At 59.0% G+C, this 43,683-nt stretch carries 38 protein-coding genes and 5 tRNA genes; 20 read left to right on the top strand and 23 right to left on the bottom strand.

Annotated elements, in window-relative coordinates; all coding sequences use genetic code 11:
* Positions 1–1,987: MBL fold metallo-hydrolase (locus P9L99_13650; GenBank protein MDP8224404.1), on the top strand; the 1,987-nt coding region annotated here is incomplete at its 5' end.
* Between the two features lie 336 nt (positions 1,988–2,323).
* Here P9L99_13650 and cysC read toward each other — a convergent pair.
* The 4 genes from cysC to P9L99_13670 are packed head-to-tail and all read right to left on the bottom strand — an operon-like array spanning position 2,324 to position 5,808.
* Entirely contained in the window at positions 2,324–2,926 is a 603-nt protein-coding gene (gene cysC, locus P9L99_13655) for an adenylyl-sulfate kinase (GenBank protein MDP8224405.1), read from the bottom strand.
* 15 nt (positions 2,927–2,941) lie between these two features.
* Positions 2,942–4,318 (bottom strand): alkaline phosphatase family protein, encoded by a 1,377-nt coding sequence (locus P9L99_13660; protein MDP8224406.1) that lies wholly within the window; start codon positions 4,316–4,318, stop codon positions 2,942–2,944.
* Between the two features lie 10 nt (positions 4,319–4,328).
* Positions 4,329–5,489, bottom strand: coding sequence for a sulfate adenylyltransferase (sat, locus tag P9L99_13665; GenBank protein ID MDP8224407.1), 1,161 nt, complete (start codon positions 5,487–5,489; stop codon positions 4,329–4,331).
* Between the two features lie 58 nt (positions 5,490–5,547).
* On the bottom strand, positions 5,548–5,808 hold the full coding sequence (locus P9L99_13670) for a hypothetical protein (protein MDP8224408.1): 261 nt from the start codon (positions 5,806–5,808) through the stop codon (positions 5,548–5,550).
* Positions 5,809–6,262: 454 nt separating this feature from the next.
* Here P9L99_13670 and P9L99_13675 point away from each other — a divergent pair, with 454 nt between their 5' ends.
* Positions 6,263–10,579: a hypothetical protein gene (locus P9L99_13675; protein ID MDP8224409.1), complete on the top strand. Its 4,317-nt coding sequence runs from the start codon at positions 6,263–6,265 to the stop codon at positions 10,577–10,579.
* A 48-nt stretch (positions 10,580–10,627) separates the two neighbouring features.
* On the opposite strand, the gene P9L99_13680 is transcribed toward P9L99_13675, so the two are convergent.
* The 5 genes from P9L99_13680 to P9L99_13700 are packed head-to-tail and all read right to left on the bottom strand — an operon-like array spanning position 10,628 to position 13,176.
* The gene (locus P9L99_13680; GenBank protein ID MDP8224410.1) at positions 10,628–11,113 is read right to left on the bottom strand and encodes a ferritin family protein; all 486 of its coding nucleotides are present in this window, start codon (positions 11,111–11,113) and stop codon (positions 10,628–10,630) included.
* A complete protein-coding gene (locus P9L99_13685; protein MDP8224411.1) occupies positions 11,113–11,610 on the bottom strand; it encodes a rubrerythrin family protein in 498 nt (165 codons plus the stop codon). Before P9L99_13685 ends, P9L99_13680 begins: the two co-directional genes overlap by 1 nt.
* Before the next feature lie 21 nt (positions 11,611–11,631).
* A complete protein-coding gene (locus tag P9L99_13690; GenBank protein ID MDP8224412.1) occupies positions 11,632–12,120 on the bottom strand; it encodes a ferritin family protein in 489 nt (162 codons plus the stop codon).
* Positions 12,121–12,178: 58 nt separating this feature from the next.
* On the bottom strand, positions 12,179–12,673 hold the full coding sequence (locus P9L99_13695) for a ferritin family protein (GenBank protein ID MDP8224413.1): 495 nt from the start codon (positions 12,671–12,673) through the stop codon (positions 12,179–12,181).
* Positions 12,674–12,693: 20 nt separating this feature from the next.
* On the bottom strand, positions 12,694–13,176 hold the full coding sequence (locus tag P9L99_13700; GenBank protein ID MDP8224414.1) for a ferritin family protein: 483 nt from the start codon (positions 13,174–13,176) through the stop codon (positions 12,694–12,696).
* A 170-nt stretch (positions 13,177–13,346) separates the two neighbouring features.
* On the opposite strand from P9L99_13700, the gene P9L99_13705 reads away from it, so the two are divergent.
* Positions 13,347–13,419: transfer RNA gene (locus P9L99_13705), tRNA-Lys, on the top strand.
* 44 nt (positions 13,420–13,463) lie between these two features.
* Positions 13,464–13,540: transfer RNA gene (locus P9L99_13710), tRNA-Glu, on the top strand.
* A gap of 49 nt (positions 13,541–13,589) precedes the next feature.
* Here the strand turns inward: P9L99_13710 and P9L99_13715 are convergent.
* The 10 genes from P9L99_13715 to P9L99_13760 form a co-directional block, all read right to left on the bottom strand.
* Positions 13,590–15,188, bottom strand: coding sequence for a hypothetical protein (locus P9L99_13715; GenBank protein MDP8224415.1), 1,599 nt, complete (start codon positions 15,186–15,188; stop codon positions 13,590–13,592).
* A gap of 25 nt (positions 15,189–15,213) precedes the next feature.
* On the bottom strand, positions 15,214–15,987 hold the full coding sequence (locus P9L99_13720; GenBank protein ID MDP8224416.1) for a class I SAM-dependent methyltransferase: 774 nt from the start codon (positions 15,985–15,987) through the stop codon (positions 15,214–15,216).
* Positions 15,988–16,067: 80 nt separating this feature from the next.
* A complete protein-coding gene (locus tag P9L99_13725) occupies positions 16,068–17,042 on the bottom strand; it encodes a hypothetical protein (protein MDP8224417.1) in 975 nt (324 codons plus the stop codon).
* Between the two features lie 128 nt (positions 17,043–17,170).
* Positions 17,171–17,698, bottom strand: a complete 528-nt coding sequence (locus P9L99_13730; GenBank protein MDP8224418.1) for a protein-export chaperone SecB — start codon at positions 17,696–17,698, stop codon at positions 17,171–17,173.
* Entirely contained in the window at positions 17,695–18,123 is a 429-nt protein-coding gene (locus tag P9L99_13735; GenBank protein ID MDP8224419.1) for an XRE family transcriptional regulator, read from the bottom strand. Before P9L99_13735 ends, P9L99_13730 begins: the two co-directional genes overlap by 4 nt.
* A gap of 10 nt (positions 18,124–18,133) precedes the next feature.
* On the bottom strand, positions 18,134–18,523 hold the full coding sequence (locus P9L99_13740) for a type II toxin-antitoxin system RelE/ParE family toxin (GenBank protein ID MDP8224420.1): 390 nt from the start codon (positions 18,521–18,523) through the stop codon (positions 18,134–18,136).
* Between the two features lie 200 nt (positions 18,524–18,723).
* Positions 18,724–20,214: a hypothetical protein gene (locus P9L99_13745; GenBank protein MDP8224421.1), complete on the bottom strand. Its 1,491-nt coding sequence runs from the start codon at positions 20,212–20,214 to the stop codon at positions 18,724–18,726.
* A 52-nt stretch (positions 20,215–20,266) separates the two neighbouring features.
* On the bottom strand, positions 20,267–22,045 hold the full coding sequence (locus P9L99_13750) for a glycosyltransferase 87 family protein (GenBank protein ID MDP8224422.1): 1,779 nt from the start codon (positions 22,043–22,045) through the stop codon (positions 20,267–20,269).
* A gap of 272 nt (positions 22,046–22,317) precedes the next feature.
* Entirely contained in the window at positions 22,318–26,154 is a 3,837-nt protein-coding gene (locus P9L99_13755) for a hypothetical protein (GenBank protein MDP8224423.1), read from the bottom strand.
* 280 nt (positions 26,155–26,434) lie between these two features.
* Complete coding sequence (locus P9L99_13760) at positions 26,435–28,540, bottom strand: TonB-dependent receptor (protein ID MDP8224424.1); 2,106 nt, start codon at positions 28,538–28,540, stop codon at positions 26,435–26,437.
* A 154-nt stretch (positions 28,541–28,694) separates the two neighbouring features.
* On the opposite strand from P9L99_13760, the gene P9L99_13765 reads away from it, so the two are divergent.
* The 4 genes from P9L99_13765 to P9L99_13780 all read left to right on the top strand — a co-directional run bounded on the left by P9L99_13765 (position 28,695) and on the right by P9L99_13780 (position 33,377).
* Positions 28,695–30,413 carry a DUF2079 domain-containing protein gene (locus P9L99_13765; GenBank protein MDP8224425.1) on the top strand — a complete coding sequence of 573 codons (1,719 nt, stop codon included), beginning with the start codon at positions 28,695–28,697 and terminating at the stop codon, positions 30,411–30,413.
* A complete protein-coding gene (locus P9L99_13770) occupies positions 30,410–31,486 on the top strand; it encodes a glycoside hydrolase family 43 protein (GenBank protein MDP8224426.1) in 1,077 nt (358 codons plus the stop codon). Before P9L99_13765 ends, P9L99_13770 begins: the two co-directional genes overlap by 4 nt.
* A 54-nt stretch (positions 31,487–31,540) precedes the next feature.
* Positions 31,541–32,539: a hypothetical protein gene (locus tag P9L99_13775; GenBank protein ID MDP8224427.1), complete on the top strand. Its 999-nt coding sequence runs from the start codon at positions 31,541–31,543 to the stop codon at positions 32,537–32,539.
* Positions 32,540–32,603: 64 nt separating this feature from the next.
* Positions 32,604–33,377: a hypothetical protein gene (locus P9L99_13780; GenBank protein MDP8224428.1), complete on the top strand. Its 774-nt coding sequence runs from the start codon at positions 32,604–32,606 to the stop codon at positions 33,375–33,377.
* Between the two features lie 14 nt (positions 33,378–33,391).
* On the opposite strand, the gene P9L99_13785 is transcribed toward P9L99_13780, so the two are convergent.
* Together P9L99_13785 and P9L99_13790 are read right to left on the bottom strand one after the other, a co-directional pair.
* Positions 33,392–34,714 (bottom strand): metallophosphoesterase family protein, encoded by a 1,323-nt coding sequence (locus P9L99_13785; GenBank protein MDP8224429.1) that lies wholly within the window; start codon positions 34,712–34,714, stop codon positions 33,392–33,394.
* Positions 34,715–34,804: 90 nt separating this feature from the next.
* On the bottom strand, positions 34,805–35,758 hold the full coding sequence (locus P9L99_13790) for a calcium/sodium antiporter (protein ID MDP8224430.1): 954 nt from the start codon (positions 35,756–35,758) through the stop codon (positions 34,805–34,807).
* Positions 35,759–35,883: 125 nt separating this feature from the next.
* On the opposite strand from P9L99_13790, the gene P9L99_13795 reads away from it, so the two are divergent.
* Positions 35,884–36,501 carry a hypothetical protein gene (locus tag P9L99_13795; GenBank protein ID MDP8224431.1) on the top strand — a complete coding sequence of 206 codons (618 nt, stop codon included), beginning with the start codon at positions 35,884–35,886 and terminating at the stop codon, positions 36,499–36,501.
* Between the two features lie 10 nt (positions 36,502–36,511).
* Here P9L99_13795 and P9L99_13800 read toward each other — a convergent pair whose 3' ends face one another.
* A complete protein-coding gene (locus P9L99_13800) occupies positions 36,512–37,063 on the bottom strand; it encodes a hypothetical protein (protein MDP8224432.1) in 552 nt (183 codons plus the stop codon).
* A gap of 13 nt (positions 37,064–37,076) precedes the next feature.
* Positions 37,077–38,072: a signal peptide peptidase SppA gene (sppA, locus tag P9L99_13805; GenBank protein MDP8224433.1), complete on the bottom strand. Its 996-nt coding sequence runs from the start codon at positions 38,070–38,072 to the stop codon at positions 37,077–37,079.
* Positions 38,073–38,739: 667 nt separating this feature from the next.
* Between sppA and P9L99_13810 the strand changes: the two genes are divergently transcribed.
* The 11 genes from P9L99_13810 to P9L99_13860 all read left to right on the top strand — a co-directional run.
* Positions 38,740–39,375, top strand: coding sequence for a hypothetical protein (locus tag P9L99_13810; GenBank protein MDP8224434.1), 636 nt, complete (start codon positions 38,740–38,742; stop codon positions 39,373–39,375).
* On the top strand, positions 39,356–39,736 hold the full coding sequence (locus tag P9L99_13815) for a hypothetical protein (protein ID MDP8224435.1): 381 nt from the start codon (positions 39,356–39,358) through the stop codon (positions 39,734–39,736). Before P9L99_13810 ends, P9L99_13815 begins: the two co-directional genes overlap by 20 nt.
* A 4-nt stretch (positions 39,737–39,740) precedes the next feature.
* Positions 39,741–40,763 (top strand): ATP-dependent Clp protease ATP-binding subunit ClpX, encoded by a 1,023-nt coding sequence (gene clpX, locus P9L99_13820; protein ID MDP8224436.1) that lies wholly within the window; start codon positions 39,741–39,743, stop codon positions 40,761–40,763.
* A complete protein-coding gene (locus tag P9L99_13825) occupies positions 40,760–41,236 on the top strand; it encodes an N-acetyltransferase (protein MDP8224437.1) in 477 nt (158 codons plus the stop codon). Before clpX ends, P9L99_13825 begins: the two co-directional genes overlap by 4 nt.
* Before the next feature lie 18 nt (positions 41,237–41,254).
* Complete coding sequence (locus P9L99_13830) at positions 41,255–41,992, top strand: metallophosphoesterase family protein (GenBank protein MDP8224438.1); 738 nt, start codon at positions 41,255–41,257, stop codon at positions 41,990–41,992.
* A gap of 109 nt (positions 41,993–42,101) precedes the next feature.
* Positions 42,102–42,404 carry a hypothetical protein gene (locus P9L99_13835; protein MDP8224439.1) on the top strand — a complete coding sequence of 101 codons (303 nt, stop codon included), beginning with the start codon at positions 42,102–42,104 and terminating at the stop codon, positions 42,402–42,404.
* 86 nt (positions 42,405–42,490) lie between these two features.
* Positions 42,491–42,835, top strand: coding sequence for an FHA domain-containing protein (locus tag P9L99_13840; GenBank protein ID MDP8224440.1), 345 nt, complete (start codon positions 42,491–42,493; stop codon positions 42,833–42,835).
* Positions 42,836–43,019: 184 nt separating this feature from the next.
* A tRNA-Thr gene (locus P9L99_13845) sits at positions 43,020–43,092 on the top strand.
* Between the two features lie 51 nt (positions 43,093–43,143).
* A tRNA-Tyr gene (locus P9L99_13850) sits at positions 43,144–43,226 on the top strand.
* Between the two features lie 60 nt (positions 43,227–43,286).
* A tRNA-Gly gene (locus P9L99_13855) sits at positions 43,287–43,360 on the top strand.
* Between the two features lie 136 nt (positions 43,361–43,496).
* A partial coding sequence (locus P9L99_13860; protein MDP8224441.1) for a GTP-binding protein occupies positions 43,497–43,683 on the top strand: 187 nt, incomplete at its 3' end.

Genomic DNA, 43,683 nt, shown 5'->3' on the forward strand with positions numbered 1-43,683 from the left:
GGCCCTGGTCGCCTACGACGAGGTTGTGTCGCGCTTTGGGGAGGCCGAGGCCACGGAGTTGTTGGAGCCGGTCGCGATGGCGTTGTTCAACAAAGGTGTGTTGTTCAAGGCGCAGGAACGTTTCGACGAGGCGCTGGCCGCGTGCGACGAAGTCGTGTCGCGCTTTGGGGAGGCCGAGGCCACGGAGTTGTTGGTTCAGGTCGCGAAGGCGTTGTTCAACAAAGGCGTATTGCTCGAGGCACAGGAACGTTTCGAGGATGCGCTGGCCGCGTACGATGCAGTCGTGTCGCGCTTTGGGAAGGCCGAGGCCACGGAGTTGTTGGAACTGGTCGGCCGATCTGCTGTTCAATCTGTGTTTTCATGTGTGGAATCAAAGAATTTCGCTGCTGCAGTAGAGAGAGCGGATCGATTTAATGAAAACGATAGAATATTTAAGAATCTACCCGAAAAAATCCGGGGACTTCTGCTACTCGCGAAGGCCTATGCGTTAGGAAAGCAAAACGACCAAGAGGCGGCAAAAGTTGTTATCGACAAGGTCAAGGAGATTGTAGGCGACGATGAGCAATCCGCCCAGTGGGCGGCGGCGATTCTTGGGGAAGCATACGGAATTCTTGACACGATTCCGCGAATTATCACGCCGGAAAAGCAAAAAAGTTTTAAAACCCAAATGCAAAAGCAGCAGGGAAGATCTAAGGAATTTTTATCGGCAAAGAGCAGTTTCGCAGAAAACGACCGTTGCATCTTTTTCGATCTGCGTCAGTGGAACTCATTTACGCCAACCGTTCCCGACATGCACGAAATCGACCTCGGGGGCGGCTATTACATTTGGTTTCAGGGTCAAGGCATCGTGATTGATCCGGGCCACGATTACATCAGCAATTTCGGCAAAATGGGCGGCCGCATTCACGACATTCATCACATTGTGATTACCCACGCTCATAACGATCATACGCAGGATTTCGAGTCCTTGCTTGGGCTGTTTTTCCAATATAATAGGGAATGCCTCAGACAGGATAAGCCGGTCAAGAAGATACACGTCTATCTGAGCCATGGCGCGGAGCGAAAGTTCTGCGGCTTTCTCCCCTTGCGTGATAGCTCGTACATCGGTCAGGTGGAAGTGTTGAATCCGGGAGATGGATGCGGCGAACCAAGGCGGATCAAACTATTCGGCTTACCGGAGGCCGAACTCGTTGTACTTCCAGCTTACCACGACGACGTTATCACCAGCGATCTAGCCGTTGGCGTTGCTTTCAATTTTCAGATTGGCGAAACAACAAAACGCGTCGTGTTTACCGGTGATACGGGGCTTTTCCCGCCGGCGAGGAAAAAAAACGGCGAGATAAGTCGCGATAAAAACGGCGATCCCATTCTTCAGCATGGTCCGGAAGCGGAGCACGCAATATATCGTCGTTATCCCCAAGAGTTTCAACGGCCGGATATGCTCGTGCCGCACATTGGCTCGATCAAGACGGAATACGAGTTTGAAGATTTCGACTACGAGCAGTTGACTGCAGAAGATAGCAAACGAAGGCTGCTTTTCTATCCAAATCATTTGGGAATACGCGGCCTGTTGATGATGCTCGAACATATGAAACCGCGCGTGGCAATTGTCAGCGAGATCGGCGAGGAATTGAAAGATTTCAGATACGATTTGGCCGAGGATGTGGAAAAGATCATGCGCGAGCGAACTTGGTACGAAGAAAGCCCGGTCGATGTATACATGGGCGACCTCACGGTCATTTACGACATTGGCAAAGATATGTTTTTCTGCCACGAAACAACGCAATTCGAGAAAAGGAAAAATGTTATTGTTAGGCCGGTTACTGAAAACGAACACGCACCCTATTATTGCCCAAATTTAACGAGAGGGTATTTCTTTTTGAGAACAGATGGAGACCCAACAGACATAGAAGAGAAGGTTGATTTGTTTGGCGCGAGAACAAAGCATCATAAAATCGTGGAGATCTTATTTAGCAAGAGGCCGTGAAAAAGCATTCGATTCTTAGTCAAACACAACGACGGGACGAATCGCCCGGCCGCTACTCCAGCGCGTCCAAGCGTTCCTGCCACTTGTCGGCGAGCAGTTCGAGAATGAACGCGCCGAAATCATCGGCAAGCGGGGCGAGCGCCGCGCGAATGTTCTGGTCGGTGTATTCCTCGAATTCCTGCCACTGGCCGTGCGCGTCGCAGTACGTGATGAGGTTCTCGAAAAAGGAACCGTGATCCGCCCACCACGCGCGCCCGGTCCGACGCGGCAGGACATAAAAAACCGGCCCGGGGAGGACCGGGCCGGTAAAGGGAATTGGTGCTTGTCTTGGCTTGTTTAGATGTAGCCGAGATCTTTGAGTCGCTTTTTGATTTCCGCTTCTTGATCCGCGTCGTATTCGGCGCCGTCTTCAGACGGGACGTAGGCCATCAGTTCCAGCGTGCGGATGATTTTGTCGTGCGATTCCTGCGGCGTTTGGGTATTGCTGTTGACGACGACTTCCGGATTTGACGGGGCTTCGTACGGATCGCTCACGCCGGTGAAGTTCTTGATTTCGCCCGACAGCGCTTTTTTGTAGAGGCCTTTCACGTCGCGATCGACCAAGGTGTCCAGGTCGCATTCGACGTACACTTCCACGAAGCGGCCGACGAGCTTGCGGTTCTCGTCGCGAATATTCTGATAGGGGCTGATGGCCGCCGCGATGGCCACGGCGCCGTTGCGCGTCAGCAGGTTGCACACGAAACCGATGCGGCGGATGTTGATGTCACGGTCTTCTTTCGAGAAGCCCAGGCCCTTGGACAGGTTGGTGCGCACGACATCGCCGTCGAGCACTTCAACGTTCATGCCGCGTTCCAGCAGCGTCTCTTCGACCATTTCGGCCAGCGTCGACTTGCCCGAGCCCGATAGGCCCGTGAACCACAGGGTGAAACCTTTCTTCATCGTATCTCGTCCTTTCTATAGAATGCTTTTGCCAATCATGTCTTCGGGAATGTCGAGACCGAAGTATTCGAGAATCGTCGGCGCGACATCGTAAATCGAGTACTGTTCCGCTTCCTGCGCCTTCCCCTCGGGTAGGGTCAGCGAGATGATACCGTTGTAATCGTGGTTGGCGTCGTCGGGCCCGGTGTCGTTCTCGAAAATGTGCACCTGACCCGTGCCGACCTGCGCCGCGCTGCGCCAGTTCAGGTCGCCGAAGTAGACGATCAAATCCGGCGCGATGTTTTTCACCTCGCGGTAGATCTGCTCCGGCCGCAACACCTTGGTGTCGATGTTGACGCCGTTCTCGTCCTCGATCGCCTCGAGCTCGCGCTGTACTTCGTCGCGGAAGGCGTCGTATTCCTCGGGCGGAATGATGCCCTCAGGCTCGCGACCCTGCACGTTGAAGAACACGCGGCTGTAATAGCCGCCTTCGCCCCACACCTTGGTTTTGGACCAGTCGATCATGTCCATCTTCAGGCGCTGCGGTGACTCCGGGGTGGTCAGCAACGTGAGGTACCCCTTCTGGATCAGCCACTCGTTGACGCAGATCGCGCCGTGCATGCCCTTGGCGCCGTGGTCGGAGACGATCAGGATCGCCGTGTCCTCGGAGATCACTTCCAGCAACTCGCCGATGCGGTCGTCGAGATACTTGTAGTAGTCGCGAATCGCGTGTTCGTACTTGTGGTTCGGCTCATACAAGCGGTGTTCCGGATCGTGATAGCGCCAGAACGCGTGATGGATGCGGTCCACGCCCATCTCGACCATCATGTAGAATTCGTGCTCGTCCTGCCGAATCGCCTCGCCGAACACTTGGAAACGACGCTTGGTCATTTCATACAACTGCTCCAGCAGCGAATCCTTGTTGTCGGTGCGGAAATTCTTCACGTCGATGATGTAGTCGCCACCCGCCCACGCGTCGATTTGCGCCGCCGCCTCAGGCGGGTAGGTCCACTGCACATCCTTGGACGGCGTGAGAAAGCTCGCCACCAGCGTGCCGCGCAACGGTTTGGGCGGGTAGGTTTGCGGCACGCCCAGAATGAACGAATTGATCCGCTTGCGTGACAGATAATTCCAGACGCGCTTTACCTTGATTGCGTCGTTGTTGGCGAAATACAGCCCTTTGTAGGAGTAATCGGCCCGGTTGCGAAAACCGTACACGCCGAGCTGGCCCGCGTCCTTGCTGGACATCATCGACGTCCAGGCCGGCACGGTGATCGGCGGATCGGTGCTGCGCAGCGGCCCGTGAATCCCGCGGCTGATGATGCTCCACGTGTGGGGCATGATGTCCTTGAACTGGTCGAACACCAACCGAGGCGCCGCGCAGTCCAAACCGATGACAACCATTTTTTTCATAGTCGGCTCCCTAGAAGTCCTGTTCGCTTTGGTAGAATTTCATCAAAATATCCGCCACTTCCGGGCGGGTAAACTCCGCGGGCGGACGCTGACCCTGCGCCAGCATCTCGCGAACCTTCGTGCCGGATAAGAACACATGGGCATCGTTGCCGTGCGGGCAGGTCTTACTGCTGGCCATGTTGCCGCATTCGGTGCAGAAGAAGGAGTGCTCGTACATCATCGGCGTCAGGCCGATTTCTTCCGGCGTGAATTCCGAGAAGATGTTCTGCGCGTCGTAGGTGCCGTAGTAGGAGCCCACGCCGGCGTGGTCGCGGCCGACGATCAAGTGCGTGCAGCCGTAGTTCTTGCGTACCAACGCGTGGAAGATCGCCTCCCGCGGGCCGCCGTAACGCATCGCCGCCGGGAAAATCGTAATCGCCACGCGATCCATGTTGTAGTAGCCCTCGGTCAGGGCGTTGTAACAAGCGAAACGCACGTCGCCGGGAATGTCGCCCTTTTTCGTGGCGCCCATCAGCGGGTGAATCAGCAGGCCGTCGGTCTGCTCCAGCGCGCATTTCTGCAGGTACTCGTGGGCGCGATGGATCGGGTTGCGCGTCTGGAACGCCACCACCGTCTTCCAGCCCTTATCCGCGAAAAGCTGACGGGTTTCGGCCGGTTTGAGCCGGTATTCGTGAAACTCCGCGTGCTCCACCTCGTCCACGGCTTGGATTTTGCCGCCCAGGTAGGTGTCGCCATAAGCTTGCAGATAGGCCACCGAGGGGTGGGCAGGATCGTCGGTCAAGTAGACCTTCTTCGCTTCGTGCATCTTGTCGGGCTGGTAGATGTCCTCGATGTCCATCACGGCCAGCACGCGGTCGTTTTCGTCCACCAGGGAGACCTGCTGGCCCACCTCGAAGGTGCGCTCGTCGCCGGGTTTGACGGCCATCGTGATCGGCAGCGGCCACACAAAGCCGCTGGCCAGGCGCATGTTTTCGACCACGGATTGATAGTCCGCCTGAGTCATGAATCCTTCCAGCGGGCTCATCGCGCCGCAGGAAAGCATTTCGATATCAGCCAGTTCACGTTCGTTGACACGGATTTTCTCGAGGCCTGCGGCCTTTTGCAGCAGCGCGTCGCGTTCGGTGCCTTCCACGAATAGATTGACGAGTTTTCCGCCGTGTGGTTCGATCATGTTCGTCTCCTTGGCGATCGCGGGCACGGTCTGCAAGTGCCCAATATTTCAATGAAAGTTACAGATAACCGAGATTCTTGAGTCGTTGCCGGATGGCGGATATTTCGTCCGTGGTCAATTCGTGCTCTTCGCTCTTGCCGATTTCGGGGGATGCCTCGCTTTTCGGCTTGGCCGCGCCCCGGCGGGCGAGCTGCTCGCTGACTAGATCGCGCAGCACATACACGATGAATTCCGTGGCACTCGAAAACCCCGAGTCATCGATAAGTATCTGAATTTTATCGTATAATTGCCGCGGAATTTTGATTGTGACCTTGTCCACCGCTTGCTCCTTTTCGCTCCAAAAACGAGCCGATTCGGCTACGAATAGCGAAAGGCCCGTTGTGGGCCTCACAGCACTCCAGATCGAGCACTATTGGAGTCTAACACTCTAATAAGAGTGTGTCAAGGAAAAGCGACGCTTTTTCTGCGTCTAATCAAAAGGAGGCGAAAAAAAACCTGGAACGCGGGTAAGGAAAAGAGAAAACATATATAATAACAATATGTTATCGTTTTGTCAGGCAGCCGGAAAAACCAAATGTGATTGCCGTCCTAATTATCCCGCAGGATATGGTCATCGTACCAGGTTTCGAGCATAGCCTTGTGTTGGGTCTCTTTCTCGACAAGCCGCGCGAAAAGCCTTGATTTATATGTCACGATTTCGTACGTTCAATAAGTTGCAGGTCCTGAATTTTTCATGTAGTTGTCAATTTACGCAGGCCGAGAAGGGTGAAGCCATGTTCAGCTTCCTTTCGCGGCATATCTGGGGCGGTTTCTCTGTTGTCTTGGTGGGGCTTTTTTTAAGCTTCGCCTACGGCTGTGCAACGCCGGATGAGGAAACCGCAACTCCCCAAAACGAATTTATGATCATCGAGACCGACGAGGTTTTCGACCTGGACGTCGGCCCGCCGGTGCCGATTGAACCCGTGCGACGCATCACGGCGGCAACCGGTGCGGAAGCGAAAGGAATTGAAATCGAGCGTATCGCCGGGGGTATTCCCGGGTACCTGGGTTTCTCGCTGCTGCGCGACCGGCGCGGGTTTTGGCACCTGGTTTACGCGCGGGCCGGCCGCCTAGTGCATCGTTGGCAGGTCCCCAGCGGCGGTTTCGTGGAGACCGAAGCTTTCGGCTCCGTATACGTCGTTACCGCCGCCTTGGACGTCACGGGGGCCGTTCACGCGGCCTATATCGACGACCGCAACTCCCGCTTGGTTTACGCGACGAACCGGTCGGGCCAATGGGTGGCCGAAGAACTGCCGGTGGAAGACGTCTATTCCTACGGATTCGCGATCGGCGTTGACGACAAAGGCGCCGTTCATATCGGCTATCAATATTACGTGGGGCCCTCGTTGCGGCGGATCGAATACGCCGTCAAGCGTGGCGGCGCTTGGTCGATGCAGACGCTGGTCACGACCAACGAAATCCCCGGCCCGCATTGGTTTGCGCTCGATGCGAAAGGACGCATCCATTTCCTGTTCTTTCGCAATGGCCGGCTTAAATACGCCAACAATGTGTTCGGCAAATGGATCGGCCAACTCGTGCCGATCGACTCAGCCAGCGGAGGCTGCGCGCTTGCCGTCGACAACGCCAACCGGCCGCGGTTGTTCTGCGCCGACGACCACCAAGCATACGACATCAGGCGATTCGGAATGGGCTGGCAAATCGACAACGTTTTAAACGCAAGCAACGCGGTCGGCCCTCGCGCGCTGAGGATCGGTCCGGACGGCGTCGCCCACGTCGCATACGCGATGAGCGGGTCTTTGTATTACGCGAGCGACCGGGGCGGCGAATGGACGTCGGAATTCATTGTCAACGATTACGGTCGCGCTGTGGAAATCGGTCTCGAAATCGACGGCGACCCGTTCATTGCCGCGACGTTTTCGCTTTCCGGTACGCTCTATGGGTTTACGCGGAGCGGGCCGTCGTGGCCGATGGTGGTTCTCGATCCCGGCGGGTATGTCGAGAGCGATGTGAGCGTCGCGGTCGATTCCGAGGGATATTCGCACGTGCTTTTCTACGACTACGGCACCAATTCATTAAACTACGCGCGCGGCCGGTCCGGCGCGTGGGAGATGGAGATCGTCAACCTGGTCAATTCCGGCGGGCGGTATCACGCGATCGTCCTGGACTCGGGCGGTCGACCGCATGTCGCCTTCCAGGAGGGAATCAGCTACTCGCAAAATTACGCCAGCTACGCGCGGCGCGACGCGGGCGTGTGGGACATTCAAAGAGTGGAGCCCGACAATACTGATTCGGGCTACAACATCGCCCTTGCGTTGGACGGGCAGGATCAGCCGAACTTGACCTTCGTCGATGATTACCCGGAATATTTCAAATACGCCCGGCTCAACGGCGATGAATGGGTAGTGGAATCCTACGACACGTCGTATTACGCGGGCGTCGGGTGCGCGATCGCCATCGATTGGTTGGGCCGGCCGCACGTGGCATACATGGAAACCAGCTACAATCTGTATCACGGCGTGCGCAACTGGTGGAATTGGTCGACGCAGCCACTGACGCCCCACGCGACGGGCGGCGATGTCGACCTGATAATCGACGAAGACGGCCAACCGCGCGTCTTCAATACCAGCTATTCGAACGGCGGTTTATATGAGTCGCGGAAGACCAACCTCGGGTGGCAATACGGAGCCGTAGACGTTGGCGGGGCGGTAAACTATTCCCTCGCCGCGACACGAGGACCGAACGGCGCGCCGCACTTGGTCTATCAAACGTTTGATGACGACACCAACATGACAGGTCTGCGTTATGCGTATGAAAGCGGCGGCGAGTGGCAGTTGACCGACATTGACGCGGTGGCAGTCGGGACGGTCGACGTGGCGATAGACACCGCCGGTTACGTCTATGCCGTCTACATCGCATATAACGCGGTCTGGCACGCGCGTTTCCCTGCAGGAAACGCGGGCGACGCGGCGAACAACCCGGGATCGCCGGATGACGAAGTGAGGGAACAAGAGACACTGGGCGTCGCGGGTGACCTCGACCAGGCAGGCGCCGCGGGGGGCGCCGCCGCTCTCGACCCGGAGCCGGTCGCGACGACCGACAGTGATCCCGCAAGGGCGGCCGAATTCGCGCTCGCCGGGCAAAGCGACGAAATCGGTCTGGTCACTTTCCAGGAAATCGATGGCGGCAGCCCAGGCGAATTGGAAACCCGGCTGGTGCGGTGCCCCAACGGTGAAACTTCGGTGTTTGCGAACCGCGGCTCGTTCCTGTACTGGTATCCGGTCGACGGCGCGCCGGGCGACGAAGAGTTAATCGCTTTCAACGCGCCGGAATTCGACGCGGTCTGCGATACGAACAACGTGATTCACTTGATCCACTATGACGGAGTCGAAGAAGACCTCGTATATCGCAAGCGACAGGACGGCGTCTGGTCCAGCCAGGTGCTGCTTTCCGAGGGCGATGTCGGCCGCGCGCCGTCGATCGTCGTCGACTCGACCGGCGGACCGCACGTCATTCAATACGACGTCAGCGGCAGGGACATCAAACACGGCACCAACGCGAGTGGGGAGTGGGTGTGGGAGTCGGTTCTCGGAACCGAGGCCACCTGGACGGCTCTGGCAATCGACGCCACCGGTTATTTACACGCCGTGGTCGACAAAAAGGTCTACGGCTACTTGTACTACGCGACGAACAAAAGCGGCGCCTGGCAGTCCACAGCGCTCAGCACGTCCGGTGCCGGTTACTCTTTTACGCCGGGCGGCATCGTGGTGGACTCCGCCGGTTTCGCTCACGTGACGTATGGCTGGATTTACGGCTCCGGCCTGCCGACTATCCGCTACGGCACCAATGCGACCGGGTCCTGGATAACAACATCACTCGGCTATTACCGGGATCCGGACCCGGCGATTGCGCTGGACGGCGCGGGCCGGCCGGTCATTGCCTTCAACGAGACCGACCATTTGACCTTCGCCACAAAGACCGACGGTACGTGGGCCTACGAAACGATCGACCCCGACCACGGAGGCAACCGCGCGAACCTCGAATACGACGGGCATTGGTACGTCAGCTACTTCGACAGCTTGGCGCACAATCTCCGTTACGCCGACGACGCCGGCGGCGACTGGCGATTCGCGGCGCTCGATGAGAGCGGGATGGTCGAAAGATCGCTGCCGGTGGCCATGGGTTTCGACGGCGTGGAGGAGATACACGCGCTCTACTACAAGAAACCGGAGTGGGAGTTGACGCACGCCACCAATCGGGGCGGGCAATGGACGAGCACGCCCGTCGCCTCCGTCGGGGCCGATACCAGCGGCGCGAACGCGTTGGCTTTTGACGCCGAGGGAGGGGTGCATGCCACGTTCTATGAGGTCGACGAGGACGCGCTTTACTACGGGCGCTACGAGGACGGCGTCTGGTCTACGGAATTGATTGAACCCTGGGGCGGGATCGATTCCGCCCTGTTGGTCGATGGCGACGGCAACGTGCACATCGCGTACACTGACGCCGCCAACGAGCACGTTCGTTACGCGGGCAATTCCACCGGCTCATGGCGCCGTCGCATCATCGACGGACTGGCGGGCGGCGACTTGTCGATCGGCCAGGACGCGGCGGGCACTCTGCACGTACTGTATTGGGATTACGCGCTGTTCCACGCGGCGGGCAACGGCAATTCGTGGACGACCGAAATCGTCGATGATGAACTGTTGGCCGGCAAGAGCAATCGCCTGATCATCGCGCCGGACGGCACGTTGCACGCGTTCTACTTTGCAGAGGTGTCGGATACGTTGCGGCATGCGACGAAGGCCGGCGGCGAATGGATGATCGAGGATGTCTACGCCACTTCCGACAATAGCGCGCCGCTCAGCGTATGGCGCGAGCCATCGGGTGCGTTCGTCATTACCTACCACGGCGAAACGTACGGGCAGGGGATCTACCTAGTCACCAATCGGTACGGCGCGTGGGAGCGGTATTCGATCTTTCTGTCGCACAACTCGTACCAGCCGCTTGTGTTTGAGACGCCCTCGGGCACCGTGCACTTTCTGCATGTCGGCGCCGATGTGCTCTGGCACAACTACTTCAATTGGACGGAGTAGCCGGACGGAATGTATTGACGGCGCGGGAAGGGTATCGGCGGCTCGCCGTTAGTTGTCCCGCAGAATATGGTCGTCGTACCAGGTTTCGAGCATCGCCTTGTGTTGGGTCTCTTCCTCAACGAGGCGCGCGAAAAGCTTCTTGGCCGTCTCGTCGTCGGTCTGTGCGGTGGCGGCCTTGTAAAACTCGACGGCAAACGCCTCTTTCTTGATGGCCCGAATCAGGATGTCCTGCACCGTGCTTTGCGGCAGCACTTTCACATCCGGCATCATCTCGGCCAGTCCCAGTTCGACGAAGCCCCGTGGCTTGCCGACGAGTTCGACCTGCCCGCCCTCGCGCGCTTCGGTCAGGATGCGTTCGTGGTCGACTTCCTCTTCGTACAGGTCGGCCAGCAGGGTCCTAGCGCCGGGATTGGTCACGACTTCCGCGGCTTCTTGGTAAAACGTTTGCGCGTCGCGTTCGCGTTCGATCGCGAAGGCGTACACCTCGCCCAGCGGCATCGTTTTGATCGTGGCGAGTAGCTTTTGAACGTCCATTATTTTACCTCGTCAAATTTTTCCGGCGGTGCCTGGCAGATCGGACACTCGTCCGGAATCTGGCTGTCGGCGATCCAACCGCATACGCTGCAAACATAATACTCCGTCTCGCGTTCTTCCATCAGATGGTCGAGGGCCTTCTTATAAATGCTCGCGTGGAGTTCCTCGACGTCTTTCGTGCGGGAGAAAATCAGCGCGGCGGGGCGCTCGCCTTCTTCCTCGGCGACCTTGATCAGTTGGGGATAGTGCTCGTTTTTCGCGGCCAATTCGTGTTCGAAAGCGGCCTGCAGGTTGGATTCGGTATCTTTGACGATGCCGCGCAGGCGCAGGGCGTTGCGGCAGTGGACCGCTTCGGCCTCGGCGATGGCGCGGAACATGTGCGCGATCTGCGGGTAACCGTCTTTTTCCGCCTGCCCGGCGAACGCCAGATTACGAAAGTGAGCTTCTGCCTCACCCTGGAACGCTTTTTTCAATCCGGCTTGCGTTTTCTCTCCCATTTCTTGCTCCCTCAGCGAAGACTATTTTTTATCCAGCGTGGCCAGCACTCGTTGCAGGAACGACAAATGTTCCTTCTCGTATGCGATGAACTCGTCGATGATCGGCTTCTCGGTCTCTTCCACCCAATTGCGCATTTCCGAAAGCCACAAGATGGCGTCCTTCTCAAACCCCATGGCCGTGAAAACGAGATCCTCCGGCGATTCGATGCCCTCCAGCACTTTTTCCACTGTGCGCTGAGCCGTGAAGACCCGGCTGTTGGCCAGCGCCTGCAGGTAGGTCGAGTATTCTTGGTCGAAGCAGCAATCTTCCTCGCCTCCCTCGGCGAGCTCGAGTCGTTCGAGAATTTGCTTGTACGTGCGTTCGTGCATCTGCTCGGCTTGGGCCAGTTCGCCGAACAACTTGGCAAGGTCTTCCGAATCCGTTTTCTTCTGAGCCATCGTATAGAAGCGATACCCGTTGCGCTCGACCTCGACCCCGATTTTACAGATTTCCACCGCGCTGAATTTCATTTCGCTTATCTCCTATTGTCATCTCGTGAAGTGGCCGCCCCGCTCGCCTCGGCGATGTTCATGGACCCATATGGATCAAATCGTCGACCTCTTCGAACCAAAGCGGTGCCTTCTTATAGAAATCGAGTTCCTGACGCAGTTGACGCTCGTGTCCTTTTTCGAATTCAACGAGGTAGTCCAAAAACTGCTTGCCGCGCGGATCCGTGCTCCCCTTGGCGGCGGCGGCGTACATCTTCTGCGCGTCTCGTTCCGCCGCGATGGCGAATTTCAACGCCTGCTCGATGCTGAACTTGCCGAAGTCGTAATTCTTGTCTTTGGGAAAATCCTTAGGAGGCGTCGGCGCGTGATCCCCGCCGGTCAGCCGTTTGTACTCGGCCAGCAGCAACCCCTTGTGTTGGCGCTCATCCTTGGCCAGCGCCAAAAAGCGGCTCTTGATGATCGGGTTGGGAATGTGGTCGGCGACGTGGCGATAAAACCGCGCGGCATCGGCCTCTTTTTTGATGGCCAGGCCCAGAATTTCGATTACGGTGAGTCCGGCGTACAACTTCGGCATGAAAGACTCCTTCGGGCTTTTCAGTCTTCGACGTGACCGGCGCGTCCCACATCATACCAGTAGAAATCGCCGGTCAGTGCGTTGATTTCAGCTTCCAGCGTTTCGAAATGTCCCCACTCCTGGGCTGCAATATCCGTACATAGGCGACGCAGTTCGGAGTTGTCGGTGGCCGCCGCCAATGCTTCGTACGAACGGGCCGCTTTTTCCTCGTATTCCAGCGCGATCGCCAGCGCCTCCAGCGCGCCGGTGCGATTATCGACCGTCACCTCACGCGAGGCGACCAGCGCGGAATCGAAGGGGAAGGGATCGGCGTAGCGCTGCCGCCACCACGCTTCGAGCAGTCGGCGGTGATCGGCCTCGTCCTTGGCCAGTGCGGCGAAGGTTTTCGCGCCTTCACGGTTGGGAATCGTATCAGCCAGGAGCGCATACAGTTCGTGCGCCGATTGCTCGCGGTGTACGGCTTCGATCAACACCCGCCGAGCGTCGATTGTTTGGCCACCCACGGTTGCCTCCAAGGTTTGTGAAATGCGTTAGTAAAAAATTAGCACAAGGCCGAATGGGCGGAAAGTCCAACCATGAAAAAACTTGGCCTTGCGACCCGATCACCGCAGAAAGACCGGCGAAAAAACCCTTGACAAGGTAGAGGCAATTTGCTTGAATCCCGGTCCCTGTTGAGTCGTTAGCTCAGTTGGTAGAGCAACGGACTTTTAATCCGTAGGCCCAGGGTTCGAGTCCCTGACGACTCAATCCGCGGGTCGCGGAAACACGACACGCGACGTTGATATTACGAGACCCCATCGTCTAGTCTGGTCAGGACACCGGCCTTTCACGCCGGCAACGCGGGTTCGAATCCCACTGGGGTCGCCAATGTTTTTATGAAGCCCCGCTGGCGCTCCGGCGTCGGCGGGGCGTTTTTTCAGCCGCGTGTTCCGTGTTTCCGCGCTTTGTCCAGGTACTCCCGACAACGCTCGCAACGGCTGTCGGTTTCGAGGCACTTTTGAAATACCTGGGCTGCCGCGTCGAAGTTGCCTTGATTCATCAAGTCGATACCGTAGTTCAAGAACGCCGTCTCCATGGCGTCGAGGCACTGCCGCTGCCCGTTTTTGCTGACGATGTCCTTGCACTGCGCGTACGCGCTGATCGCCTTCTCCCATTCCTTCGCGTCGAAGTGCTTTTTCCCGAGCGTCACGTAGAAGAACTCACGCATTTGATCGCGTAGGTCCTCTTGTCGAATGATGTTCAGCGCCGTGCCGGTCGTTGTGCTTGCTTCCTCGATTTCACCGCGATCCAATTGGTAACGGGCCAGCTTCTGCAGCGCGAGCGTGGCGTTGTTGTTGATGTCGCCGAAATCTTCGTCGCTTGGGTCAACCAGTTGCGTGGCGATGTTGCACAACTTCAGCACCTCGCGATCCGGCCTGGCGTTGGCGATCGCGAGCGCCCACACGGTGAACATCCACGCCGCGGTTTTATTGAGTTCCCGGTTTGACGTTTTGTGTGCGTACACGGCCAGCAATTCGGTTCCGATGCGGTCGAATTGCCGCAACGCCTCGGCGAAACGGTCGGCGTGAACCGAACGCGAACACACCCGATACCAATCGCGCAGTCGCGCCAGTTGCGTTTCCATCGCCGGATCCAAATAACCCGCGATTTCCGTAACCCGCAGGTCGTCCGCCTCCGGCAGCTTGTAGGCGTCGTCGTTGAGGATCATATGCGCCATTGTGACGAAGCGCTCGAAGGGCATGACTTCCCGCTTCTGGTAGTCGGCGAAGGTCAAACCGGTCGTCTTCTTGCGGTAGAACTCTTCGTCGTGCTTTTCGCCGTAACCGCCGTAGTTGGTGGTTTCGACTTCCACCGCCTCACGGCCGCCGGATTCGGATATCTGCACGAAGGCGTGTTTGTTCATCGTCACGCCTTGCACTTCGAAGCCGAAGCGCCGCGCCGCCAAACCGTAAACGACCGCCGAGCTGTAGCAGTTGTATTTGCCTTCGCGCAGCAGCGTATCAACGCGAGGGTCGCCCGCTTGATAGTTGGTCGCCCCCCCGTTGCGACGCTCGTTTTGGAGCAGCACGCGCTCAAATTCCTCGTACAGCACAAACCCCTTTTTCCAAATGTCCTGCTCGGCTTTCACTTTGGGGCGCGTGGCGGTGATGAAGCTTTCGAACTTGTCGATCAACGGCTGGGCGCTCGCTTCGTCGCGCGCTTTCGCGCTCATGATGATCGCCAGGCGCAGCAGATTGTCGGCATCGGCGCCCGCCTTCACCGCCGTGACGATCTCAGCCTCGTAGGGTGTCAGGTCCGACAAAAACGGCAGCTTGCCCGACGCGGCGGGGCTGCTGGAAACAAGCACCGGGGCCGGGGTCGGCAGCGGCGCGGGCGTCGGAGCGGCGGGCGGCGGCGTAATCGGAGCCGCTTGGGCTTGCCGCGGCGGCGATATCCGCGGCGGCGGACCAGGGTTGTCCGGCGGATTGGATGAACACGATAGCATCACGGCGAAAAACAACATTCCGACAAACATCACGAGCCTCCTGCGCATACTCACCTCACTTCGGCTTTTCAGCCCAAAAAACCAACTGCCAACCCCAGTATTTCATCGGCCACGCACCCAGGAGCGAACGGGTCAACCGGTTCACCAGGCGCGCCAGAGGAATGTAGAAAGCCGGGTGGCTGAAACTCGCCGCCCGCACGTCGATCTCGACAAAACCGACCCGCCGCAATGCGCGCTCGAGAAGCGCCGGGCGGAACGGGCCCTCGTCCTCCACCTCGCCGTACGGATTGCCGAACACGTGCTTCACCGGCCGGGTAATCAAATTCAGCGGATAATAAAGCGACGGCTCGAGAATCACCAAACCGCCGCCCGGCTTCAGCACGCGATAAAACTCGTAGAGGAAGCGGTCGAAACCGAAACGCAGCAGATGGTGGAAAAACAGCGGCGCGGCCACCACGTCGAAGGTTGCGTCGGGATATTCCGAAGTCAAAATGTCGCCGACCCGCGTCTGCATCGACGCCGGGCACTGCGCCACCGCCTCGGGCGACAAGTCGATCCCGTGCGCTTCCCGCGACAGGTCGCCCAGATAAGCCATGTCGGCCCCGGTGCCGCAGGGGGCGATGAGAAGGCGATCCATCGGCTCCGGGCGGTGACGGCGCACCATCTGTGCCATTTGCCTCTTCGGAAACACGTAATTGAATTCGACGCGTTCCTGCCGGTAGATAAGCGGGTGGTTCAGCACGCGCTGCGCAAAGCTCCGCCGAACGGGCTTCTCGGTGTACCAAGCCCTCTCACGCTCTCGCTTCGCTTCGTAATCTTGTTGGTCCATGATTGCGGGACACGATAGCAAACGCGATGGGCCGGCCGCAATCTGCATTCGCTCGGCAGCACGCACGGGCAGGGGGCGACTTAGCCGAAGCATCCGCCGCCGTTTGTGTCGTCGTCGTCACGATTGTCGCCGTCGTTGGCGTCGCTGTCGTCATCGTCAATGTCGTCGTCATCGTCGTCGTCATTGTCGTCATTATCATCGTCGTCGTCATTGTCGTCATTATCATTGTCGTCGTCATTGTCGTCGTTGTCGTCGTTGTCGTCATTGTCGTCATCGTCATCATCATCATCGTCGCCGGGCTGGTTGAGCGGCTCAAAAAAACCGTCGTACAGTCGCTGCATCAAATGCCAATAGCCGCCGTCGCGGGGGTGAATGCACTCGCTGTCGTCGGGGTAGAAGGTTCCGGGTGAAGGCCGGTAATAGTTCGGCGCAAAGGGCGTGCCGCCCGCTTCCTGAAGGGTGCCGATCAAGTCGACCGCGGTGACTTGCGGGTAGTCGGCGGCGATGGCGTCGGCCAATTCGGCCAGCCGCGCCACGAGTAAATTCTGCGTGTACGTGTTGCCGCCCAGGTATAGCTGCCCCTGCAGAACGCAGTCGAGGCTATGCTCGAAATTCGGGAAATCGTAGCCGTTGTACGTGATCTTCATGTCGGGGCGCAGGGTCAGGATTTGGTCGATCACCACCCGCACGCTTTCTTCGATGATCGGGAACACTTCCTCGCCGTAACCGCCGATCAGGTAGCCGTCCAACAGGTCGTTGCCGCCCATGCTCACGACCGTCCATTCGATCTCGGGGTGATCCAACATCGTGAGCAAAACGTCGAGCATCGCTCCCGGGGTCGCCCATATCGTCGAAGTCGTGCCGTAGAGGCCCTTGTCCCACACCTCCACCGGCACGCCGTGCAGGCGAATGACCCATTCCATGTCTTCGCACCACTGGGTCGCCCAACTGTCGCCGAGGGAAAGGACGTTGATTTTCGGCGGGGTTGCGCCGGCCGACACCGCCGCCGTCAGCAGCGCCGCCACGATCAGCCACATGAGCAGCTTTGTTTTCATCGTCCCCCCGCGCGACTTTCTTGAACGATCGCTCAAACCATATCGAATGCGTTCGTAGCGTTCAAGCGCTCGGTATGCAGATATCATTCGTGGCGGTCGGGGCACTTGGTTACGAAGCTAACGGAGTTCTATTTTGAACTTTTCTTCGGGCTTTTCTTCACGACCTTTTTCTTTGAACGACCCGGCGAGGCAATTCGCTTCGTTGTTGTCGCCTTGGTTTTCTTTTTGCCGACGCCTTCGTCGCCGACAGGCACGCGATATAAGGGCAATGGAGGGAAGGGAATATCCATCCGCCCGGTAATTGAATGAAACAATTCGCGCCAAAAAGGCCAAACGTTGAAGGGCGCGTTGTGGTTCGCGAAATCGTCGATTTCTTTCTTTTTCGGGTCGTAATCGTCGGGATACGTGTAAACCAGTCGATACGTGGCCGAGATTGCGAAAACGTCGAGATTTTCATCGATCGGTTTGATGGTGAACGTAATAAAGATTTCCAATTCATGTTCTTTTACGTGGCGTAGCACCTTCGGCTGAATGTCGAGCTTCAGTTGCGGCGGATCCTCCGGCAGCGACTGTTCATCCCAGGTCGTGTGGCCGGACAATTCAGCTAAGTGGATTTTCTTGAGAATAACGACGCGCCATAACGGTTCTTGTTTCATCCCGCGACCTTTCGACTCTCGAAATCGCCGGCCTCGCCTCGATTCGGTTCCGGTTGACAATGTACGAAAACTTCCATCCGCGAAGGCCCCGCCGCCCAATGTTGAAGCTGAACGATTTCTCCCATTGGGTTGTGATCGCCTACGGGAGTTGCCCGGCGTTCCTTGACTCGGATTTGGATGTCTCCTTCAAGGGCGTATACGACCCCGGCGAGAGTTCGCAACTGAACATTCCGACCGTTGAGCATTTGCGTCACATTCGCGCGGGTCGTGTTGAGGCGCCCGGCCAATTCGGCACGGGAGATGTTTTTTTTCTTCATCAAGGCGCAAATCTCTTCCAGCACGTCAATGACGAGCCCCTCCTCGAAGTAAAGTTTGGCGTAATCAGGATCTTTCATCCTTATTTCAATTTCGGATTCACGCGCCATTTTTCGCCTCCTAACCGCTCAACCAAGCGTCTCGTATTCTTTCTGCGCGTTTTATCTCTTCGGGCCGTATCTTCCCCTGTTTTTTCTTGCAGGCGTTTGTCAGCCAGAAGCGGCGTCTACCGCTTCTGCCCCCAAAGAATCCAAGTACACGACATTGGAATTTCTTGAACTCCCAAAACGCTCCCTGGACCTTTTTGAATTTCTGTCGATTTTCAATAACCCCAAAGTCGGCTAAACGCTGAAACAACCGATCCAACGTCGCCGCGTGCCGCTCGCCGTCTTTGCTATTTCGCAATTCCTCCATGAATTCCCAAGCGAGGTACCGCCCGTTTTCGCTCGGGACATATTCCACATTCAGTTGTTTGCCTTTCGCAACAAGTTTAGCTTCTTGCCTTGACACGGGGAAGTTAACTCCTGGATTAACACATGTCAAACGGTCTTTTTCCGCCCGAGTATGGGACCCGGGAACAACAAAGTTGACCATGGCCGTTCTTGTGTCTGGTAAATATGTTAACCCGTCTACCAGTGTATTCTGGAGATGTCAAACAAAAAAGCCCGCGCGGAAGGCGCGGGCTTTCGTCGCTGCGAGGATATGGCCGACTAGTATTTCTCGGCGGTGTACACGTGCTCAAGCGCCAGCGTCACGGCGTGCATTTGGTGCTGCGTGACATCGATGCGCAGTTCGTGTTGCGTGTCGCCGCGGCTCTGCGGCTTGTCCGGATACGCGCGTTTGGCGTTCATGATACCACCCTGCGCCACCGGGTCGTCCGTCGGATTTTCGCTCAGGAACTTGTTGCGGTCCACCAGCGGACCGGCAATTTGCCAACTCGTGAGCTTCGACAACGAGCGATCGATCACGTAAAGCAAATCCACCAGCGCTGCCGTATCATTGCGCGCTTTGGCGATGCGGTACGCGCTGATCAAGCCCTCGATGGCATAGGCATGGTTGCGGCCGCGCTTGAGCGTTTCGTGGACGTGCGACATCCAGTAGGCCAGGATGAGCGTGACGTCGGCGAAGACTTCCTTATCCTTCCAGCCCGCGAAGTAATACTCGGCGTAGGACATGCTGCTCCACTGGTAGAAGCCCTTCGAGATGTTCTTGTCGTCACGGTCGGTGAAGGCTTTGACCAAGTACCGCTCGGCTCCCGCGCGGGCCAGGCGCTCGATGGTCGGCACGTACTGCGTGTAGCCGAGGCGATTGGCCGCTTTCGAGAGTGCCAACAGGCTTTCACCGTCGAAGTAGGGGCTGGATTTCGTGGCCTTGGTGCCCGAGGAAACCCGGTAGTATTTGGCGACCAATCCGTCATCGAGTTGCATCCACACCAGAAAGTCGAGGTAGCCCTTGAGCTTGTCTTCGAGATCTTTCTTTTCGGCGGCGGGCAACTTCGTATCCGTGGTCAGGTATTCAATGATGGTAAGCGCGACGAGCGCGACGGTTCCCGATTGCGTGTTGTTTTCGGCCTGATACTTAACCGTCAACGTGCCTTCGGGGCCGGGGATCGTTTGATCGAACCAGAACTTCAAGCCTTTTTTTAGCGCCGCTTTCGACTTCGGCTGCGGGTCCCAACGGTTGCAGAGCGCCACGCCCCACAAAGCGCCGGCCTGCCGCACCTGGTTGTCGTCATTGACCCATTCCTTCTTCAGCCAGTCGTACATGTAGCCGAAGTTGCCTTCCGGTTTCTGATTGCGCAGCAAGAAGCCGGTTCCGGCGGCGAAGCTTTTTCCCAGCAGCTTCTGGTCCATCTCGAGGTCGAGGTATTCGCGCACATCGGTGGTTTCGGCGGGCGGATACGCATCTTTGAGATAACGGCTGCGCTTCTGCCAGCGCATTTTCTCCTTGACGCCTTTGACGAAACCTTCCAAATCACGGGGCAAGGTGTCGTAATCGACCGGATGGCGCCGTTCGCGCGAGCTTTTCTTGTATTTCTCCTTGGCGGTCAGTCTCTTCTTGGGCTTCTTCTTTTCGGCGTCGACGCTTTTCTTATCGACGGTCTTCTTGTCGCAAGCCACAAAAGAAAAAACGAACGCCACCGCGATCAGTACCGTCAGCAGGGCCACCAAGCGGCGGTGGCTGGAAACGAACGTGGTCATCGGACTCCCCTTTCCGCGGGACAATGTACGCGTTTTCGTTGAAGACAAATCATTAATCGAAATCCTCACTCTTGGCAACGTCCGGGGTCGATTCGACCTCCGGCGTCACCGTCGGTGCGGCGTTTTCCAACGTTTCTTCTTCCGGCGGCGGCGATTGTAGCATGCGGCGCAAGGCGCGTTCCGGCCGGGCCAGCCAGCCGACATCGCGCATGTCCTTGCCGATCAACCACAATGCCCAGGCGGCGAACAGCATCGCAATGAGGGAGTTGAAGCGAATGTAATGGAAGTAGAAGTCCTTCACTGTGGGGATGTATCGCCACAAATGCCACGAAACGAAAAACACCGCCACACCGGCGAAAATCGTCGGATGCCACTCTTCGTCATCCTCGTCGTTTCGCTGCCAGAAAAGCAAAAAGGCGATCATCGACCAGTAGTAGCGCGACGATACAAGCAAGGCGAACACCACAATCATCGCCAGCAGTACGGCGTTGAAACGACCGCGCCGCCACGTCGCCGCGAGAAACAGCGCCAAGAAGGCCGCCGCCGCCGCCCAGTAATAGGGCTTCTGTTTCTTGAGCATGCGGCGCTTATCGAAATGGCCGTCATCAGGGCCGTAGCCGAAAGGCTTGGTAAACAAGTGCTTCAAGCCGACGCGTCGCCCGCCGTAGACGTGCTCGTGGTTGTGGACGTCGATTTCACTCTTCCACTCCAGCCAGCTATTCCAGCCGCGGGCGTTCCAGGACCCGATCCACAAGCCCAGCATGCCGGTCAGCACGAAGGCGGCGAAAAATTTCCAGTAGAACTTGTCGATACGCTTTTCCCGCAGCAGTTGGCGGAACGCGGGCACTGCTAGTCCGGCGGCCAGCACTAACGGGAACAGGCGCATCAAGGTGCCCAGACCCAGGCTGATCGCCGCCGGGATCGGCATTCGTTTTTTCAGGAAGCAAACGCCAAGTACGATCGCGGCCAGCCAGTCGTATTGCAGGAAGCCGCCGATGAACCGGTGGTCGTTTTGGGGCATCAGCGCCACGCCGGCCACGAACAATAGCGCCGGTTCCAGGCCGAACGCGAAGCAAATCGCCAGGAAAATCAGCGCATAAACGAAGAAATCCAAACTACAAAGCAAGCGCCGGTCACCGCGACCGCGAATGCTGAGAGTTTCGGCGAGCGCGGCGCCGTAGGTGTTCCAGAAGGGGGTGCCGTTGTAACCGCGATCGACCAGCATATTGCCCCAGCCGGGGCCGGAAGCGCGGGGCAACAACGCCCTGAGATCACGCTGGAAATCGCGCCAGCGGGCATCGGTGAATTCGAGGTTGCGTTCCTCGGGCACCAGATCGGCAACGCGCTTTTTTCGGTAGTCGGTCAAATCGCGTAATTTGCGAATGTTTTCCAGGTGATTGCGGTCTTCGCGGTCGGCCAGAATCGTGTGGGTGTACAGGTCGAGGTAACCCAACTCATCGAAATACTTGGCGCCCATATAATAATGGTAAACGTTCCAGGTTCGGATGCGGTCGTGGTTGACCAACCGGTTGGCATCTTTCCCTTCGGCGTGCAGCAGCGTGAAAAACACCATCAAAAACAGGATGATTTGCAGGGGCAGGCGTTCCAGCCAGTCCCGCGGGCGGAGAAATACGCGCAGAATCACGTAGATGCCGAAAATCAAGGCCGCCCACGCTTTGAATTCCTGGTAACCCCAAGCACGCCGCTGCGAAATCAGCCAAACGGCAAGGACGGTCGTCACTATCCAAAACAGGACAATATGGAGGCGCGGAGGTCGCGCGGCGTCCATCTTTTTATGCCAGTGCCGGGTAAAGAATTCTTTAGCGCTCACCGCTGTCCCAACGTTGTTTCGTAAATGCGAACACCCCTTGATTCGCGGCACATTGCCACAGCGGGCCGGGGCCGGTCAAGGGAACGAAGGAAAGAGGAATACTGCCTGCCCAAGGTCGGTTATAAAATGTGACATACGGACCAAAAATGACGCCAACTGTGACAAATCAGCTTCCGAATTAATGTCCCTCGGCGTCCGTTTTTGCCTCCGATGCCGCCTTTTTGTGTCCGATGACACCGATTTTTCGCGGTATACGAGCCTGTCGGACGTCCTCAGCAGCCGCAGCAGCTATCGTCATCGTCGTCGTCACCGGAGTCGGCGGGCGGCGATTCATCATCGTCGTCGTCGGTAGTGTCGTCATCGTCGTCGTCGGTGGTGTCGTCATCGTCGTTGTCGTCATCATCGTCGACCGTGTCGTCATCATCGTCATCGCCCTGGACGCACTCGTCGGTCAATTCGACGCAGACCTCGTCTTCGTCACATGGGTCTCCGGCGTGTCCGGCGCAGTCGCCCGCCACGCAAGCGTCTTCGCCGTTGCAGAACAAGCCGTCTTCGCAAACCGTGCCGTTGGGATGCAATTCATCGACCGGGCAATCGGCGGCGTCGCCGGGACAGAACTCCACGATATCGCAATCGCTCTCGGCGGGCCGACATTCCGTCACGGCGGGCAGGAAGCCGTCGCGGGGGCAGAAGCTGTCTTCACCATTGCAGTATTCATCGACATCGCAATCGCCGGCGGTCGGGCGGCACAGAATGGTGTCCGGTTCGACCGCATCGTTGGGGCAGAAGGGGCCGGCGCCGTTGCAGGATTCCGAGGAGTCGCACAGGTCGGCGGCAGGGCGGCATTCCAGCGAAGCGGCCGCGTAGCTGTCGTCGGGGCATTGGTCGGAGACGCCATCGCATTGCTCGACAATGTCGCACAAACCGTTTTGCGGGCGGCAGGTTGTCCCTACCGATACGACGGCGCAGGTGCCGTTGGCGGTCGAGCCGGCATCGATGGAACAGGCGAGGCAGTCGTTCGGATCATCTTCGCCGCAGACGGTGTTGCAGCAATAGCCGTCGACGCAGAATCCAGTTTGGCATTCGCCGTCGAACTCGCATTCCAAGCCGGTGAAGAAATAGCGCACCTGCCGCGCAAAAACCCGTTTCGAGCCGTAGAAAGTCGAGCGATCGAAATTGAAGTACGTCACCAAGCTGGTGCCCCCGCCGGACGAGGCCAGGTTGGGCGAGCTTTCGTCAAGGTAGTCAGTGGCGGAGATGTCAAACAGCGGTTCGATGATCGAGCCGGTCGAGCGCAGGTACGAACCATAGATGTTCGAGCCGCCCACCGAGGTCTCCTGTTGCCACGCCACGAGGAAGTATTGGCCGTCGTAAACGATGGCGGGCTTGGACCGCGCCGCCGTGCCGATGTTGACCTGAATGCCGCCCGGGTCGACGGTGCCGCCGACCGAATTGATGCGCGACCCGTAGATCGCACTCTGCGGGAAACGGTTGTCTTCCCACACCGCGAAGAAATTCGTGCCGTCGGAGTCGACCTCCGGCCGCAGTTGGTCGCCCGCCGCGTTGGACACGATGATCCCGCTTGGGCTGTTGACCCCGCCGTCGGTTTGCAGGCGCGTGCTGTAGATGTCGAAAGTACCGTTGCGCGGGTCTTCCCACACCACGAGATACTGCGTGTTGCTGGCCGTGACCGAGGGGTAGCCCTGGGCGCCGTCGAAGACAGCGATAGCGATGCCGGAGGGGTCGACCATCGTGCCGGCGTTGTTGACGCGCGCGCCGTAGATGTCGTAATCGCCGTTGCGGTTGTCGCGCCAGGCCACGAGGAAATAGTCATTGGCGTAGGCGGCGTCCGGATCAAGTTGGTTGTCCGCCGCGGTGGAAACAGCCGTACCCGTCGACACGCCGTCGAGCACGACGCCGGCTTGGCTGACCCGCGTGCCGTAGATATCCCAAAACGTACCGCTGCGGTAATCGGACCACGCCACGAAGAAGTTGCCGCCGCCGAAGGCGACCGTGGGCTTTTCCTGTTTGTTGACGGCGTTGGAAACTTCAATACCGGCGGGGTCGAGCAGCGACCCGTCCGACGTGAGTCGCACGCCGTAGATATCCCAGTTGGTGCCGTCGCGCTGATCCTCCCAGACAATCAAATAGTTCGTGCCGTCGAAGGCGACGTCGGACCACGTTTGGAAATTGGCGGCGACGCTCAGCACGATGCCGTTGGGGTTCACCACGGAACCCGACGTGGAAACGCGGGTGGCGTATACGTCGGGTAGGCCGCTGGCGCGGTAGTCATGCCAGGCGACCAAGTAATCCGAGATACCGAATGCCGCAACGGGTTCGTACTGGTTGCCGCTGGCGCTGGAGAGCGCCAGGCCCGCGGGATCGAGCACCGCACCGGCTTCGGTCACGCGCGAGCCGTAGATATCGTAGGCGCTGCCGCGCAGGTCGTCCCACACAACGAGGAAATTCGTGCCGTCAAAGGCGGAGTGGCTCGATTCCTGGTCGCCGCTTTCATCGCAAATAATGAAGTTGGGTACTGCGATCACGCCCGTGCGATCGATCAAGCAGCCGTGGATGTCGGCGTCGCTGCCGGAGTTGTAGAGCCAGGACACGAGGAAAAGCGTGGCGCCGAAGGACACCGCAGGAGCACGTTGATCGCCCGGGCCGTTGGTCACGATGACGGTCGAACCCGCCAAGCCGCCGTCGGTATTAACACCCTGGGCGTAGAGGTTGTAATCGGCTTCGAGCGTCGTCCAAACCACCAAATAGTGGTAGTCGTCCCACGCCACGACCGGTTTGGCGAACTCGCCCGCCGCGCTGCCGACGGAGATGCCGGTACCCACGCCGTCGAGAACGTTGCCGTCGGGGTCGACGCGGGTGCCGTACACGTCTTTGGCGGCGCTTCGTCCATCGTTCCAGACGACCAGCCACTGGTTGTCGGAGGCCGCGACATGCGGATTGCCCTGGTCGCCGGCGGCGTTGCCGATGGCGAAGCCGTCCGGGTCGAGCACACTGCCGGCTTGCGAAAGCCGCGCGCCGTAGATGTCGACACCGCCACCGCGATTGTCTTCCCACACGACGAGATACTCGCCGTTGTCGAAGGCGACGGCGGGATTGCCTTGGTTGCCCGCGGCGCGCGAGACGACGATGCCGCCCGGCGTGAGCAGCGAGCCGTTGCTGTTGACGCGCGTGGCGTACACGTCGCTGATCGTGTTGCCCTCGCTGACGCGGCGGTCTTCCCAAACGATCATGTAGGCGGTTTCGCCGAACGCGATATCAACGAAAGCCTGCCGATTGCGGGCGGGCATATAGATCGGGTTGTCGGTGCCGATTTCCGGACCGGCCCAAGGGTCGAGGTCGGCGGGGTAGATCGACTCGGCCAAGATGCCGGCGGGTACGGTCATCTCGATGAATCCGTCGGCGTAGCGCGCGGGCACTTCGACCGTACGGTCGGCGGCGTCGATCCAACGGGCGTGGGTGTAGCGAATGCCCAGTTCGGTTTCCGGATCGGCAAAATGCACGCCGCCCGCGGTGGTTTCGGTGTAAGGCAATCCTTCGACGGCCACGCGAACGCGCAAATCGCCGGTCCCGGCGGGCATCGTTTCGAAGGTCCAGCTTTGCTGCACGCCCTCGGGCGTGTTTTCCAGCCATTCGGTGAGGCTGCCGCGTGCGATGGCCAGCGACCCGTCCTCGTCAACGGTTAGTTGCGGTTCGGCGTCAAGTCGCAGGTCGCCGCGCAGCACGGCATCACTGCGCAAAACCAGGGGAGGACCGGCCACGCCGCCTTCGGGCGAAGGAAGGAAGGGGGTGACGGCAAAAGAAGCATCGCGGGCCACGCGCACCTGATACGTTTCGTGGCCGCCGTCGAAGTAATCGCCTGCCGGGCGGAAGGCGAAGTGCACTTGCTGAATGATTTCCGCCACGTCAAAGGGAGTCGAGACGTCGACGAGACCGCTCGGGCTTTGCGGATCGGCCTGCGTCACGAGGGCATCGGCATCGCCTGCTCGGGTGGATTCGAGAGTTGTTCGGCCGTCACAGGTGGCGACCGCGAGGATCACACACACCAGAGGCAGTACCCAAACACATAGTGAGAAGAGCTTCCTGGCCATGCCGCATTCCTTTCCCAACGGACCCAAACCCCAATACGGTATTTCGGCGAACTTTTATTACTCATGTAGGCAGAACAAACCGGACTTTCGGAAAATCTCGCTGTCGCCGATGGCTTGCCGAAGCAGAACCATCGCGGAATCTGTGTCACCTGTGTCGGAGCGCCTGCCCAAACAACGCCGCAATCCTTTCACTTTTTGACGGATTTTGTCAGAAAAAGCAACAAAGAATAACAAGCACAACTTGCGATCCGAGACCCTATCTCGGCAACGCCCACAACGACTAGAAGGACAAGTCCGCCGTTAATAGCGCGTTTGTCCCCGGACCGAACACGCCGGAGCCATGGTACTTGTATTCGACGTTGGTCAGGTTCTCTACGGCCAATCCCAAGCGCAGATGTTCGTACGCCACCAAGCCGGTTCGCACGTTCCACGTCCACCATTCGGGAGTACCGTCTTCGGGAATGCGGGCGTCGGTCGTATCTTCGGGCGAGAGGCGTTCTTGTCGTCCGGCGCCGCGGCCGTACACTTCAATAAAACCCCGCCAAAAGCCGGCATCGGCGGTATCGTAGCGCACGAGGGCTTGGCCGAACAGAGGTGGAATGCGCGTCAACGGCTCGGTGGTATCATCCAGGCGGTCCTCTTCGCCCCAGGTGTAGGTGAGGTGCCCGCTGAGGGAGAGGCCGCCGCCGACATCGACAAACAGTTGCGGCTCGAGGCCCCACAGCCTGCCTTCGCCGCCGTTGACGTTTTGCACGACGGGTTTCTCGCCGATCTCGGTTTCGCCGCGCCAGCTCGTTTCTTCGCGGTTGATCAAGTCGTGCAGATAAGTCACGTACGCGGCGGACCCGATTTCAAAACGCCAAATGCGTCCGCGGGCCAGCAACTCGAAAGTGTCGGCTGTCTCGGGCTCGAGGTCTTCGTTGGGAATGTGAAAGTACTTGCCGGTGTCGCCGAGTTGAATCGCCTCCTGGAGGTTCGGCGAGCGGAAACCCTGCGAGTAGGTGAAGGCCACGGTCGCGTAAGGGTCGTACAGGTACTGCAGGCCGCCGAGAAACACGGCGCCGGCGAAATCGAAGTCGACTTCCGGCAGGTCGTTTTCTTCGGGGGCGATACCGCGCATTCCGTGATATCGCGCGCCGCCCTTTAGACGCAGGATATGGCCCGATTCGGTTGAGACCGGATCGCCCTGCGCCATCAAATACGCGCCGTAATTGGCGTACGTCGAGCCATCCGGGTAGGGCTTGTCGGGCGTTTCGGTGAAGAGTTCGCCGGGGGCGTCACGTTTTTCGCGGTTGGCGTCGACGTTGTCGAAATACCACATGCCGCCGTAACGCAGGATGAAGCGATCGTCGAGCAGGCTGGTGGCAAGCGCCAAGTCGGTACCGATGGTGCCGACGTTGACTTCGTCGCGCGTCGTGCCTTGTTCGGTGCGCAGATCCTCGGCGAACTGTACGCCGTCTTTGCGTTCGAAGAAAAGTTGGTAGGAGACGATCGCCTCGGCGCGGGTGTGAATCGGCAGGAACTCGGCGTTGATTTTGCCGTAGACCAGTTGGTCGCGGTTGTCGTACAGCGACAAAGAACCCTTGTCGAAATACTTGTCGGTGCGCCCGGCGTCGACGATCTCATGGAACAAGGTGCCGGCACTGACGCCCCAATGGCCGAAGGTCAGATTCAACCGGCCGATTGCCGACCAATTTTCGTAACCCGTGTAGACTTGTTCGCCGATGTCGCGCCCGCCGATCAGGTCGTCACTTTCGCCGTACGTGCCGCCGCCCAACAGTGCGACGGGGCCGTAACCCGCTTCGGCGTGCGCGTGTCCCCGGCGGCCGTAGTCGGCGGAGTTGAAGCGCCCGGCGACGGTGCCGTGTCCGTCGAATTCGTCGTATTGACGCGGCGCCAGCGGGAATAACTGAATGACGCCGCCCATCGCGTCCGAACCGTAGAGGACTGAACCGGGACCGCGCAGCACTTCGACGCGGGAGATGGAGTAGGGATCGATCATATTCAGATACTGCACCGGGCCGGTGCGATAGGTGGAATTGTTGAGGCGGACGCCGTCGAGCATGATCAGGACCTGCGGGCCGATCAAGCCGCGAATGATCGGTGAGCCGCCACCGTAATTCGTGGTTTGCACGTAAGTGCCGGGCGTATCCCACAGAGCCTCGGGCGTGGTGCGCGGCGTGATTTCCTTAAGGCGTTGCATCGAAAGGATCGACAGCGAGCGGTCGGACAGGAAGTCGACTTCCCTGCCTCGGTTGGCGGTGACGACGACTTCGTCGCGAGTGACGGCGGCGGGTTCCGAGTCGTCCTCGGAGTCGGAGTCGTCGGCCCAAGCCAAGCCGCACGAGAGGCAGATGCACATGAGTAATGGGAGGAGGTATTTCATGGCGACGCTTCTCCAGTGGTTTGGTTTGGCGAAGATTAGCAAAAGTCGAATCAAGTTTCCATACGGTCGCCGATCGTAACGTGAATTCCAGCACCGCGGAAGTTGCTTTTTCCGGGCGACGTAAGCATCATGGCGGCAAATCACGGGGAGTATGATGACGACGCGAGATGTCCAGCACGGCGTTTCCAGGTTTGGACGAATAACCGGATACCTACGCAACGTTTTGTTTGTGGCGTTGGTCGTGGTGTTGCTAACCGGCGGCGGACGATTCAAGGGCCAGCTGGCGGGCGTGAAGATTTATTTGGACCTGGCCAACGTCGGCGGCATGGCGGCGTATTTTTTCGCGCTGCTGCTGCTGGGTGCGTGGCGGCCCGGTCGGGATGCCCTGCGCGAGGAGTGGTGGTATCGGCAAACGTGGCGGTATTACGGCACGCTCGCCCACTGGTTGAAACGCCGGCCGGTGGCTACCGCATTGGTGCTTGGGGCGGCCTTTGCGGCCGTGGTCGGTACGGGGGCCGTCGCGCGGCACCTGACCTTCGGATCCCACGCGTACGATCTGGGCGTGATGTACGAGCCGCTGTGGAAAACCCTGCACGGCCACTTCCACTATTCGGTGCTGGCCGGTGAGGTCAGCGGTTTTGCGATTCACATTCAGCCGATCTTTTTTTTGCTGCTTCCCTTCTTAGCGCTGTGGGAGTCGCCGGTGACGCTGCTGATCATCCAGACGGTGGCCCTGGCGTTGGCCATTGTGCCGTTGACGTTGCTGGCCCGCCGCCTGCTGCGTTCGGAGGTATTGCAGGTCGCGGTGCTCATCGCCTTCGTGTCGTATTTCCCCTACCGGCACATCGGCCTGTGGGATTACCACCACGTGGTGTTGGCGGTGCCGCTGCTGTTGGCGGCCCTGGTGGCGCTGGAGCAGGAGCGGTGGCGATGGTTCGCGGCGTTTCTCGGTTTGGCTCTGTTTACTAAGGAGACGGTCGCTCTGCCGGTGTTCTGTTTCGGCATCGCGCTGGTGATGCACAAGCGGCGGCGGGTGGGCGCCCTGGTGGCGGCGGCGGCCGCGGTGTATTTCGTTCTGGTCGTGCATTTCGTGCCGCACTGGTTGGGCGTCGAGAAGCTGGCGATGGATCAGTTTGACTATCTGGGTGATTCAACCGTCGCGATTCTACTTTCGCCCATCCAGCGACCGGCAGTATTTTGGGGTGAACTTCTCAACCGGCATACCCTCTTGTACGTCTGGCAATTGCTGGGACCGCTCGGCTTTTTGCCCGTGTTGGCTCCGTGGATGCTGCTGCCGGTCGTGCCGGTTTTCGCTTACCTGGCGTTGTCCGGGGGCACGAACAAGCTGACGATCGAGCATCACGATATCAGCCTGGTCCTTCCCTTTGTGTATTACGCGTTGATTCTCGGCTTGGCGCGCGTGGAGGCGTGGCTGGCGGTGGGAGAAATCGAAGCGCCGCGCTGGTGGAAGTCGCGCACGGCGGTCGCCGTGCTGTTGGTGGTCGCTTCGCTGCTGTTTTACGGCAAAAGCGATCTCTATCGCATGCGCTCGTACCGGATGACCCCGCATAAGAAACACGTGCGGATGCTGATCGAGCAGTTCATACCGCCGGACGCGGGCGTGGCGGCTAACACGTGCATCGTGCCGCACCTGCTCAACCGGCAGAAGGTGTATTTGATCCCGCGGCAGCCGCCGACGGTGCAGTACATATTCTTCGATACGAAACTGCCGTATTGTCGTTGGCCGATGAGTCTGGAGGAAAAGAAAAACTTCCCGGCGAGCGTCAACGAATCGCGATTCGAGCGCATCTACGACGATCGTGGGGTGATTATCTGGCGACAGCGACGATCCGCGATGGAGTTGTATCAATGAAAGCCATGCGCCTGTTTGTCTTTGTTTGCGGATGTCTGCTTGCCACGGTCGCGCCGGGTTGGGCCGGGGTGGCGCCGCCCTTCGATTTGCCGAACAACGACGCCGCGGCCGATCCGATGGTGCTGCAGGTGGACGGCGTCTACTACCTTTACGTCACGACGAGTTGGGACGAATTCGAAACGTGGACCAGCACCGATTTGCTGACCTGGGAATACGGCGGTGTGATCTTTAGCGCCGGGGAAGCTGGCGCCTGGAACGACGGCAAGTTGTGGGCGCCGGAAGTGCACACCGACGGCGAACAATTCTACCTCTACTATTCGGCGAACATGCATATCGGCGTCGCGGTGAGCCAAAGCCCCGCCGGGCCCTTCGTCGATGTTTACGATCACCCCTTCGTCGGTGACGGCTACGGCGGCGTGCAAGGCTTGGCGATCGACGGGCACGTATTTCTCGACGAGGACGGCCGGCGCTATTTCTACTACGCGGGATACGCGCCGTTCTCGGTGGTGCGCGGCGTGGAAATGACGAGCATGACAACCCTGGCCGAGGCCGATCACCCGATTCTGGTCGAGCCGGGGATTTTCAATTGGGAGCTGTTTGTCACCGAAGCGCCGTGGATGGTCAAGCACGACGGCGGGTATTACCTCATGTACAGCGGCTACGGCGCCGACCGGCCCGATTACGCCATTGGGTACGCGACGGCGGGCGGGCCGCTGGGCGATTTCGTCGAGTACGCTCTCAACCCGATCTTTCACCGCGACGACGCGGCGGGCATCTATGGTCCCGGGCATCATTGCGTGGTCGAGGATCCGGGCGGTCGGGCGAAAGTCATCTATCACACCAAGCAGGAGGCGGCGATCGGTTGGGATCGGGAGATTCGCGCCGCCGACTTGTGCTTCACCGCAGGCGGGCGTTTGTACGTGGGACTCGACGGTTGCACGGAAAGCGACCTGCCGGCGGACGACGATGACGACACGACCGGGGGCGACGACGATTCGTTCCCCATCGATGGTGAAGATTCGATGCGCGGGGTCGTGGATGAGGATGATGATGACTGTTGCGGCGCCGCGTGAAAAGCAGCCCGGTTCGTGATACCATTCCGCGGTGCCGGAACTACGGAGGCCGCCTTGCGCAAACTGACATGGGCCCTGCTACTCAGCTTGATCTGGATCACTACCGCGTTAGCCGCGAAAGTGGTGATGGTTGAAAAGCGGCAAGCGGTGGGCGTCGGGTATCCGCTGGAATCGTCGCGACGCATGGAGTTGCCGGACGGCCAAGTGGTCCAACTAGTGACCTGCTGCGGCTTGAACCAGGACGACTCGGCCCTCTACACCGTGCGCGACCGCGACGGCTATACGCTGGTGGACCGGAAATTCACCAGCGGGCGGTATTTTCTGGGACCCAAGGGTCGCGTGATTGCGGTGCAGAAAACGGGGCCGTCCTTCACGGTGACTTTTAGCGATCACCTGCTGCACGTGATCAAGGAAATCAAGTTGGTCGACGTGCAAAACCTCACGGTGGGCGATCGCGGTTCGGTGGCAGTGCTCGCCCGGACGAGCGAAGGCAGCGTGCTGCGGGTGTACGACGCGGCCGGCGAGCGGCGCTGGCAGGCACAGGACGCGCCGGAAGGGTCGCTGTATTTCCTACCTCAAGAAAAGCTGCTGATCGTCACGGCCGGGGATACGTTGTATCTGCACGCTCCGGACGGCGAGAACGTCAAGACCTTCAAGACCGGCGGTCCCGTGCGCTATATCGGCGCGGACCGCGGGGCGGGGTTGATGTTCTTGCTGGTAAACCGGAAAGAAGGCGCGCAGGTGCAGGCCATCGACTTGAAAAGCTACGAGGAGCGTTGGGCCCATCACGTCGCCGACCAACCGGCGGGGCATTGCGGCGAGATGGAAGTGGAACTCTCGCGCTATGTCCAGGGGGCGGGAGTCGTCGGCTTGTTGCTGCGTTGTCCGGGCGACCGCGTTCATTTCTACGTCGCGCGTTTTCTGGACAAGGACGGCAAGATGGTGGGGCAGCAAAAACTCGGCCGCCGCATCGACGCGTCCTTCTTCGAAATCGGCACTACCTTCGCCATCGTCTCCGATGGCTTCGTGTACACGTTTGCCCGGAGCGAGTAAGCGTGGCCGCGTACTAACAGCCGTTCGCATCGCGGGCGCGAATCAACCACGTGGATAGGAAACGATGCGAATCGCTTGGCTTCCACTGCTTTTAGGAATCATCCTTTTCACCGCGTGCGGCGACCCGGGCGACGGCGTGTTGTGGGGGCATTCCGACCGCGCGCTGTCGGTGGATGCCATCGAAGTCACCACGGTTTCCGGCGCGGCTTATCGTTTCGATTGGAGTTTCACGATGCTGCCCGACGCGGCGTTGCGGATCCTCGAGCATCCGAACGAGCGGCCCGTCTACACCAACCAGAGCGGTCGCTTCACGTTTCACGATGTGCCGGTTGATGAGCCCACGACGTTCGTGCTGGAAGCACCCGATTTCTTCCCGACCCAAACCGCCACGCTGCTACCCGGTAAAGACGGCATCGGCGACGTCGCGTTTCAAGTGCCGCCGACGGCGTTGACGTGGGCGATGTCGCTGTTGCTTTTCGAGGTAATCGATCCGGACAAATGCCAGATTGCTTCGACCGTGACCGAACCGGGCGGCAACCCCTGGTCGCAGGGCATAGAGGGCGCGCAGGTGTTTATCGATCCGCCGCTGCCGCCGGACCGGGGCCCATTTTATTTCATGATTGTGGAGATACCGGGTTGGCCGATTATTGATCTTCCCCTGCGTTGGCTAACCGAGACGACGGGAGACGGCGGCGTTATTTTCATCAATGTGCCGCCGGGCGATTATGTGATTTCGGCCGAGAAGGATGGCGAAGAATTTACGTCCGCCTACCTGAAATGCCGGCCCGGCGTGCTGGTCAACGCCGCGCCGCCTTACGGCCTGCAAAGGATCGACTGACGCCGTCTACTGCCTCAGTGCGTCATCACCCAAGTGTCGAACACGGTGCCGTCGGGGTCCATGGCCTCGAAGGAAGCCGTCTTGCCGACGATATCGGCCTTAATGAAGTGGTACCGCGTTTCGTACACGGTGATGTGGTCGAAGTCGTAGAACTGCTGATCAAGCGCCGAGCCGCCGCCGCCGGTGATAATGTGCACGACGCCGTTTTTCTCGCCGCGTTCGTAATCGTGTGTGTGGCCCGCGAAGAAGACATCGACGCCATACTGTTCCATGAGCGGTACGACCGACATCCGCATGAGAATTTCGCCGCGATAGCCGGGGCTGTCCCACCCTTCGGACCACGCCGGATGGTGTGAGAAGACAAAAATCCACTCCACGCCGTCATCGTTGGCCCGCTGCAATTGTTCTTCGAACCAGCGGTACTGCTTACTGCCTTGCACATACAGGCGGTTCGTGTTCAGCGAAATGAAGCGGGCGTCGCCGTAGTTGAAAGTATAGAAGCTCTCCCCGCCCGGTAGTGAGAGTAGGTGATAGTAGTAGATGGACTCGCTCTCGTGGTTGCCGATCGAGACGTACACCGGCGTGTCGGCCATCAAGTCGGCGGCCGGTCCGAAAAACTGAGCGTCATAGTGGTCGAACTGCCAACCATCGGCCACGATATCGCCTACGTTGAAAACGAAGTTCGGCGCCGTTTCGATGATGCCCTCCACAACTTCCCGGTAGGTAACCGGGTCCGAACGGTTGTCACCGAGGATCGCGAAGGTAAAGGGCGTGTCGGCTTCGACCGCGGTGTTCAAAGTGCTCATCTCGGCTTCGGCACCGTGGGAACGCACGACGTAATGGTAACGCGTGTCGGGTGAGAGCTTGGCGACGCGGATTTCGTGATGGGTTTTTTCTTCCAGATCGCACTGGTAGTAACCCAGGTCCTCGGTCGGCCCGAAGCGGACGATGCTATTACCCGGCGCGTCGGTCTCCCAGACGATACGCATGGAATTGCGCGTCACGTGCTGCAAGTAGGGCCCGCGGATGATGTTCGGAGCCTCGCCGTATCCGTAGGGTTCGCAATCTTGAATGGACGGCGTGTCGTCGTCGTCATCGTCGTCATCGTCGTCATCGACGGTGTCGTCGTCGTCATCGACGGTGTCGTTATCGTCGTCATCGTCGTCATCGACGGTGTCGTTGTCGTCGTTATCGTCGTTATGGTCATTGTCGTCGTTGTTATCGTCGTCGTCGGTGACGTCGTTGTCATCATCGTCGTCATCATCACAGGCCACGAGGCCTACGGCCAAGACGACCATCAACACGAAGAGAATCGATAGAAAAAGTTGCTTTATCACGGCTGGTACTCCATCGAGTGTTTTTCTTATCGCATACCATACAGACTTTCGCCCCGCGCCGGGCGCTCGTCAAGTCAGAATTCTCGAGCGTTAAATACGGAAGAACAGGAGTGCGAGGAATAAGGCATAGACAATGATCAACAACGAACCGGCCGGTCGTTCCATCGTTCGCGGCTCGCGGAATCTAAACAGGCAAAAAAGCATCACGGCATTGGCGATTAGGAACAGGAAGTCGACGCGGGCGTCCGCCTCGTTGAACGAAAACGGAGCGATGACGCCCGCCGTGCCGACGATCAGCAGCAAATTGAAAATGTTCGAACCGATCAGGTTGCCCAGCACCAGGCTGCTTTCGTTGCGCCGCGCCGCGGCAATGGTTGTGGCCAATTCGGGCAGGCTGGTACCGAGGGCGACGATCGTGGTGCCGATGACGCGCTCGGCGATGTTAAGTTCGCGGGCGATGTTGATCGCCGCGTCGACCATCCAGTTGGCGCCGAAAAAGAGGCCCACGCTACCAGCGAAGATGAGAATCACGGCGATCCACCAGGATTCTTTCGGCTTCGTTTCGCCTTCGGGCAACTCGGGCACGTCCTCGGGATGGCGCAAGCCGTTCCACACCGTGAGGCTGAGATAGGAACACATCGCGAGCAGGAAAAGCGTTCCGTCGTAGAGATCAATGCGGCCGTCGAAGGCCAGAAGGCCGAAAAGTACGACCACCAACAGGTGCAAGGGCAGGTCGCGGCGAAAGAGACTGGGCGTGGCGGCCAGCGGGAAGATCAGAGCGGCGATGCCCAAAATCAAGCCGGTGTTGAGCAGGTTGGACCCCACGGCGTTGCCCAACGCGATCGGCGCCGACCCTTTGACGGCGGCGAGCACGGATACGACCAGTTCCGGCAACGAGGTGCCGTAGGCGAGAATCGTCAAGCCCACCAGCAAGGGCGATAGCTTGAAAACGCGGGCGATTTTCAAGCCGCCATAGACGAGGATCTCGGCACCGAGAGCCAGGGCGATCAATCCACCGATGAAAATGCCGAACTGTATTAGCAAACCTAGCCTCCTCTTGGCCCGCACATTATAGGGGCGCGTCCGGGAATGTCGAGTTGTCACAACGAGTCGCTGGTCGCTCGACGGGGAATTCGTTATGATCGGGGCACCTTACGCAGGAGAGGGAAGTGGCGCGTAAAGCAATTTTTGTTGCCGCGGTGGTCGTGTTGATCGTATTGATGGCCGGGGTGCGAGTCGTCATCAGCGGCCACGCCGCCCGGCGGACGGCGGATCGCTTGTTGGCCGAAGGCAACGAAGACACGGCCGTGGGCTTCTACGATCGCACGTTGCACATGTACTGGCCGGGCAGCCCGGATGTCGAAGCCGCCGTGTCGCATTTAAGCGCCATGGCCGGGCGTCGGGAAACCGCGGGCGATCAAGAGGGCGCGCTGCACATCTGGCGCGTCTTGCGTAGCGGGCTGTATGCGGCGCGCGGGTTGTATCAGCCATACAAAGAGACTATCCGCCACGCGGAGGAGCGCATCGCGGCGCTGGTCGCGCTACAGAAAGGCGACCCGACCGAGCAGGCGAGGCATCTGGAAATCCTGCAACGCAGTCACGACCCCCGGCGGTCATGGTCGATGCTGGCGCTGTTGGGTTTTGCCGTTTGGCTGGGAGGCGCCGTCGGTTTCATCTGGCGCGGCTTGAGCCCGAAGGGCAAACTCCACGCACGCCCGGCGGCCGTCTGGGCGGCGGTGTTCGCGGGCGGCTACGTGCTGTGGCTGGTGGGTTTGTACTTGGCCTGATTCCCTTTTTCTATTGCCGGCACGGCAGCAGACACTCGACATAATCGCTCTGGCAGCCGATTTCGCCGAGCGGTGAAAGCGTCGATTCGAGGCAACTGCCCAACAAGAAATTGCATTGCGTGCGACAGGTATAATTCCAGTCGTGGCACGTGTACAGGGTTTGGTAGCATCCTTCGAGACAGGCGTTATCCAGGACGCTGCAATCGTCGAGGCATTCCAGCGTATCCACGAGGCATGATTCACACTGGTCGGCGCAATAGACCAAACGCGCGTCGACTTGTTTTTGGCAGCTCTTGTAAGACGGGGTGCAGTCGTTGGCGACGCAATCGGCATCGTTGCAGTTGTCTTGGCAAACCGCGTAATCGTTGAAGCACCCGTACCAATCGTCCAATCCGTAGCGCGTGCAGTAGCGATCGCAATCCGACACGTCGCCCGTGGGCGGGTCTTCGCTCCAATTCGAATTGGCGCCTATTTCTTTGGCATCACCGCCGCCGCAAGCCGCCAACCAGATTCCCAGCGCGAGAACGGCCATCGTGAGACATATCCCCGTACGCAACGACATGAACTTGCCCCTTTCAGAAGCCCATCCACATGTACATCAAGCGCGGCTGCGCCAGGTCCATGAGCTTCTCGTAATCAATCACGGAAAGATCGGCCCCGATTTCCGGAGTTTCGGCCCGGGTGAGGCTGTAGATGTTTTGCTCCGGCCGTTTGCTCGTCGAGTACAAGATGACACCCGCGTCGCTAATTTTCGCCAAGCGCTTAGCCTCTTCGATGGCGTCTTCCAGGTCGCCGATTTGGTCGACGAGGCCGAGCTTCTTCGCATCTTGGGCGTGGAGCACGCGGCCGTCGGCGAGTTTCAACACTTGTTCGCGCGTGAGATTCGGTCGGCCCTTGTCCACGACATCGACGAAACGCGCGTAGGCGTTGTCGACGATTTTCTGCAGCACTTCGCGTTCTTCGGGGGTCATTTCGTCAAAGGGATTGCCCACGTCCTTCATCGAGCCGGCTTTGATCACGCGGCTTTCCACCCCGATTTTTTCGAATAGGCCGTGGAAGCCGAACGAGTGCATGATCACACCGATACTTCCGGTGATACTCGTGGGATGGGCGACAATGGTGTCGGCGGGACAACTAACGTAATACCCGCCCGATGCCGCCACGCCCATGAAAGAAGCCACGATGGGAATTTTCGTCTTTTGTTGGAATCGCAACAACTCGCGGTAGATGATATCCGAGGCCGTCACGGTGCCGCCGGGCGAATTGACACGCAGGACAACCGCCTTGACGCGTTCGTCGCGTTCGGCTTTCTCCAGCTTGCGCCGGACGATGGCGGTGGTTGGTTCCTTATCACGCAGCCAGCCGGGTCGGCCGTATTCGACCAAGACACCCTCGATATCGAGAATGAGTATGCGGTCGTCGGTGCTCTTGCTTGCCGGTGCACGCACCAGACGCGTAGAAAGCGGCTGGTTCTGGTCGGGCAGTAAGTTCAATTCATTGCCCGAAAAGCATCCGACAGAGAACAGGAGCAGCGTGAGCAGGGCGGCGATAAGAAATGCGCTTCGTTTCATAGTTCGCTCCTCGGATAGCGGCTGTGTCGATGCTTAAGTGTCGCCGCGGCTCCCGCGCAAATCAAGGGGTAGGCGGGGCACGCAAACTTTTCACACCTTGTGCAAGCTTTTACATGAAACCTTTGCGCCGGCGACACTCAAAGTGCCTTGCCAAGTGGATTGGGGAGTTTTCGCTTCGACGCGTTTCCGGTCCGAAGTGTTGTAGGCACGTTTTCTTTTCAAGAACTTGGCGGTGAATGATCGTTCAAACGGCGCGCCGGGGTCGTTGGTTGGCACGGCTTTTGATTGCTTAAATAGACAGTGTTCGAGACGCAATCCGGGAGGTCACAATCGGAAAACGATGGACGATTTCCGGCGGGACTCCCGAGAAGTGAAATTACTCCTGTTCTTGGTTGATTGATTGCGAGACGGCGCGGGTGATTGCGGAACTCCTTGCCCTCCCGGCAACGTCGTCGGCTTGGAAAAGCCAAATCCGAACCGGGTTGCATTCCCGGCAGCCCTGTATCCCCCATAAAGGCGGGACGTCGATGGATCGGCGTTTCCGCCTTCCTCAGTTAATAGAAGCGCGATGGCCCGGCAGCGGGTCCAATGTATAAACTTTTCCGGTCGCCACCTTGCTCACGACGCCTATCCGGCGCTACATTGCCATCAAGACAGGGGAGGGACCATGTTCGACCGGCAACTGGCCAAATGGCATTTGGAGCGACAGGGGTATTTCGCCGCCATCGACGTGAATCTAGGCGACGACGATATGGTCGACGTGTTCGGCGTCAAGACCACCACCAACGAACCGGCGGTGTTCGGCGTCGTGCGCGGTTGGTGGCACACCGGGGCGTATTTGACGCCCAGCCTGATTCGCAATCACCTGCAAACCGACCGCCATTTGCTCGATCGTGCCTTCGCGCCCGAACGGCTGGCGCAGGCCCAAACGCAATTCGGTCTCGACCAGCCTCCGGATAAGGTGATTTTCTATTCCAAACGCAGCCCCTCGTTGGCCGCCGAAGCCGAAGGCGAGCTGCAACTTCTGGGAATTCGGGCTGTCTATCTGGAAGACATTCTTGCCGCGGCCTTGGCCGAAGTGCGGTACGACGATCGCGGCGGGGGCACGATATTCGCCGTCTTGGCCATGGTGAAGGGATCACGTATTTTCAAGGAAATGGCTCGTTTGGCCCGGCAGGTCGAACGGCAAACGGAGAAGAAAAAGGCCGACAAAGTTCGGCCGGAGCCCGACGAGACGGACCAGCAACTCGATCTGCTGCTGTCGATGCCCGAAGAGGAGGAGGATGAAGGCGTATCCGAATAACATGCCGCTGGCCGTTATCTGGCGGCTGCTGTTGCTGACGGCCACGGTGGTGATCATCTTGGCGGTGGGCATGCATCAATTCGAGTGGCAGCCTTTCGGGGAAAAGCAAATGCCGACGGCGCCCGACGACGTGGAACAGGTCATCCGTCAAGATATGGGCGGGGAAGATACGCCGCAGCCGTGGGACGAGCCGCTCGAGAAGATCAAGGGCCTGCTCCAAACCGACGAGGATACTCCGGAGGTCACGCCGACCCCGACCCCGACACCCAAGCCGACGCCGACTCCGACGCCGACCCCGACACCGGAACCGAAAATGGACGAAGACGCGCTTACCGGTTTTCTGGAAGATCAGTTGAAGTAACGCCATGGTGGAACGAATTACCAAACGCACAATCATGCCCCCACGGGAGATTTACGCTCTGCTGGATCGGTACGTCATCGGTCAGGAAGCGGCGAAGCGCGCCGTGGCCGTGGCGGCGTACAACCACCAGAAGCGCGTGGCGGCCGCGCCGCACAGCTTGATCCGCAAAAGCAACATGCTGCTGATCGGCCCCACCGGCTCGGGCAAAACGCATATTGCCAGGCAACTGGCCAGGGTCCTTGACGTGCCTCTCACCGTGGTCAACGCGACCGAATACACCGAGGCCGGCTACTACGGCAAAGACGTCGAGGTGATGGTGGCCGAGTTGCTATTCAAGACCGGCGGTGACGTGGAGAACACGGAGCGAGGCATCGTCTTCGTGGACGAGATCGACAAAATCGCGCGTCGCAGCCAGGGTGCCCGTACCGGCGCCGGGGCGCGTGACATCGGCGGCGAGGGTGTCCAGCAAGCGATCTTGAAACTGCTGGAGGCGAACGAGGTCTTCGTGCCGCTTAACGTGACGCAGCACTGGAACAAGCATGATTTCGTGCAGATCGACGTGTCCAACATCCTGTTTATTTGCGCCGGCACGTTTGCCGATTTGGGGCGCGGTCGCGGGAAGCAGCAGGTGGGGTTCACCAGCCCGGCGGGGCAGGGCGAACAGGGGAGGGTCGGCACGCGCGATCTGGAGGATTACGGCCTGCTGCCCGAGTTGTTGGGACGCCTGCCGATCGTGGTCGAACTCGGCGATCTGACCGACAACGAACTCGGCTTGATCCTCACCGACCCGCCGGACGCCATTTGGCGCGAGTACCAGGAGCTGTTTCGTCACGAGGACATCAAGCTGCAAATCACGCAGACGGGCCGCGAAGCCATTGTTCGCGAAACCCGCCGCCGCAAGATCGGCGCCCGCGGGCTGCGCGCCATCGTCGAAGACATCTTGGCCGAGTTGTCCTTCGAAGCGCCGGAACACGAGGGCGAAGTCGTGGTTGTCGACGGCGACTACGTACGGCGGCACGTATCATGACAGCCGACGTCACGCTGCGGCCGGCGGAAGCGGTCGACGCGGCGGCCTGTTTCGACCTCGACCAGGTTTGCTTCGAGTCCGAAATCGCCTTCGGTCGTGAGATGTTCGACGTCTTGGCGCGGCGCGCGGAGGTCTTCTTGCTCGCGGAGTCTGAGGGCCGAATGGTCGGCTTCGTGATTGCCAACGTCAACGCCGAAGACGACGTCGGGCTGATCGTCACCCTCGATGTTCACCCGGAGTGGCGGCGTCGCGGTATCGGTTCCTACCTTTTGGAACGGGCGGAAGAAAAGCTCGCGGTGTTTCGGCCGTCGGCGATGTTCCTACAGGTATTCGTGGAAAACTACGAAGCGTTGGGCCTGTACCAAAAGCACGGCTACAGCACCATTTTACAGATCGATGATTATTATGGTCCGAGAAAAGACGCGCTGTTGATGATGAAGTCCATGGAGGACGATCAGGTAGATAGCGATTAGAGGAAGGAACAAGGAACGATGCGTGTCGTCGTGATCTCCGACATTCACGCGAATTACGACGCGTTGAAGGCAATCGTAAAGGAAACCGAGGCTCTTAAGCCGGACCGTTACGTGTGCCTCGGCGACGTGGTGGGATACTACGCCGAGCCGCAAGAGTGCGTGGACCTGGTTCGTGAGATGGACATGATGTGCATTCAGGGCAACCACGACGGCGTCGCCGGGGGTGGGGAAGAACCGGTGGATTTCAACCCGGTGGCTACCGAGGCCATCCTTTGGACGCGGCAGGCCCTTGATGACGACGCGCGCCGGTGGCTGGCGAATCTACCCACGCAAGGGAAAATCACACCGCAGATATGGATCGTACACGGGTCGCTGCGCGACCGCGACGAGTACATCCTGAGCCGCATGGCGGTCGAGAGCAATTTTCGCTTGATGCGAAGTCTGGTGGAGCCGCGGGTCGTGTTATTTGGCCACACGCATCGCCGGGCGGTGTACCGCAGCGTGCACGGCGGCAACGGCATCGCGTTGTGCGGTTTTGAGGATAAGTTAGATACCCGAGACGGTGGCCGTTACCTGATCAATCCCGGAGGCAGCGGGCAGCCGCGGGACGGCGTTCCCGGTGCCCCCTACGCGATTATCGATGAGGCGATCATCGAATTTCGCCGCGCACTCTACGATGTGGAGGCCGCCGCGGCCAAGGTTGCAGCCCTGTCTTTCGGCGAACCGCTCGCCGACCGCCTCGTTCGCGGGATGTGAAATAAAAAGCAGTTTGCCTCGTGTGATTGGCTTCGACGACGGTTTCATGTTAAAAAGCGGCGGTTTGACACCTGTCCACGAAGCTTCACGGCGAAGCAGAGGAGGCCCCATGAAGATACGAGCAATGTGGTGGATGATGGTAGTTGTCGTAATCGCGTTGTTGGTGGCGATGTTCGCCTGCGGTGACGACGATGACGATGACGACAGCGGTGACGACGACGACAACGACACAAGCGAACCGAATTGTGTCGATGAAGCGCGCCCCTTGGCCGAGGCGTATTGCGAGGAACTGGGTCTGACGGACGAATCGGGCGCCGGGCTGGGTTACAGCATTGCCGAATGCGGCGTGATTTGCCCAGAATACTACTACGACGGCGATTGCGCCGACGGGCTGTGCATCTGCTGCAAATAAAGCGCTTGAGGAAAGCCGCCACAATCGGTATTTTCGACTTCTCGATAGTCGGAAACCGGTTGAACTCTTAGCTAGGGGTGGTGGTGATGTACAAATTGGAAGTACGGCGGGACGACAAAAACCCGATGACGTTTCTTCTGCGCGAGGGCACGCATTCGATTGGCCGCAATCCGGAAAACGATGTCGTGCTGATCGATGCGAGCGTGAGTCGCACTCACTGCTTGCTTTACATCAAGCCGAATTACGTCGAGGTGGAGGATCTGGGCAGCGCCAACGGCGTGATCGTCAACGGCGAGCGCGTGAGTAGTCGGGTCGAAATCACGATGGATCAGGAATTCCGCATCGGAGAGCTTAGGGTCTTCTTACGGCCCGGCGATTTCCAGGCGACCGCGGAAACCACGATTTTTCACCGGGACGACCTGGAAGAATAGGCGGCGCTCGGTTTGGGGACGCCCAGCCGGGCCGTCCCCGGGATAGGTAGTTATTATCGCCTACGTTCGACCGGACGGGCGATTCAGCAAACCTACGGAAATTTTTTATGAAAAAGGCCTTGACTGGCGTCGGGATTTGTCTATAATTTCGGGCCCTCGACATGCGAGGGGGCGAGGCCTGTATGCTGGCGTAGCTCAACTGGTAGAGCAGCGCACTTGTAATGCGCAGGTTGCGGGTTCAAGTCCCATCGCCAGCTTTCCCTGAAGGCGCGAGGGAAGTTCTTTTTCAAGTAGACCGTGCAGCATTTGGCGAGATACCCGAGTGGCCAAAGGGGGCGGACTGTAAATCCGCTGGCAGTAGCCTACGGTGGTTCGAATCCACCTCTCGCCAAAAGCATGCATGAGGGACGCGATTAGCGCGGTAGGAACCTCATGGGCTTTGCAACGGCGTGCGGGAATAGCTCAGTTGGCTAGAGCATCAGCCTTCCAAGCTGAGGGTCGCGGGTTCGAATCCCGTTTCCCGCTTTCCCTTCACCGAGCGGCCTGCGGTTCCAGCCGGTTGGTAACGATAGGCGACTTTGGCATCCGCGACTTGGCGTAACTCATTGCAAGGAAATAGACGAAAGAAACAAACGCTATTTAGAGGAATCCGGAGGGCATCATGGCGAAGGCGAAATTTGAGCGCACGAAGCCACACGTAAACATTGGGACGATTGGTCATATCGATCACGGCAAGACAACGCTGACGGCGGCGATTACCAAGACGCTGGCGGCGAAGGGTTTGGCGGACTATGTGTCCTTCGAAAACATCGATAAAGCCCCGGAAGAGCGGGAACGCGGGATCACGA

This window comes from Candidatus Lernaella stagnicola (assembly GCA_030765525.1).
Lineage (GTDB): Bacteria > Lernaellota > Lernaellaia > Lernaellales > Lernaellaceae > Lernaella > Lernaella stagnicola.

Excerpts from the sequence above, each read along its gene's own strand:
- cysC (MDP8224405.1), bottom strand. The coding sequence starts at position 2,926 with ATGAAGAAAGGTTTCACCCTGTGGTTCACGGGCCTATCGGGCTCGGGC.
- P9L99_13660 (MDP8224406.1), bottom strand. The coding sequence starts at position 4,318 with ATGAAAAAAATGGTTGTCATCGGTTTGGACTGCGCGGCGCCTCGGTTG.
- sat (MDP8224407.1), bottom strand. The coding sequence starts at position 5,489 with ATGATCGAACCACACGGCGGAAAACTCGTCAATCTATTCGTGGAAGGC.
- P9L99_13675 (MDP8224409.1), top strand. The coding sequence starts at position 6,263 with ATGTTCAGCTTCCTTTCGCGGCATATCTGGGGCGGTTTCTCTGTTGTC.
- P9L99_13680 (MDP8224410.1), bottom strand. The coding sequence starts at position 11,113 with ATGGACGTTCAAAAGCTACTCGCCACGATCAAAACGATGCCGCTGGGC.
- P9L99_13685 (MDP8224411.1), bottom strand. The coding sequence starts at position 11,610 with ATGGGAGAGAAAACGCAAGCCGGATTGAAAAAAGCGTTCCAGGGTGAG.
- P9L99_13690 (MDP8224412.1), bottom strand. The coding sequence starts at position 12,120 with ATGAAATTCAGCGCGGTGGAAATCTGTAAAATCGGGGTCGAGGTCGAG.
- P9L99_13695 (MDP8224413.1), bottom strand. The coding sequence starts at position 12,673 with ATGCCGAAGTTGTACGCCGGACTCACCGTAATCGAAATTCTGGGCCTG.
- P9L99_13715 (MDP8224415.1), bottom strand. The coding sequence starts at position 15,188 with ATGTTTGTCGGAATGTTGTTTTTCGCCGTGATGCTATCGTGTTCATCC.
- P9L99_13720 (MDP8224416.1), bottom strand. The coding sequence starts at position 15,987 with ATGGACCAACAAGATTACGAAGCGAAGCGAGAGCGTGAGAGGGCTTGG.
- P9L99_13725 (MDP8224417.1), bottom strand. The coding sequence starts at position 17,042 with ATGAAAACAAAGCTGCTCATGTGGCTGATCGTGGCGGCGCTGCTGACG.
- P9L99_13730 (MDP8224418.1), bottom strand. The coding sequence starts at position 17,698 with ATGAAACAAGAACCGTTATGGCGCGTCGTTATTCTCAAGAAAATCCAC.
- P9L99_13735 (MDP8224419.1), bottom strand. The coding sequence starts at position 18,123 with ATGGCGCGTGAATCCGAAATTGAAATAAGGATGAAAGATCCTGATTAC.
- P9L99_13745 (MDP8224421.1), bottom strand. The coding sequence starts at position 20,214 with ATGACCACGTTCGTTTCCAGCCACCGCCGCTTGGTGGCCCTGCTGACG.
- P9L99_13755 (MDP8224423.1), bottom strand. The coding sequence starts at position 26,154 with ATGGCCAGGAAGCTCTTCTCACTATGTGTTTGGGTACTGCCTCTGGTG.
- P9L99_13760 (MDP8224424.1), bottom strand. The coding sequence starts at position 28,540 with ATGAAATACCTCCTCCCATTACTCATGTGCATCTGCCTCTCGTGCGGC.
- P9L99_13765 (MDP8224425.1), top strand. The coding sequence starts at position 28,695 with ATGACGACGCGAGATGTCCAGCACGGCGTTTCCAGGTTTGGACGAATA.
- P9L99_13770 (MDP8224426.1), top strand. The coding sequence starts at position 30,410 with ATGAAAGCCATGCGCCTGTTTGTCTTTGTTTGCGGATGTCTGCTTGCC.
- P9L99_13780 (MDP8224428.1), top strand. The coding sequence starts at position 32,604 with ATGCGAATCGCTTGGCTTCCACTGCTTTTAGGAATCATCCTTTTCACC.
- P9L99_13800 (MDP8224432.1), bottom strand. The coding sequence starts at position 37,063 with ATGTCGTTGCGTACGGGGATATGTCTCACGATGGCCGTTCTCGCGCTG.
- sppA (MDP8224433.1), bottom strand. The coding sequence starts at position 38,072 with ATGAAACGAAGCGCATTTCTTATCGCCGCCCTGCTCACGCTGCTCCTG.
- P9L99_13810 (MDP8224434.1), top strand. The coding sequence starts at position 38,740 with ATGTTCGACCGGCAACTGGCCAAATGGCATTTGGAGCGACAGGGGTAT.
- P9L99_13815 (MDP8224435.1), top strand. The coding sequence starts at position 39,356 with ATGAAGGCGTATCCGAATAACATGCCGCTGGCCGTTATCTGGCGGCTG.
- clpX (MDP8224436.1), top strand. The coding sequence starts at position 39,741 with ATGGTGGAACGAATTACCAAACGCACAATCATGCCCCCACGGGAGATT.
- P9L99_13825 (MDP8224437.1), top strand. The coding sequence starts at position 40,760 with ATGACAGCCGACGTCACGCTGCGGCCGGCGGAAGCGGTCGACGCGGCG.
- P9L99_13830 (MDP8224438.1), top strand. The coding sequence starts at position 41,255 with ATGCGTGTCGTCGTGATCTCCGACATTCACGCGAATTACGACGCGTTG.
- P9L99_13835 (MDP8224439.1), top strand. The coding sequence starts at position 42,102 with ATGAAGATACGAGCAATGTGGTGGATGATGGTAGTTGTCGTAATCGCG.
- P9L99_13840 (MDP8224440.1), top strand. The coding sequence starts at position 42,491 with ATGTACAAATTGGAAGTACGGCGGGACGACAAAAACCCGATGACGTTT.